At 69.1% G+C, this 57,671-nt stretch carries 39 protein-coding genes and 7 pseudogenes (1 of these 46 running past the window's edge); 29 read left to right on the plus strand and 17 right to left on the minus strand.

Annotation, left to right across the window (positions count from 1 at the left end):
• Nucleotides 1-573 precede the first annotated feature (573 nt).
• The 11 genes and pseudogenes from IE262_RS37355 to IE262_RS37405 all read left to right on the plus strand — a co-directional run bounded on the left by IE262_RS37355 (nucleotide 574) and on the right by IE262_RS37405 (nucleotide 17,421).
• Complete coding sequence (locus IE262_RS37355) at nucleotides 574-2,967, plus strand: DEAD/DEAH box helicase (protein WP_189879999.1); 2,394 nt, start codon at nucleotides 574-576, stop codon at nucleotides 2,965-2,967.
• A 64-nt stretch (nucleotides 2,968-3,031) separates the two neighbouring features.
• Entirely contained in the window at nucleotides 3,032-5,152 is a 2,121-nt protein-coding gene (tap, locus tag IE262_RS37360; protein WP_189880002.1) for a telomere-associated protein Tap, read from the plus strand.
• 3 nt (nucleotides 5,153-5,155) lie between these two features.
• Nucleotides 5,156-5,716, plus strand: a complete 561-nt coding sequence (gene tpg / locus IE262_RS37365) for a telomere-protecting terminal protein Tpg (protein ID WP_189880004.1) — start codon at nucleotides 5,156-5,158, stop codon at nucleotides 5,714-5,716.
• A 201-nt stretch (nucleotides 5,717-5,917) separates the two neighbouring features.
• Nucleotides 5,918-7,306: a TniQ family protein gene (locus tag IE262_RS37370; protein ID WP_229877925.1), complete on the plus strand. Its 1,389-nt coding sequence runs from the start codon at nucleotides 5,918-5,920 to the stop codon at nucleotides 7,304-7,306.
• 307 nt (nucleotides 7,307-7,613) lie between these two features.
• Nucleotides 7,614-8,323, plus strand: a pseudogene (locus tag IE262_RS37375) (TnsA-like heteromeric transposase endonuclease subunit).
• Nucleotides 8,320-10,572: a TnsB C-terminal domain-containing protein gene (locus IE262_RS37380; RefSeq protein ID WP_189880006.1), complete on the plus strand. Its 2,253-nt coding sequence runs from the start codon at nucleotides 8,320-8,322 to the stop codon at nucleotides 10,570-10,572. Before IE262_RS37375 ends, IE262_RS37380 begins: the two are co-directional and overlap by 4 nt.
• A gap of 173 nt (nucleotides 10,573-10,745) precedes the next feature.
• Nucleotides 10,746-11,261, plus strand: a pseudogene (locus tag IE262_RS40010) (TniB family NTP-binding protein); the annotation flags it as partial.
• A 254-nt stretch (nucleotides 11,262-11,515) separates the two neighbouring features.
• Nucleotides 11,516-11,761 (plus strand): annotated as a pseudogene (locus tag IE262_RS40305) (helicase associated domain-containing protein); the annotation flags it as partial.
• A 9-nt stretch (nucleotides 11,762-11,770) separates the two neighbouring features.
• Entirely contained in the window at nucleotides 11,771-14,980 is a 3,210-nt protein-coding gene (locus IE262_RS40310) for an ABC-three component system protein (RefSeq protein ID WP_268249653.1), read from the plus strand.
• Nucleotides 14,973-15,452 (plus strand): three component ABC system middle component, encoded by a 480-nt coding sequence (locus tag IE262_RS37400; RefSeq protein ID WP_189880010.1) that lies wholly within the window; start codon nucleotides 14,973-14,975, stop codon nucleotides 15,450-15,452. The genes IE262_RS40310 and IE262_RS37400 overlap by 8 nt, the downstream gene beginning before the upstream one ends.
• A gap of 4 nt (nucleotides 15,453-15,456) precedes the next feature.
• Nucleotides 15,457-17,421, plus strand: coding sequence for a DUF3732 domain-containing protein (locus IE262_RS37405; RefSeq protein ID WP_189880011.1), 1,965 nt, complete (start codon nucleotides 15,457-15,459; stop codon nucleotides 17,419-17,421).
• Nucleotides 17,422-17,555: 134 nt separating this feature from the next.
• Here IE262_RS37405 and IE262_RS37410 read toward each other — a convergent pair whose 3' ends face one another.
• Nucleotides 17,556-19,358, minus strand: a complete 1,803-nt coding sequence (locus IE262_RS37410; protein ID WP_308432841.1) for a DUF6119 family protein — start codon at nucleotides 19,356-19,358, stop codon at nucleotides 17,556-17,558.
• A 52-nt stretch (nucleotides 19,359-19,410) separates the two neighbouring features.
• Here IE262_RS37410 and IE262_RS37415 point away from each other — a divergent pair, with 52 nt between their 5' ends.
• Nucleotides 19,411-19,554, plus strand: a complete 144-nt coding sequence (locus IE262_RS37415; protein WP_189880015.1) for a hypothetical protein — start codon at nucleotides 19,411-19,413, stop codon at nucleotides 19,552-19,554.
• Between the two features lie 94 nt (nucleotides 19,555-19,648).
• Here the strand turns inward: IE262_RS37415 and IE262_RS37420 are convergent, their stop codons facing one another.
• Nucleotides 19,649-20,080 carry a helix-turn-helix domain-containing protein gene (locus IE262_RS37420; protein WP_189880016.1) on the minus strand — a complete coding sequence of 144 codons (432 nt, stop codon included), beginning with the start codon at nucleotides 20,078-20,080 and terminating at the stop codon, nucleotides 19,649-19,651.
• 576 nt (nucleotides 20,081-20,656) lie between these two features.
• Nucleotides 20,657-23,359, minus strand: a complete 2,703-nt coding sequence (locus IE262_RS37425; protein ID WP_189880018.1) for a hypothetical protein — start codon at nucleotides 23,357-23,359, stop codon at nucleotides 20,657-20,659.
• A 148-nt stretch (nucleotides 23,360-23,507) separates the two neighbouring features.
• On the opposite strand from IE262_RS37425, the pseudogene IE262_RS40025 reads away from it, so the two are divergent.
• Nucleotides 23,508-23,705 (plus strand): annotated as a pseudogene (locus IE262_RS40025) (amino acid adenylation protein); the annotation flags it as partial.
• 113 nt (nucleotides 23,706-23,818) lie between these two features.
• Here IE262_RS40025 and IE262_RS37435 read toward each other — a convergent pair.
• The 5 genes from IE262_RS37435 to IE262_RS37455 all read right to left on the minus strand — a co-directional run bounded on the left by IE262_RS37435 (nucleotide 23,819) and on the right by IE262_RS37455 (nucleotide 32,870).
• A complete protein-coding gene (locus IE262_RS37435; RefSeq protein WP_189880022.1) occupies nucleotides 23,819-27,994 on the minus strand; it encodes a Z1 domain-containing protein in 4,176 nt (1,391 codons plus the stop codon).
• Nucleotides 27,987-28,928, minus strand: coding sequence for an AAA family ATPase (locus tag IE262_RS37440; RefSeq protein ID WP_189880024.1), 942 nt, complete (start codon nucleotides 28,926-28,928; stop codon nucleotides 27,987-27,989). Before IE262_RS37440 ends, IE262_RS37435 begins: the two co-directional genes overlap by 8 nt.
• Nucleotides 28,925-30,445, minus strand: coding sequence for a vWA-MoxR associated conflict system protein (locus tag IE262_RS37445; protein ID WP_373305227.1), 1,521 nt, complete (start codon nucleotides 30,443-30,445; stop codon nucleotides 28,925-28,927). Before IE262_RS37445 ends, IE262_RS37440 begins: the two co-directional genes overlap by 4 nt.
• Before the next feature lie 643 nt (nucleotides 30,446-31,088).
• Entirely contained in the window at nucleotides 31,089-31,247 is a 159-nt protein-coding gene (locus IE262_RS37450; RefSeq protein WP_189880026.1) for a hypothetical protein, read from the minus strand.
• Nucleotides 31,248-32,333: 1,086 nt separating this feature from the next.
• On the minus strand, nucleotides 32,334-32,870 hold the full coding sequence (locus IE262_RS37455; RefSeq protein ID WP_189880027.1) for a TetR family transcriptional regulator: 537 nt from the start codon (nucleotides 32,868-32,870) through the stop codon (nucleotides 32,334-32,336).
• A 119-nt stretch (nucleotides 32,871-32,989) separates the two neighbouring features.
• Between IE262_RS37455 and IE262_RS37460 the strand changes: the two genes are divergently transcribed.
• From IE262_RS37460 to IE262_RS40040, 4 genes and pseudogenes are all read left to right on the plus strand, one after another.
• Nucleotides 32,990-33,676 carry an SDR family oxidoreductase gene (locus tag IE262_RS37460; protein ID WP_134041485.1) on the plus strand — a complete coding sequence of 229 codons (687 nt, stop codon included), beginning with the start codon at nucleotides 32,990-32,992 and terminating at the stop codon, nucleotides 33,674-33,676.
• Between the two features lie 196 nt (nucleotides 33,677-33,872).
• Complete coding sequence (locus IE262_RS40030; RefSeq protein ID WP_229877928.1) at nucleotides 33,873-34,046, plus strand: hypothetical protein; 174 nt, start codon at nucleotides 33,873-33,875, stop codon at nucleotides 34,044-34,046.
• 42 nt (nucleotides 34,047-34,088) lie between these two features.
• Nucleotides 34,089-34,259: pseudogene (locus IE262_RS40035) on the plus strand (alpha/beta fold hydrolase); the annotation flags it as partial.
• A gap of 343 nt (nucleotides 34,260-34,602) precedes the next feature.
• Complete coding sequence (locus IE262_RS40040) at nucleotides 34,603-34,761, plus strand: alpha/beta fold hydrolase family protein (protein ID WP_229877931.1); 159 nt, start codon at nucleotides 34,603-34,605, stop codon at nucleotides 34,759-34,761.
• Between the two features lie 176 nt (nucleotides 34,762-34,937).
• Here IE262_RS40040 and IE262_RS37470 read toward each other — a convergent pair whose 3' ends face one another.
• Nucleotides 34,938-35,312, minus strand: a complete 375-nt coding sequence (locus tag IE262_RS37470; RefSeq protein WP_308432843.1) for a hypothetical protein — start codon at nucleotides 35,310-35,312, stop codon at nucleotides 34,938-34,940.
• Nucleotides 35,313-35,501: 189 nt separating this feature from the next.
• Here IE262_RS37470 and IE262_RS37475 point away from each other — a divergent pair.
• From IE262_RS37475 to IE262_RS40045, 6 genes and pseudogenes are all read left to right on the plus strand, one after another.
• A pseudogene (locus tag IE262_RS37475) lies at nucleotides 35,502-35,764 on the plus strand (helix-turn-helix transcriptional regulator).
• 212 nt (nucleotides 35,765-35,976) lie between these two features.
• A complete protein-coding gene (locus tag IE262_RS37480; protein ID WP_308432844.1) occupies nucleotides 35,977-36,804 on the plus strand; it encodes a DUF6083 domain-containing protein in 828 nt (275 codons plus the stop codon).
• The gene (locus IE262_RS37485) at nucleotides 36,801-37,289 is read left to right on the plus strand and encodes a hypothetical protein (RefSeq protein ID WP_189880032.1); all 489 of its coding nucleotides are present in this window, start codon (nucleotides 36,801-36,803) and stop codon (nucleotides 37,287-37,289) included. Before IE262_RS37480 ends, IE262_RS37485 begins: the two co-directional genes overlap by 4 nt.
• A 76-nt stretch (nucleotides 37,290-37,365) precedes the next feature.
• Nucleotides 37,366-38,835 carry a UvrD-helicase domain-containing protein gene (locus tag IE262_RS37490; RefSeq protein ID WP_189880034.1) on the plus strand — a complete coding sequence of 490 codons (1,470 nt, stop codon included), beginning with the start codon at nucleotides 37,366-37,368 and terminating at the stop codon, nucleotides 38,833-38,835.
• 174 nt (nucleotides 38,836-39,009) lie between these two features.
• Complete coding sequence (locus tag IE262_RS37495; RefSeq protein ID WP_134041477.1) at nucleotides 39,010-39,645, plus strand: hypothetical protein; 636 nt, start codon at nucleotides 39,010-39,012, stop codon at nucleotides 39,643-39,645.
• A gap of 475 nt (nucleotides 39,646-40,120) precedes the next feature.
• Nucleotides 40,121-40,316, plus strand: a pseudogene (locus tag IE262_RS40045) (lytic polysaccharide monooxygenase); the annotation flags it as partial.
• 69 nt (nucleotides 40,317-40,385) lie between these two features.
• On the opposite strand, the gene IE262_RS37505 reads toward IE262_RS40045, so the two are convergent.
• From IE262_RS37505 to IE262_RS37515, 3 genes are all read right to left on the minus strand, one after another.
• Nucleotides 40,386-42,128, minus strand: a complete 1,743-nt coding sequence (locus tag IE262_RS37505) for an ABC transporter ATP-binding protein (protein ID WP_189880035.1) — start codon at nucleotides 42,126-42,128, stop codon at nucleotides 40,386-40,388.
• Complete coding sequence (locus IE262_RS37510; protein WP_229877933.1) at nucleotides 42,125-43,792, minus strand: ABC transporter transmembrane domain-containing protein; 1,668 nt, start codon at nucleotides 43,790-43,792, stop codon at nucleotides 42,125-42,127. The genes IE262_RS37505 and IE262_RS37510 overlap by 4 nt, the downstream gene beginning before the upstream one ends.
• Nucleotides 43,793-44,037: 245 nt before the next feature.
• Nucleotides 44,038-46,041, minus strand: coding sequence for a carbamoyltransferase family protein (locus IE262_RS37515; protein ID WP_189880037.1), 2,004 nt, complete (start codon nucleotides 46,039-46,041; stop codon nucleotides 44,038-44,040).
• 191 nt (nucleotides 46,042-46,232) lie between these two features.
• On the opposite strand from IE262_RS37515, the gene IE262_RS37520 reads away from it, so the two are divergent.
• Nucleotides 46,233-47,162 (plus strand): phosphotransferase family protein, encoded by a 930-nt coding sequence (locus tag IE262_RS37520; RefSeq protein WP_189880039.1) that lies wholly within the window; start codon nucleotides 46,233-46,235, stop codon nucleotides 47,160-47,162.
• Between the two features lie 114 nt (nucleotides 47,163-47,276).
• Nucleotides 47,277-48,089, plus strand: a complete 813-nt coding sequence (locus IE262_RS37525) for an APH(3'') family aminoglycoside O-phosphotransferase (protein WP_134041469.1) — start codon at nucleotides 47,277-47,279, stop codon at nucleotides 48,087-48,089.
• 70 nt (nucleotides 48,090-48,159) lie between these two features.
• Here the strand turns inward: IE262_RS37525 and IE262_RS37530 are convergent, their stop codons facing one another.
• A complete protein-coding gene (locus tag IE262_RS37530; RefSeq protein WP_229877935.1) occupies nucleotides 48,160-48,840 on the minus strand; it encodes a class I SAM-dependent methyltransferase in 681 nt (226 codons plus the stop codon).
• A gap of 349 nt (nucleotides 48,841-49,189) precedes the next feature.
• Here IE262_RS37530 and IE262_RS37535 point away from each other — a divergent pair, with 349 nt between their 5' ends.
• A complete protein-coding gene (locus tag IE262_RS37535) occupies nucleotides 49,190-50,476 on the plus strand; it encodes an NAD(P)H-dependent oxidoreductase (RefSeq protein WP_134041465.1) in 1,287 nt (428 codons plus the stop codon).
• A 61-nt stretch (nucleotides 50,477-50,537) separates the two neighbouring features.
• Here IE262_RS37535 and IE262_RS37540 read toward each other — a convergent pair whose 3' ends face one another.
• The 4 genes from IE262_RS37540 to IE262_RS37555 form a co-directional block, all read right to left on the minus strand.
• Entirely contained in the window at nucleotides 50,538-51,695 is a 1,158-nt protein-coding gene (locus IE262_RS37540; protein WP_134041463.1) for a dTDP-dihydrostreptose--streptidine-6-phosphate dihydrostreptosyltransferase, read from the minus strand.
• A gap of 17 nt (nucleotides 51,696-51,712) precedes the next feature.
• Nucleotides 51,713-52,312 (minus strand): phytanoyl-CoA dioxygenase family protein, encoded by a 600-nt coding sequence (locus IE262_RS37545; RefSeq protein ID WP_134041461.1) that lies wholly within the window; start codon nucleotides 52,310-52,312, stop codon nucleotides 51,713-51,715.
• Between the two features lie 17 nt (nucleotides 52,313-52,329).
• The gene (locus IE262_RS37550; protein WP_134041459.1) at nucleotides 52,330-53,175 is read right to left on the minus strand and encodes a glycosyltransferase; all 846 of its coding nucleotides are present in this window, start codon (nucleotides 53,173-53,175) and stop codon (nucleotides 52,330-52,332) included.
• An 84-nt stretch (nucleotides 53,176-53,259) separates the two neighbouring features.
• On the minus strand, nucleotides 53,260-54,306 hold the full coding sequence (locus IE262_RS37555; protein WP_134041457.1) for an inosamine-phosphate amidinotransferase 1: 1,047 nt from the start codon (nucleotides 54,304-54,306) through the stop codon (nucleotides 53,260-53,262).
• 555 nt (nucleotides 54,307-54,861) lie between these two features.
• Here IE262_RS37555 and IE262_RS37560 point away from each other — a divergent pair.
• The 3 genes from IE262_RS37560 to IE262_RS37570 form a co-directional block, all read left to right on the plus strand.
• On the plus strand, nucleotides 54,862-55,998 hold the full coding sequence (locus IE262_RS37560; protein WP_189880043.1) for a DegT/DnrJ/EryC1/StrS family aminotransferase: 1,137 nt from the start codon (nucleotides 54,862-54,864) through the stop codon (nucleotides 55,996-55,998).
• 64 nt (nucleotides 55,999-56,062) lie between these two features.
• On the plus strand, nucleotides 56,063-57,022 hold the full coding sequence (locus IE262_RS37565; protein WP_134041453.1) for an aldo/keto reductase: 960 nt from the start codon (nucleotides 56,063-56,065) through the stop codon (nucleotides 57,020-57,022).
• Between the two features lie 193 nt (nucleotides 57,023-57,215).
• Nucleotides 57,216-57,671, plus strand: the 5' end (the start) of a protein-coding gene (locus IE262_RS37570; RefSeq protein ID WP_134041451.1) for a glucose-1-phosphate thymidylyltransferase. The gene runs 612 nt beyond the window's last position; only the first 456 of its 1,068 coding nucleotides appear in the window; the start codon lies at nucleotides 57,216-57,218; its stop codon lies beyond the right edge, outside the window.

Consider the following 57,671-nt stretch of genomic DNA (forward strand, 5'->3'; position numbering starts at 1 on the left):
CCCGCGGAGCGGGATATGCAGCGCTGGCGCGCTGCATAGGGAGCAGCTCCGCTGACGCTCCGCCAGATTCCCGCGCAAGCGCGGGAATCGAATTCCGCAAGCGGAATTTTGAGTGCGTGTCAATTCGCGCAAGCGCGAATTGAGGGAATCCCGCAAGCGGGATTCCTGGGGCTGGCAGTAAGAGGTGGGTGCATCACGCGCTGGGCTGTGTAGGGTCAGGGATTCCCAGCTACTCCCTCTGCCAGGAATGTGACGGACTGTCGGTCTGACGAGGTGCCGGCTTTGTTGTAGTGACGGGTTCCGCTGCGCTCCACCCTGGACCCCTCCCCCACCGTCTGCCTGTCCCGGCATGTTCACCTATCGCCCTGTCAGCATAGAGGACAGTCGACTGTTCGTGGGTGAGATCGAGTCAGGTGCCACCCTCGGGTTGAAGTTGACGTACAGGTGATGCATCACGAGTCGTGACTGTGTAGAGTCTGGGATCAGATGCTACACCCCTACCGCCGCGCGCCTTGCGCCTGAATTCTATTTGCTATTACGCGTCGCATTCCGCGAAAAAGGAGAACACGGGGCATGGCTGTGAAGCTGCGTGATCACCAGATCGAGGCCGTTGCCGCCATTGTGCGGGGTCTTGATGTTCCGCCGGGCGGTGTTCCCTGGAATGGTCTTCGTGGGCAGGTACACGCCGCGTGTGGCACGGGGAAGACGATTATGGCCGCAGCGTCGGCGAAGCGGCTTGCGCCCAGGGGCCGCGTTCTCGTGTTGGTGCCGACGCTGGATCTGCTGGCGCAGACGGTGAAGGCGTGGCACGAGGTTGGGCACAGGGGGCCGGCGGTTGCGGTGTGTTCGCTTCAGGACAATCCGCAGTTGTGGTCGTTGAAGGTACGCTCCACGACGAACCCGATCCAGTTGGCGCTGTGGCACGGGCAGGGGCCCGTGACCATCTACGCGACCTACGCCAGCCTGGGTGTCCTGGCGGAGGCGTTCGAGGGTGTCTACGGTCAGAAGCTTGATCCACTAGACCTCGCGGTAGTTGATGAAGCCCACAGGACAAGTGGCTCAATGGGTAAGGCGTGGGCGGACATCCACGACCAGAGGGTCATCCCGGCCTCCCGGCGGCTGTACCTGACGGCGACGCCGCGGATCTGGGAAGAGCGGCTCAACCGCGAAGTCGCCGAAGGGGTGCGGGATCCGCTGCCGCGGGAGATGGCGGCGTCCATGGATGACGAGAAGGTCTTCGGGCCCGTCCTGTACAAGCTCTCACTCGCCTCGGCCGTCTCCCGGGGTCTGCTGGCGCGGTACCAGATCATCGTCCTGGAGTTGAAGGACCCGGTCGTCACGCCCGAGCGGCTGATGGGCGAGGAGCGGCACACGGAAGAGGTGCGGGGGCAGCGGCTCGGGGCGCTGCAGGCTGCGCTGTTGCACACGATGGCGCAGCACGGCCTGTCGACGTGCATCACCTTCCACCACCGGACCATCGAGGCTCAGGCGTACGCGGAAGGTCTGGAGCGAGTTGCGGCGAAGCTGCACGCCGACCAGCCGGAGAAGTACCCGGCGAAGATCTGGGCGGACTGGCTGTGTGGCGAGCACGTCCCGGAGCGCCGGCGAGAGGTTCTGGGTTCGTTCGGGTCGACGGCGCAGCGGGCCGTGCTCTCGAACTGTCGCGTTTTGGGTGAGGGTGTCGATATTCGAAGTGTGGATTCGGTTGCCCTGCTGGACCCCAAGGGTGCGCCGCACGACATCGTCCAGGCCATCGGCCGGGCGCTCCGTCAAAAGCCCGGACAAGGGAAGTTGGCCTCTCTGATCGTGCCCGTCTTCCTCCAGCCGGGAGAGCAGCCCGAGGACATGTTCACCTCCGGTTCCTACCGGCCCCTGGTGAAAGTCCTGGAAGGCCTGCGGGCCCACGATGAAGAGGCCGTGGAACTGCTCGCCATTCCACAGGAGCCGCAGAAAGACGTCGCGCAGCCGTCCGTGAACATCGGTGTCGCCCCAGAAGAGGGCGAGGACGAGTCTCGCCTGCTGCTGCGTTTTGCCGCTCCACGCGACCCGGTGATGGTCGCGGACTGGGTCTCCTTCAACGTCATCGACACCGAACGCCAGGACTGGGCCCGCGGCTGGGCGAAGCTGAAGATGTACGTCGAACGGGTCGGGAACGCGAGGGTGCCCTACGGACACCGCGAGGGCGCGACACCACTTGGACAATGGGTCGCGGAACAACGACGCGCCTACGCAGCCGGGCAGATGACCGGCCAGCGCGCCCGACGGCTCGAGCAGCTCGGCATGGTCTGGTCGTCGGCCGATGAACGGTTCCAGGAGAACCTCGAAGCCGCCAAGGCCTACCACGCCCAGCACTGGACACTCTGCGCCCCCCGCACCGCGACCATGCTGGGCAAGCCGTTGGGGATGTGGCTCGCGAATTTGCGGCGACCCGGCGCGCTGGAGGATCACCCCGAATGGAAGACGGCACTGGAGGCCGTAGACGAGGACTGGAACCCGGAATGGCCGGCCGACTGGCAACGCCACTACGCAGCACTACGCGAACTGGTCGCCGACGAAGAAGGCCAAGGCGGCAGGGTGGAGGTCCTGCCCGGCGTCACCGTCCACGGCATGGACATCGGGAAATGGCTCGCCAAGCAGCGCAAGCCCGAGGTCTGGCAGACCCTGACGGACGGGCAGCGCGAGCGCCTAGAGCAGCTCGGCATCGTGCCGCTGGCCCCGGAGCCGGAGGAGCCCACGAAGCCATCCACGACGCCCATGAGCGCCTTCGAGCGGGGCGTAGCGGCCCTGGCCCAGTACAAGGCCCGGGAGGGCTCTGTGACCGTCCCACGGGGACACGTAGAACGGCTGGAAGACGGCACCGAAGTCCGGCTCGGAGTATGGCTGACCAACACCAAGACCCGCCGGGCCAAGCTCACGGACGACAAACTCACCACACTCGCCACGCTGGGACTGGGATGGGCGCTGTAGGGTTAAAGAGTGGGATAAGTTGTTGGTTAAGAAGACTCAGGTTCTGACGTGAAGGTGCAGGGAAATGGCATCTGAGGAAGAGCTGTTCGCGTCCGTCGACGCTCTGCTGAACGAGGAGCCGCACCTGCCTCCGCCGGCGGAGCGTGCCCGGCTGCGTGAGGCTGCCGGCATCACGCAGGCCCGTCTCGCCACCGCGTTGAAGACCACGACCCAGTCGGTGAAGAACTGGGAGAACGGCCGCAGCGAGCCGAAGTCGCCGCGCCTGGACGCCTACCAGCGGCTGCTGAAGGGGTGGGCGGCGAAGTATCCGGCTCCCGGTGCAATTGCGGCTGCGGCTGCGGCTGCCGCGACGGTGCCTGCGGCATCCGCGGCGGCTGCCGGACCGACTGCGTCCGCGGTGGAGACGACAGACGCCCCGCAGACGCCTGCTGTCCCCACAGCGGGGCCGGCCCGTCTGGGCGCCCGGCCCGCCGCGGCAGCGCGGCGTCCGGCCGCGGCGAAGGCGGCGCAGCCGGCAGCCGATCCGCGCTTCCCGCACGGCCCGCTCGCCGTCCTGGACGGTGACGGCTCCGCGTACGTCACGGGCGGCATCGTGCTCGACTGCCCCGCGGCCACCGTGGTGGAGCTGGTGGAGTGGACGCTCAAGGAATCTGGGCTCGGTGCGCCGCGCCTGCACCGCAACGGCAAAGACAGCGACCCGCTGATCGTGCTCACCGCCGCGGCCGCCGTGAAACTCGGACTGCCCGAGCGCCTGGAAGGCCATGAGCAGCGCCGCTCCCTTCGGCTGCCGGAGGACCACCCGGTGGTCAAGCAGGTGGTGAAAGCGAAATGGCGGCTCACCCAGCGCGGGTTCGGCCCGTGGGCAAGGATCTACCGCAAAGTCCAGGGGCGTGAGCGGCAGTGCGTGCAGTTGGCGATCCTGTCGTGGGACGCCCTGGACGAGCGGTCCTGGCCCGGAGTTGCGGAGATGGAGCCGGCCGACATCGCGCGCGTCCTAGGCGTGTACGCCCAGCGGGTCATCACCCCGCGCGGCTCCACCGCCGTGTCCGGCCTGGAACTGATGACCGCGCTGCGCCCGCCCACCCGCGCGGTGCAGGACCCTCAGACGGGAAACTGGGTGCCCGGCCACAACCCCGGCTCGCTCGGAACGGAGCCGATGGACCCGGCCCCGCCGGAGGCCACCCCCGAACACCCCGTCGTCGTCGACAGCGGCTGGAACGGCGGGTTCCTGAACGAGGAGGCGTACCAGTGGGTGCGCGACGTCAGCCTGCTGACGGATGAGGAGTGCACACTGCCGTACGCGGTCGGCCTGGACCTGAACACCGCCTTCCTCGCCGCCGCGGCCCGCCTCGTCGTCGGCCTGAGCGCGCCCGACCACTTCCACGCCCCCACCTTCAACCCGAAGATCCCCGGCTCCTGGCTGGTGGATCTGTCCCACGTCGAGGTGGACCCGCGTCTGCCCTCGCCGTTCACGCCGGACGGCACCCGGCCGACGGGACCGGCCTGGTACCAGACGCACACCGTCGCCTACGCCCAGGAACTCGGCTACAACGTGGAGCCGATCGAGGCCTACCTGCGCCGCGAGACCGGCGCCTACCTCGACCCCTGGCACGACCGCCTCAAGGCCGCCTACATCGACACCTTCGCCGATCTCGGCGTCACCCGGGACCTGGACGACCGCGCCTTCCTCACCGCGATGGAGCAGCACAAGGACGCCGACCCGGCGATGGCGGCCGTCCTGGCCGCCATCAAGGCGACCGTCAAGGGCGGTATCGGCAAGCTGCGCGAGCGCCCGCAGGGCAAGAAGTACCAGGAGGGTGAGCGGTGGCCGGCCCTGCAGCGGCCGACCTGGCGCCCCGACATCCGCGCCGCCGTCATCTCCAAGGCCCGCATCAACATGCACCGCAAACTACGCAACATGGCCACCATGACCGGCCTGTACCCGCTGGCCGTGCTCTCCGACTGCGTCGTCTACCCCTCACCGGGCGACTCGCCGCTGGACTTCCTCCCCTACGCCGCCTCTGGCAAGCCCCAGCCCGGCGGGTTCCGCCTCGGACTCACCCCGGGCCTGGCCAAGCTGGAAGGCGTCCAGTCGATGCTGTGGGCGGTCGACCTCATGGAACAGGGCTACAACCCCGCCCGGCACATCAAGGGCGGCGACGCCGTCCTGGACGAAGGAGAGTAGGCCGTGGCCGGAGAGATCGACGACGCGATCGAACGGGCCGACCGGGAGAGCTTCACCCGCCAGCCGCCCAAGGCCCTCCAGGCCCGCATCAACTTCCTGATCAAGCAGCTCAAGACGACCAAGGCCGTCGCGGCGGAACTCGGAGTCAGCCAACGGTCGGTGGAGCGATACCGCAAGGGCGAACGCAAGCACCCGCCCAAGGCGATCGCAGACCGGATCGACGACGCGGTACGGCAGCGGTGGCAGCCTCAGGTCCGCAAACGCCGACAGAAGCAGGCCGCCACCGCGACCGGGATTACGGTGGAGACACGGGCCCGGTTCGGGTATACCGCGCCCATCGGCACGACCGACGACGGGCGCTTCCGGCGCCTGACCGTGCATCTCCCCCCGGCGTACGCGCAGCGCCTGTTCGACGCCCGCAACACAGGCGCCAGCGACCAGCAGATGCGCCAGATCATTGCCGAAGGATTCAAAGACATGTACTTCCAAGACGGCGGCAGCCGCGCCCTGGGACTCTCCGACGTCACCCTCAACGACATCGACTACCTCGACCTCGGCTACTGACCTGACGCTGGCGCACACAGTGACTCAGCGGGGGCTTTCCGCAGTGAAGTTGGGCGGTGACCTCTAGCCTTGTGCAGTCGGCCCTCGGAACCCGGCCAGCCCGCCGGACGCGAGCCACCCAGGCAGGAGCCGCGGGCTGGCTGTGAGGCGCGTGTGGGGCTGGCACCGAGCAGGAGCAGGAAACGGCATCGGGGGTGTGGTGTGGCAGCGGGGGTGTTGCGGACCGTGCCGCTGGCCGGGGAGCTGACCGCGTCGTTGATCAGCCGTGTGGCGGCCCGCTACGGTCTCCCGACCGCCGGTGTGCTGCGGCTGTGGACGTGCCGCAACTCCCCCGCCCGGCACGACGGCGGCGGTGCGCGGGCGGACGCTGAGGTCGTCCTCAACGGGGCCGGGCGGCGGGTGCTCGCCGAGCTGTGCAGGGTGGAGCCCAAGGTACTGGCGCGCGCTTTGCCTGCCTTCACCATGGACGACCCCAAGATCAGCACCGGCCGGGAGGCCGGGGTGGCACAGGCACGGTGGCGGGCGGCGGGCACGGTGGCGGGTCCGGCCGCGTTCGGCTGCCGGCTGTGCACCGCGCGGCGCACCGGACAGGCACTGCGGGCGGTGCGGTATCTGCCGCGCTGGCAGCGGGTCTGCCTGCGGCACGGGCGCTGGCTGCTGGACGCGGACGCCGACCAGCCGCTGGAACACCTCGATGTGCGCGGCGCGGCGGAGGTGGTGGCCGCGCAGCGGCGGTGGACGGGCGTGGCGCGGCGTGCGGTGCGGGCCGGGGTGGAGCCGGAGCAGGCGTTCACGCTGGCGCATGCGGTGGTGGCCCGCTGGTGGGAGCAGGCCCTGTCCTGGGAGCAGGAGGAGATCTGGCCGCGCCGTCTGCACCATTTGGCGGGCGGCAGCGTGGGGTCACGGCTTGCGTGGTGGCGGATCGTGGGCCGGGACGCGGCGATCTTCCCGGAGGTGGTGGCCGTGGCGCAGGCGCTGCTGGAGCCGGCGATGGCCGAGGTGGCCTGGCAGGCAAGCGGCGGGATGCGGCCTCGGGTGCGGGGCGCCGACGATGCGTTCTGTTACCGGCTGGGCGAGCGGGTGGGCCGCACCTGGCTGGGACCCAAACTTGCGGCCGACCACGGCAGCCCGCTGAACGGCTGGAGGGGTGCGATCGTGCGCGCCCGCCGCCACGAGACGGGACCGCCGGGCTGGCGGGAGGATCCGTGGCACCTGAAGCGGGAAGAGCAGCCCGCCACGATGGCCGGCCAGTTGCGCGTCATGGCGGCAGAAGCCCAGTCGGGCGGCTCGGGTACCCGGTGGCGGGCCACCGTTCCTGCCGAACAACGGTTCCGGATCACGCAGTTGGTCGACGAGGCGCGCGAACAGTTGGTGGAGTTGCGCGGCGTGCACAGCGGCACCACCGCCGAGGTGGCCCGCACGCTGCTGGAGCACCTCAGTCAGAGTGCCGAGCTGATCGACCGGGCCGTGCTGCATACCGCCGCCGCGGCCGTCGCCTCCGGGGTGGCGCTGGAGGAGGTGGCGCAGTGGTCCCGTCTGCCCGCCGAGGAGCTGGCCGCGGTGTTCGCCCTGGGTGAGGGCGAGGACTGACACAACGGCCTGCAATGGGCACGTGAAAGTGCGGGACTCTGCACTGACACCGGTGCCCGGGCGCGGCACCCTGGGTGCCGCGTGCAGCCCAACATCCGGCGGTTGCACCGATGTTGCGGTTACCGGCCGGTTCTCCTGCGCGGCAGGCCAGGCATGGCGTTGTGTGGAGTACGTGATCATCGACAGCAGCCGGGAGGCCGCATCGTCTGCGGTGCCCGAGGCCGGGTGCCGCATCCCCGAGCCGCACAGTACGGGTGGTGCTGTTCGAAGCGAAGAGGCTGCGCCTGTAGACGCCGGCCTGATCGATGTGCGCTTTCGAGACCCTCTGGGGTGCTCGCGTCAGGTCCCGTGGCTTGAGGCTGCGCAGGACGTCGTCTTCGAGGAGAACCCTGCGGTACGGCCTTTCCCCGTCCGGCACGGGCGGCGCGTTGCTCCGGGCTGGTGGTGGTCGTCGACGACCGGGCGGCTGGTGGCGTACGGGTCCGGTGTCATGCGGACCCAGCTCATGCTGCTGGACCGGGAACCTGCGGTCGTGGCGCTGGCCTGCCGGCCGGTGGAACTGGTGTGGCGTGAGGAAAGCAGGGTCGTCGGTCATGCGCCGCAGCTGATGGCCAGGCTTCAGGACGGCAGCGGCCTGTTGCTCACTGTGCGGGACGCAGCGGACCCTCTGCCCGGCTGGCGGCGCGGGCACGGGTTGTGGCGGCTGCCGCCAAGGCGGTGGGCTGGTCCTACCGGCTCGCGGGGCCGCCGGATCCGGTGCTGGTGGCCAATGTGCGGTGGCTGGCGGGTTACCGGCATCCCCGGTACGCCGCAGGGCCGTGGATGCCGGCTCTGCTAAAGGCCTTCGGCAGTCCGCGGCCAGCGGTGGAGGCGGTGTGTGAGCTGGGGGATCCGATCGCCGTGTGGCCCGCGGTCTTTCACGCACTGTGGAGCGGTGTGCTGCGAGTACGGCTGGACGAACCGCTGCACGAGCGCGTGGTCGTCTCGGTCGCACGGCAGGAGGCCGAAGCGGCGTGACGCAGGCGGTTGTCGAGGTCGGGGCGCGCCTTCGCTACGACGGACGGGTATGGACGCTCGCCGTGCTGGAAGGCGCCCGGGCCACGCTGGTGAGTGACGAGGGCGCCTCGGCGGTTGTGCTGCTGCCCTACCTGTTCGCCGATCCGTCCTTCGAGGTGGAAGGCAGGCCGGCGCCGGGGAAGGTGCCGCCGTTCGGGCTGCTGGAGGCGCTGCCGGTGGAGGTGCGGCAGCGGGCTCTGGCGTGGCAGCGGCATGTGCGGGAGGTGGAGACCGGCTTTCCTGACGCGGTCGGGCAGGGCACCCCGCGTGAGCAGTTCGATCCGGCAACACGGAGCCTGGCGCAGCGGGAACGGGCGAAAGCCAAGGAGTTGACGGCGGCGGGCTGGGCGGCGAGTGCGGCGACGGTGCGCCGGATGCGGGCGCGCTACCGCAGCGAGGGCTTGTGGGGGCTGGTGGACGGCCGGACGGTGCGGGAGCGGTCGGCGGTGGGGCGGGCCGATGAGCGGGTGGTCGCGGCAGTCAGGCAAGTGCTGGAGGGGCAGCGGGAGCGGTCGACGGGCACGCTGGTGCGGCTGCGCCGCCGGGTGGGGTGGCTGCTGGATCAGGAGTACGGCGCCGGGGTGGTGGCTCTGCCGCCGGCGTCGACGTTCAACCGGCTGGTGCACGCAGTGGCCGACGGGCAGGGCCTTTTGGGGACGGCGGCGCAGCGTCGGTGGCATGCGTCGCGGCCGGCGCCGCCGTTCATGCCGACGGTGGCACTGCGCCCGGGTGAGCTGGTGATGCTGGACAGCACGCCGCTGGATGTCCTGGCGGTGCTGGACGACGGTGTGACCGGCCGTCTTGAGCTGAGCATCGCGCTGGACGTGGCGACGCGCAGCATCTGCGCGGCGGTGCTGCGGCCGGTGGGCACGACGTCGGTGGACGCGGCGATGCTGCTGGCGCAGATGGTGGTGCCGACGGCGATGCGGCCGAGGTGGGACGCGGCGCTGTCGATGCAGCGGTCGGTCATCCCCTACGAGAGGCTGATCGCGTGGGACGCACGGCTCGAGGGGGCGGCTGCCCGGCCGGTGATCATGCCGGAGACGGTGGTGGTGGACCAGGGCCGGGTGTATGTGTCGGCTTCGTTCGTCTCGGCGTGCGAGAGCCTGGGGGTGTCGGTGCAGCCGGTGCCGCCGGCGAACGGCCCGGCGAAGGGGAACGTGGAGCGGACCTTCCGTGCCATCGCCGACGGGTTCAGCCAGTACCTGCCGGGCCACACCGGCTCGGATGTCTCCCAGCGGGGCGCGGCCGCGGAGCAGGATGCCTGCTGGAGCCTGACGCAGCTTCAGGAGCTGCTGGACGAGTGGGTCATCTGCGGGTGGCAGGAGCGCCGGCACGAGGCGCTGCGGCACCCGATGATGCCGCGGGTCGCCGTCTCACCTAACGAGATGTGGGCAGCTTTGGTGGCGTTGACGGGGCATGTGCCGGTGCCCTTGTCCGCCGACGATTACGTCGAGCTGTTGCCTCTTCGCTGGCAAGCGATCAACGACTACGGCGTCCGCTTCGGCTACCGCACCTACGACCACCCCGGCCTGAACCCCTACCGGCGCCGCCGCTCACCGCGGGCGGACAATAACGGACGGTGGGAGGTCCACCACAACCCCTACGATCCGAACCGGGTGTGGGTGCGCCTGCCCGAGGGATGGCTGGAGGTGCCGTGGGTCCACGCGGGGGCGGTTAGGCGCCCGTTCACCGCGTTCACCTTCGACCACGTCCGCCGAACCGTGGAACGCCGGCATGGCCGTGAAGAGCACGAGGCGGCGATCGCCCAGGCACTGGATGCGCTGCTACGCCGTGCCAGCCAGGGACTGGGCAGCAGGCGAGAGCGGACAGTAGCCGCCCGGGCCCAGGCGGCCGCGCAGATGACCGATCCCTCCCCCGCCACCACCCCGCAGCAGTGGCCTGCGCCTCTGGCGCCGGGGGCCTCGTTCGGGCTGCCCGGCTCCTTCACGGTCCCGCTCGAAGATGGCGACGGCTGGGACGCCGACGACAGCCTGGACGACATCGAGGATGACCCGGACGGCGAGGACTACCTTCTCGCCGCCCTCGCCGACGGCCAGGACGCCGCGGCAGACCACGCGGATGAGGCCGAAGCATCCGAGCCGACGGCCGAAACGGCCCGGGACCAGGCCGCTGAGCAGACGCCGGACGCCGCCGGGGCGGGCGGCCTGCGCATCTACGACCCGTACCAGGAGGCCCAGGCATGGTGACAGCGGCGCAGCCCGCCACCACGAGCACTTTCAGTCCGCTGACCACGTGGGACGGATGGCAGCAGTTCGTCGACACACCCCACGCACCGGCACGGGACGCCGACGACCAGGAATGGACGCTGGAGCAGCGGGAGGACTACCACGCACGGTTCGTGGTGCTGAAAACTCCCGCGATGGACACCATCTCCACCGCGGTACGCCGTCTGCTGCTGCTCAACCGCGGCCAGCAGGGCGGAGCCCGGCGCGGCCTGATCATCTCCGGGCCGGCGACCACCGGGAAGACCACCGCGATGCAGCAGCTCGGGCGCACCGTGGAACTCGCCGACCGGCGCCGCCACCCGAACCAGGACGGGCGGCTGCCGGTGCTGTTCATCACCGTGCCGCCGTCCTCCACTCCGAAGATGCTCATCAGCGAGTTCGCCCGCTTCCTCGGCCTGCCCGCCCTGGAGCGGATGAACCAGATCCAGATCACCAACGCCGTGTGCGAGCTGCTGTGCGAGATGGGCACCCAGCTGGTCCTGGTCGACGACGTACACCTGATGGACACCCGCAGCCGGGCCGGTGCCGAGACCTCCGACCAGCTGAAGTACCTCGGTGAGCGGATCCCGGCGACCTTCGTCTACTCCGGCATCGACGTCGAATCCTCGCCGCTGCTGACCGGCGTGCGCGGCTCCCAGCTCGCTGGCCGCTTCAAAATCGTGCGCAACCAGCCGCTGCGCTACGGCAGCCCGGCCGACAAGCAGATCTGGCACGACCTCGTGCGCAGCATGGACAGCGCCCTGCGGCTGCGCCATCACCGGCCGGGCACGCTGGTCACGCACGCCGCCTACCTGCACGCCCGCACCGGCGGCCGCATGGGCAGCCTCTCCCATCTCATCCGCGAAGCCGCTCTGGTCTCGCTGCTGGACGGCACCGAGAAGATCACCAAGAATGGACACTGCACATGGCGCACCGGCCCCGGCCTATCGCCCGGGAACTGCGGGCCTACCGCGACGCCGCCCACAAGTTGGAGAAGGCAGCGGGCGGGACGCGGCTTCACCTGGGACTTCGGCACAGGTCGGATCAGGCGTTCACCACCGGTCTGGCGCACGCCCGCGCCTACGCCGCCGTCCACGGCCACCTCGCCGCACCGATCCACAGCCGCTTCAACGGCTTCGCCCTGGGCCGGTGGCTGTCGAACCACCGGAAATTCCCCGCGATGCCACCCGAACACGTCGCGGAACTCGAGACGCTGGATCCGTGGTGGCGGCCGCCGTGGACAGTGATGTGGCAGCGCTTCTACTACCAAGCCCGCGACCACGTCCGCGCCCGCGGACCCTTGCGGCCCGAACACGGCTTCCCCACCACCGGCTTCGGCCTGGGCGATTGGCTCTACAACCAATGTGCCGGCTACGACACCCTGCACCCCGGCCAGCAGCGCCTCCTGGCCGACATCGGCCTCACCCCCGAGGCCGTACAGACAGCACGGCCCCGCCGCAAGCACATGGCCACCCACTTCCAAAGCGTCCTCGCCTGTGCCCGCGCCTACGCCGACACCCACGGCACGCTGGTGAACGCGACCACCGACACCGTCCAGGACGGGCTGAAGCTGGGGCAGTGGCTGTCCAACCAGCGCAGCAAGGACCGCGCCTACCAACTGCGCCACGGCACCCCCTCACCCCGGGCCCTGGCACTGTCGGCGATCGATCCCTGGTGGAACCCGCCCTGGACCCTGGAATGGCAGCGCTCCTGGCACCAGGCACACACTCACGTCCAAGGCGGCCACGTCCTGGACGCCGCAGCGGGATTCCCCGGCACCAGCAGCGCGCTCGCCACATGGCTGACCACCCAGTGCGCCCAGTACGACACCCTCCAGCCCGACCAGCAGGACCTGCTCGCACGTATCGGACTGACAGGGGAGACTGCTCGCAGCGCTGCCGCCCGGCCCGCCGAACGCGAGGCCGACTTCGCGGTCGGTCTCGGATACGCGCGCTCCTACCACGCAACGCACCGAACCCTCGCTGCCCCGATCGACACCGTCCACGACGGATTCCAGCTCGGGCGATGGCTGCGCCGGCAACGCCAGCACGCCCGCACCGACGCCCACCGGAGCGGGCCTCCGTCCACCCAGACGAAGGCGCTGGACAGGATCGATCCCTGGTGGTGCCCGCCCTGGAACCTGGCGTGGCAACGCGCCTGGCAGCACATCCACGACCAAGTCCGAGCCGGCCACCGGCTCGACGCCGACCACCACTTCCGCAGCTTCGCCCCCACCCAGCGCGCCTGGCTACGCCTGCAGCGCACCCACTACGACGACCTCCACCCCGACCAGCAGCGCCTCCTGGCCGACATCGGCCTCACCCGCGAGACGGCCCGCACCCGTCCCCTCACCCCGTACGCCGAGACCGCACTCACGCATGCCCGCGCCTACGCCGCGGCCCACCACACCCTGGCCGTGGCCTACTCCACCGCCCACGACGGCTTTCCCCTCGGCCGCTGGCTCAACGACCAACGCCAGCAAGCCCGACGCGAGACCACCCCCAACGCCCGCCACCAGGTCCTCACCGCGATCGACCCGTGGTGGAACCCGCCCTGGGACCTTGCCTGGCAACGCGCCTACACACGCGCCCGCACCACGCAAAGCCGCCCCACCGGCTTGCCGGCCGACGTAAGAAGCTGGATCAGAGCACAACACGCCGCCTGGACACATCTACGTCCCCAACAGCAACAGCTCCTGACCGACCTGGGCATCACCCCCACCGGCCGCCGCCGGACCAGCCGCGTCTACACCACAAGCCCCGGACTCGCCCACGCCCGGGCCTACGCCGCCCTGAACGGCCACCTCGCCTGCAGCAAAGACACCCACCACGACGACTTCGGGCTGGGCGACTGGCTGACACAAAAACGCCGCGCCGCCCGGCAAGGCCGCCTCTCCCCCACCACCACCCAAGCCCTCGAAAACCTCGACCCCTGGTGGTGCCCGCCCTGGCCCCACACCTGGCAACGCACCTTCCAGCAAGCCAAGCTGCACCAGCTCAACGGTCAGGACCACTCCCCCCGCCATCCAGCGCTGGACCGAGCGGCAACGCACCCGCTGGACCACCCTCCACCCCCAACAGCAGGAGCTTCTCTCCGCCATCGGCATCCACCCCAGATAGAACCGACAACAGCGGCGTCGCCATACGCATGTTCGATTAGTGTGGCGTTCTGGACAGGGCAATATCGGAATCGGGAGACTGTAGGCATGGCGTCCTCCGCACATGAGGCATCTGCGTCAGCCCTGGGCTATATCTTCCAGGCGCAGCTCGCCCTCCTTGAGCTGCTGCGGGGGCAAGAGGATCGCCCGGACGGGGCTATCAGCCTGGAGCTCCACGACGACGTTGCTTGGGAAGAAGACGGTCGGCCTGCTGAGCTGCTGCAGGTCAAGCACCACATCCGCAGTGTGCGGTCGCTCGGCGACAAGGACGACGACGTGTGGCGGACCATCCAGTCCTGGATGGACACACATGCCCCTGGCGACGAGTACGGTCCCGTGCTGACTCTGGTCACCACGCAGCAGGCCCGGCCGGGTACGGCTATGGCCGCGCTCAAGGTGCCCAATCCAGCACCCGCACAGGCCCTTGACCTACTCATCGCCGCCGCGCAGGAGTCGGACGCGAAGGGAACGAAGGACGCACGGACAGCTTTCCTGGCCCTTCCGCCGGCGCAGCGTGCCGTCTTTGTACAGCGGATGAGGGTCATCGACGGTTCGCCCTCCATCGACGACCTCGACGCGCAGGTGCGGGTGAAGCTCAGGGCCGCGCTTCCCGACGGGCACGCCGACTCCTTCATGCGGCAGCTGTGGGCGTGGTGGTACGAGCAGACCGTGGACATGCTGCAGAAGCGGCACACCAGCGTCTCCGTGACCCGGCTGATGCAGCGCATCAGCCGCATCCGCGACGACTTCACCTCCGACAGACTGCCCACACTGGTGGACCGTGAGGACTTCCCACAGGAGGCCGAGACCGAGCTGGCCGATGCCTGCTTCGTCCACCAGTTGCGCTGGGTGGGCGCCGGCCGCCAGTTGAACAAGGCGATGGTGGACTATTACCGCGCCTACACCCAGACCGTGGCCTGGCTCGAAGACGACCTGGTGGACCTGGATGAGCTGGCACCGTTCGAGGACAACCTAGCCGACGAGTGGCAGCGGGAGTTCGACTGGATGCTCGACGACCTGGGTGAAGATGCCACCGACCGGGAGCAGGAGCAGGCCGGCAAGGCACTGCTACGCAAAACCCTGGACCAGACCCGGTACCGAATCCGTGAAGCGTACGACGAGGCGTTCTTCTCCCGGGGCAAGCACCACGAGCTGGCCGACCGCGGACGGGTCGGATGGCACCCCAACTTCGAGGAACGGGTGAAGAACCTGATCAGGGCCGCCCGTGCCTAGCTGGAGCCAGCGGCCGCAAGCCAGCGCCGCCTTCCTCAACCCTGCTCTCGTCGCCTCCGTCGCCGCCACTGCGGCACGCGACTACGAGCGGGAGGCCTCCGGCAGGCTGATGCCGTGGCCGATGGTCTTCGTCGTGGCCCCGCTGGTCCTGCACCGGCCCACGCGGCAAGCGCTGCCCACCTCGACGCGCACCCACCTGACGAAGTGGGTGGCAGACCACCCGGCACTCGTCGCAGGCCTTGCCGCGCGCAGCACCTCACTCGAGCCCTCCGTACGGGAAGGCCTGCGCTTCGGGCTGCGCCATCAGATGCTCACCATCGAGCAGGGGTCCCTCAGGGGCAGGATTCCGTCGACATCCCGCATCGAGGGCGAACTTGCCGATCTGATCAAGGCCGCATCGTTGATAGGCCGCTGGACTGCCAAGTCCGACAACCCTTCCACCGTCTTTGCGCTGCTGGGCGTGAGACCCTGAGCCGGTGCAGATCCGGTCGATCATCCTCTACAGCAAGAGCGGCGAAAAGCGCGTCCTGGACTTCCGGCTCGGCGAGCTCAACATCGTCACCGGCACCTCCCAGACAGGCAAGAGCGCGCTGCTCGACATCGTCGACTTCTGCCTCGGCAGGGACGAGGCCACGCTCCCGATCAGCCCGATCTTCAACACCGTCGCGTGGTACGCAGTCATCCTGCAGCTGCCCGACACCCGCATCCTCGCCGCACGGCCGGCGCCTCGCCCCGGCGCCAAATCCGTTACCAACGCCATGCTCGAAGTCGGCAGCGACCTCGGCATCCCGGAACTGCCCGACCTCCGCGTCAACACCGACTCCACCCAGCTGCGCCAGCAGCTCGGACGCCGGATCGGCATCGGAGACACCCGCAGCGAACCAGCGCCGGGAAGCCTGCTTTCCCCGCTCAGCGCCAACCTCGGCCACGCCGTCCTGCTCTGCCTGCAAAACCAGGATGAAGTCGCTTCCAAACGAGCCCTGTTCCACCGGCAGAACGAGCGCAGCATCCCCGAGAGCCTCAAGGCTACGATCCCTTACTTCCTCGGCGCAGTCCCCGAAGACCAAGCCGCGCTCCAGCAGCAGCTCACCCAAGCCAAACGAGCCCTCCGGCGCGCCGAGAACGACCTCAGAGCCGCCCAGGAAGCAAACCAAGGAATCGAGGCCCGCCTTGAGTCCCTGCTCGGTGAAGCCCGCGTCCATGGACTGCTCAGCAACAACAGCGTCGACACCTCTGACAGAGCGGCCGTCATCGAGGCGCTGCAGCAGGCTGCTTCCTTCCGGCCCACCCCGGACAACGCGGACGAGGAACAGCGGCGGCAGGAGCTCCTGCTCACCGAGCAGGCATCGGCTCTCCGGCGGCAGCTGCGCTCCCTCGCAGAAGAACGCCAGCTCCTGAACGACCTGGAGACTCAGGCCGCCGGCTACTCCGGTGCCGTCGCCCGCGGCATGTCACGTCTGTCGGCGCTCAAGCTCGTACCCGACGGCTTCCCCGGCGAACACAGCTGCCCCCTGTGCGGAAACGAGCTCGCCGAGCCCGACCCCACCGTCGCCGATATGCACGCCACCCTCGCAGACCTCCGAGGGCAGCTCGACAGCGTCCAAACCGTCCAACCCCGCCGCGAGCAGGCCCTCCGCGAGATCGAGCAGACGGCGACGCGTCTACGCGAACAGCTCCGCGGCATCGAAGGCGCCCTCAGCATCATCGCCGAACAGCGCAACCAGCAAGCCGGCCTCCTAGGACAGGCCGAAGCCCAGGCCTACACCCGCGGCAGGATCAGCGCCTACCTGAGCCAGATCAACACCGCATCCGACAGCGGACACCTCCAGCGCCTGACGTCAGACGTCGCCGTCGCCCAGCAGCTCGTCCAAGGCCTCGAAGAGCAGCTCGACACCGAGACCATCGACGACAAACTCACCCACGGGCTCAGCTACCTCAGCGGCAAGATGACCGGCCATGCCCGAACCCTGAAACTCGAACACGGCGACCGCCTGGTCCGTCTGGACCTCAAAAAGCTCACCATCGTCGCCGACACCCTCGAAGGCATCACCGAACTGCTCCGCATCGGCAGCGGCAAGAACCACGTCGGCTACCACGTGGCCGCCCACCTCGCCCTCCACCAGTACTTCGTCGCCAACAGCCGGCCCGTGCCCCGCTTCCTCATGCTCGACCAGCCGACCCAGCCCTACTACCCATCCGACATGGCCAAACAGCGTGGACGCCTGGAGGACATCGCCCTGGACGAAGACCGAGTGACCGTCACCCGCCTCTTCGAACTCATGCATCAGGTCGTCAGGGAGCTGTCTCCGAAGTTCCAGATGATCGTCAGCGACCACGCGGACCTGCCCCACGACTGGTACCAGGACTCCGTCCGCTACAACTGGCGCAACGGCGAAAAACTCATCCCCACCACCTGGCTCACCGACAACCCCACTCCGTAGCCAGGCACCCTCCCCACTCTCCACCGTCGGCATTTACCCCGGACAGAACCGACAACAGCGTTCCTCGACCGCGCCATCGTGCCACCGACTGACTGCTACTCGGCAGCATGCAGGCGAGGGTGCGGCCCCCTGCATCAGCGGCGGATAGCGACGACTTCGACCTCCGCGTTCATCGCGCGCAGCCGCCTGACTGCCTGGAGCAGCGAGACCTGGGCAAATGCGAAGAGCGAGTCAACACGGATGTCCTGGCCGTCCTTCAGAAGGATCCCGAAGACCACCCGGAGCGTGCCGAAGTCATCGAGTAGGCGGTGGTCCGGCGTGTGTGCGGCGACCTGGTCAAGGAATTTGGTCCGTACTTCAAGGTCGCTGCGCAGCGTCTCGACGGCGACCACGCCCTGGGCGAAGAGGTGGTTGAGGGGGGCCGTGCTGGCGGGTGCCTTCTTGATGCAGATCAGTTGGTTCTCAGGGCCGAGGACGTCGCAGATCTCCAGGCCTCCTCCCCTGAACTTCCCCGTGACGATGTCTTTCTTGTCGAAGAGCAGGTACCCGTCCGGCTTCGCCGCTTGGTGGTTGAACCAGTCCTCGTCGTGAGAGTCGCGGCCTTTGGAATCGAGTGGGCCCTTGGTCCAGCGCGGGAGGATGACCGTCTGCGGCTGGGTGAACAGGGTGGTGAGTTCTTCTTCCAGGGTCTCAAGGAAGCCGGCCCCTACCTCGAACCATTTTCCGTTGCCGTAGAACAGGCGGTCTGTGCCCATCGTGATGTCGGCGATGAGCCACTCTTTCCCGTTGGTGGTGACGCTGGCCGGGGTCAGGAAGTCGTCGTCGCTGAACATGGTGACCCGTACGTCGCCGAGGGCTTTGAGCCGTTCTCCCTCAGGCTTGTCCTGTATGAACTGCAGCAGGTGGTGCAGTTCCAGGTCGTTCGTCTCGATCGTGCGGGTGCCTCGTCTGGCGCGGAAGGCCTGGGCAGAGCTGTAGCTTTCCTGGCACGAGTCAGGAATCCCAATGGTCAGGCGGGGACTGTTGGGGTCCGCAAGGTGTTTTTCCAGGATGGCCTGGGCCTGCACCGCCTTTTGGCTGCGGCTGTCGAGGGTGTGGACCCTGTTGACAAAACGCAGTTGCGGCAGCGGATCAGGTCTTGCACACACGTCCTCGATCGCCTGCAGGTCGCTCAGGAACTGCTCCACGGTGGTGGCAAGGGGAAGCTTGATGGTGGCCTGTGAGCACTCGACGCGGACCTGTCGTGTCCTGCCGGCCTCCAGGGAAGTCAGCGACAGTCCGCTGACAGTGCCACAGATGCGGCGGACGACGGCACCGAAACGGTCCAGACCAAAGTCGTCGATCCGCTCGCCTCGTGACACCGAGTACTCGTCGACCCGACCTCTGCCGTCCATGATCTGGTTGCGGATTTTGATGACCCCGTCGTCGTCGAGGCAGCGGGTCGCGAACTCCAACCCGAACTCGTCGTCACGGAAGTAGGGGTCCAGCATGTGCTGCCCCACGCCGTAGCTCAGCGCGTAGGTGCCGCGGCCGGTGCGCATGAGAATGAGTCCCGCCGCGGCGCGGCTGCGTTCATTAACTTCCAGTCCGGTGATGGATTCCACCGCGCTGCACCAGTCGGCGCGCTCTCGGGGAACGCCTCCGGTGATCAGCAAACCCTCCATCCCCTGGCGGGTGAAGTCTCTGGCCTGGTAGTCCTCACTGTCGAGGTATCTCTCGCGGACGAACGTGCGTAGTTCCGGGGTGGTGCCCTCGGAGGGCCTGAGCCGGTGGAGGGTGGACTTACGGGTGGCGGATCGGGATGTGCGGCTACTACCCAAGACGGCCTCCACACGCGAAGCAGTTGAAGACACTACGAAAGCAGACAGGGTGCCGTCTTCACCACCGAACGGATCTATCCGGCCCCAAGGGGAATGCCGGACGGACGGAAGCTGCACAGAGCATCCACCGACAAGCTCCTCGAACTACCCACCGACGGCACCCAGGCTCATGGCCCCCTACACCGAACTCGCCGGCTTCCGCGTCTACTTCATCCACGTCCGCGTCCTGCCACCCACCACCGCCAGCAAAGCGGGCAAAGCCACCCGCGTCCCCCTCACCAAAGAGGACCTCACCAACCCCGACACCACCTGACCGGTCCCACCAAGTAGCAGCTCACTGGAACTGCGCAACACCCGGCCATCCCGCGCAAACGGCATACGCGCAGGTCAGACAACCACCACCCCGCTCAGAGCCACGCTCCAAGCACTCCAGGCACCGCCAAAATCACCCAGGAAATCTGAAAACCCTCAGCTCGCAGGCACAGCAGCAGCGCAGAAAAACTGGGCGACGACAACGCCTGGTCGATCTTTTTCAGATTGGCCGGCAGGGGGCGCTGCTGGCCCGTCCTCCACCGTGCGATGGTGCGCTCGGTCACGGTGACCTGGGCCAGCCGTAACCAGGCCAGTCCCTGCTCGTCCCGGGCCAGGTAGCGCAGACGGACGGCCAGGCCCCTCGGATGGCTGACCGGTGACAGACCTCTGTTGGCCGCCCGCTCGTCGAGGCGATGCGCCAGCGCGGACCCGCCGGATATGCCGGTGGCGCCGTAGCGCCCGAACCCCTCCTGCTGCGCGGGAGGCGGAGGGAGAGTGCTGGCGGTCGGAAGCTTCGCAGGTGCCATGGTCGGCTCTTCTGCCTTTCTGCCGTTGTCTTCGTGGCGCATAAAGAGCATGTCGCGGCTGCGTTTTGGATCACCATAGAGGACGGCAGACTGTGCCTGCAGCGGTATCCCCGACGGTTAACTCGCCTGCTTGCGGCGCGAGTTGAGCGCCATGCACGTATATGTGGCACGTAGACGGCGACGCGGCAGATGACGCCCATCTGCTTCAGTGCGGCGGCCACGTACAGGGCGAAAATTGTCTTGCCGGCTCCTGGGGTGAGCATGGCCAGCCAGGCACGCTTGTCCTTGCGGTCCGCCATGTACTGGTCGGCGGCCTCCTGCTGATAGTGCGCAGTTGGAGCCAGCGCACAGTGGCCGCTCCCCTGGCTGGAAGGCCGTCACACGCGGTGACGACGTGGCAGTGGACACGCCCACTGCCCCTGCTGCGCAGCTACGGCATGCCAGACCACGGGCAGCGCGGCATGTGGATCATCCTGGCGGTGGTGATGTACACGGGGCCAGCGCGAGTGGTCGAGTGGATCGCCGCTGGGGTGTTGACGCGTACGGGCGCGTGGTCGGGATGAGGGTTTGCTGTGTTCACCCCGGTCCGGGCCGCTCAAGGCGGGCCAGTTGTTCGATCAGGTGCTTCTGGTTGTTGATCTCTTGTGCCTGGCGGGACGGCACATGGTAATTGAGCAGGCTGTCGATCTCGGTGAGGGCCGTGGCGAAGTCACCAGCATGCGCGAGGACAACGGCGCGCTGGGCGCGCACCGCGAGGAGAAGGTCGGCGAGCCCTTGCCCGCGAGCTGCCGGCAGTAGGGCGTCGTCCAGGAGTTTCATGGCTTGGCGCAGGTCACCGAGTTCAACGAAGTCGTCGACGATGTCCTGTCCGATGGTGACGAAGTGTCGCCATGCCTGGGCTAGTTGGTAGAACTTCAGCGCGTGCAGAGCGGCCAGGCCGAAAGGCTGATCGAGCTGCCGTCGGCACCGCGCGCGCAGGGCCAGGCAGTCGGCGAGGCGCTTGCAGTCGTCCAGGTCCGTGTCCGCACTGCTCAGACGGGCGGCCACCTGCTCGACACTCGCTCCGACAATGTCATCGGCTTCAAGTCCCAGGTGCGCCATGTAGGTTTCCACCAGGTTGAGGGTGATGGTGTCTGCCTGTGCGTAATGTTCGGCCTGGTAGAGGCTTTTGGCCTGGTTGTAGCGCAGGATGCGTCGGGCGGCACTGTCCTTCGGCAGTGCGGCGCGGGCTGCGAGGTAGGCGGCGTTGAGCGCTTTGGTGTCGCGGTCGTAGGCATGCTGGTGCATCTGGTGGCCGGCCAGGACTACCGTTTCCCGGATGTCCCAGTCCTCGTGGTGGGTATCGGCGAGCGCGGTGAGTTCACCGGTCAACTGTTTGTGGGCCGCTGAGTCGCCGGCGTCGAGCGCGAGGGTGGCCAGCGCGTTCAGGGCATCGAAGCGGTCGATGGGACGGGCGGCGTGATCGTCGGCGACCATCTGCAGGGTCGGCTTGAGGTCGACGGCGAAGGACTGGTCGAAGAAGTAATCGTGGCTGGCGAGGGGCAGCAGCTGGTCGGTCTGCTCGGTGCGGGCCAGCAGGCGTGCCCAGCGGGCCAGGCGCCTTGGCTCGGCGCTGCCGCTGGTCAAGGAGTCGTGGAGGATGTCGCTGAGGGTGAGGTCGAGCTGGTGCTGGGTGTCGGCGTGCTGGGGGATGTAGTCGGTTGCGAGGGCGCGGGTGGCGTCGTGGAGGGTGGTCAGGCTGTCTCCGAGGCGCTGGACAACGCCGAGGCCAGCGAGGGTGCGTAGGCCGCGCGCGCAGTCTTTGGGGCCGAGGCCTGCGTCCTGGGCGAGGCGGTTGAGTTCGTCTTCGGCGAGAGGGACCTCGGCCAGCGCGAGCAGTGACGCGGTGGTCTGGGCCTGCGGGGCCAGGCCCTCGAAGGTCTCTTCGAGGATGAGGTCCTGAGCGGTGGGAGCGGTGTGCTGGCGGTCGGTGAGTGCCTGGCACATGCGGGCCGTGTCGTGGGCGTAGTGGTTCTGGGCCAGCAGGGCGGCGTTGCGGACGTAGAGGGGAAGGCCGCCGGTGAGGGTGATGAGGTGGGTGACGGTGGCCGCGTCGGCGGGAGCCCCGGCGTCTGCGAGGACTTGGGCCACCCGGTCGGCGTTCCAGCCGTTGAGGGATTCGCCGGTGATGCCCAGGTGTGCGGTGAGAGTGGTCTGGTCGGGGCGCGGCTGGCCCAGCAGGACGAGGCGGGCGGTGGGCAGCGCTTGGGTGATCTTCCTCAGCTCGGCGGCACTGAGGCAATGGACGTTGTCGAGGACCACGGCCACCGGTGTGCCGGTCAGGTGCTGATGGACAGCGCGCAGGAGGTCGATGCCGGAGGCATGCGGCAGACCGGTGCGCTGTTCGGCATTCAGGTGGCGGGCGGCCAGTTCACGGGCGAGGCCGCCGGCGACGGCGTCGGCGGCGAGCGCGGCAGTGTCGAAGTAGGTGAGGGGCTCGGGACAGTGCTGGGCGGCGTGGGCGGCCCAGGCGGTCTTGCCCGCTCCGGAGAAGCCGGTGATCAGGCGCACCCGGTCGTCGGTCAGCAGGTCTGGCTCATCGGCTTGGGGCAGGTAGTCGTGGGCGAGGACGGGGAACGCCTGCAGCTCCTTCACGAACTGCTCGTGCAGGTCCTCTACGGTCTCGGCGGTGAAGGCCTGGTCGCCGTGGCCAGTGCAGGCATAGACGACGCGGGCGGCGAGTTTCCACACGAGGGTCAGCGGCGCCAGCGAGGAGAAGGGGATCTGCGCGGCTTCGCGGGTGCACCAGGCGATGCCTTCCTCGAGGTCGCTCCAGGCCGGGGGAAGCCACCCCTGCGGCGGTGCCGTCTGCGGGGTCAGGACGGTGACGTCGTCGGGCCAGTCGGCTGCGGCAGTCTTCGTAGCCAGCTGCGGGCCGGGCGGCATGTTGGCCACGATGACCAGCTGCGGCTGTCCTGGGCGCTTGCCCTCGGCGTGACGGGCACGCACCGTTGCGAAGCTGTCGACCGCGCCGCTGACGTCTCCCCACTGCAGGGGCCTGCTACGGGTCTTGACCTGCAGGTACAGGTGGCGTCCGGGCAGTATGGCTTCGAGGTCTTCGTCGCGTTCCACCAGCAGCCGGTGCATGCCGGCCGTCTTGAAGCGCAGCAGGCAGGCGGCCGCGTACAGGTGCTGGTAGAGAAACCCCCGGTGCAGCGAGGTGATCCGAACCAGTTGGTCGGCATCAATGACCGTGTCGCCGTGCACGTCGGCATGGAAGCTTTCGGGGATTTCAGGCATGCGCTCATCCTTCCATCGCAGGCCGAACCGCCCGGCACGGGACGACGTCCTGCTGACGCCAAGCAGCGCGGGCCTTGCGCAGCGCTGCTTCAGAGCCCGTTGGATAGCTCGTCCTCCTGTAGGAGGTCCGAACCTGGCGCGGCTTCGGGTCACCGGCGAACTCGTGATCGGCGGCGCCGGAGTCGCCCGCGGCTACTTCGGCAGACCCGACGCCACGAAACGCGCCTTCGTACCCGACACCTTCACCGACGGCGGGGCGCGCATGTACCGCACGGGCGACCTCGTCCGCTGGAGCGCCGAGGGAACGCTGGAGTTCCTGGGCCGACGGGACCACCAGGTCACTGTCGGGGACGAGGCAGGGGGTCATCGGCGCTCTGTCCCAGAAGCAGGTCCAGGATGGCGCCCCGGACCGGCTCCCGATCCCGGACCCGGTACCGACTCCGGAACCTGGGCCGCCGCTCAGCTGAGCGGGGAGGAGGGCTCGGACAGCGCGGCCGAGCGTGGCAGGGACACGGCCAGGCCCACCAGCGGAGCCGTGACCTCATAGTCGACGGTCTCCTCCCCCCGGACCAGGTAGAGCGACAACAGAGCCTGGTCCGGGCGGCGCACGGCCTCCACCGCCGCACGGGAGGGCCGCGTCGGCTCATGACCCCGGGCCGAACGAGCCGGATCGACCGCCGCCGCGGAGCGTGTCGCGTCGATAGCTCTGAGGTACTGGTCCGGGTCGAGATCCGCGTACTCGTTTCCGACAGCGGACAGCCGCCGGATCCTGAACCCGTCCTCGTTGCCGCGCGGCAACGGAGCACGGCGAACCGTGCCGACCCGATGCCCCGCAACCTCAACCAGTACCGGTGATTTCGGCGGGCTCACCAACTGAACGGTCCACTCGCCCAGCCCTCCTAGGCCAGCGCCCCGGCGCAGGTACCGGCAGATCTCGGCGAGCCGGTTCCACGATGGCTCCGAACCTGGCAGATAGGCGTCGAGGAACTCCGCGATCTTCGCGGGTGTGACGCCATGCCACAGCAGGTTCGCGGCGGTGCGTGGGTCCGGGGTGCCGGCTCGGCCGAGGCTGCGGATGAATGCCTCCAGGGTCCGGAAGTTCTGCCGCACCCTCTCGAGGGCCAATGTGAAGTCCAGGGTCTCCCACGACCTGCCGGGCGAATGCGTGGCCCGGACACGCAAGACGGCCTGGGCGGGGGTGATGTCGAGACCGGCCAGCTCCTGCAGTTCCTTGCGCTGTCCGTTGATCCTCGCCGTCAACCGGTGTTGGGTGTCAAGGACTTCCAGCGTGGCGTAAAGTCGGCACAGGTCCTGGTAACCGGTGTGGGGCCCGAACGGCGTGGTCAGCAGGCGCAGGGTTTCGTAGTTGGCCGGGGCTCGGAGACAGTAGCTGGTGGTGAGCCCTTCGAGAGGCAGGCCCTGGGCCGGCTTGGCGCCGCCGACCGCCACGATGTTCAGACCGCCGTATTCGCTCTCGTGCAAGTGGGGCATCATGTCGGAGGCGGAGTTGGCCGTGACGACGACCAACTGTTGGGCCACGATCGGCAGCTGGTCGGCCACCTGTTTCCATGAGACCGCCGTTACGGCCGCGTCGGCGATCGCTTCGCTGGTCGGGACGAAGTCCTGGCGCCACAACTCCTCGAAGTCGGCCATGAGCCGCTGTCCGCGCGGGCCGCGCCGGTCTCTGAGGTCCTCGGCGATGACGCCGACCCGCTCGGCCAGCTGGTCGCAGACTCGCGTCTGGACCGCGACGAACCGACTCACGGACACCAGCATCGAGTTACTCGTCCGCTTCCGGTCTCGGACTCGGCGTGCGGCACACGCCAGCACGAACGACTTCAGCGCGGTGAAGAGAGAGTCCGGCAGCTCCCGGCCCGGCACGTGGTCGGCCCGATGCCCAGGCGGCAGCCAGCGGTCCTGATCGAACACCGTGCGGACCAGGGGCAGCGGTTGCTCCGTGTCGGTGAAGAGCTGTTCGGGGCCGAAGTGACCAATGGGCTTCGGGACGTGGTAGATGAAGTCGGGGAGGACCTGCGATGTCGTGAGGAAGGGCGTATAGGTGTAGCCGACATAGCCGACCCTGGAACACGAGGACAGCAACCGCTCCACGCTCTCGTCCACTTTCGAGGGAGAGCTGAGCGTGCCCCTCGCGTCGCCTGTCGTGTCGATGACGAGCATGGGCCGGTCTTCGGGCTGTGAGGTGTGCATGAGCCAGTCGCGGACTCTGTCGACGATCCTACGGCTCTTCTTGATCACGAAGATCTGCGGGTGGGCAGGGGAAGGATGCCTGAGGCCTATGGCCTTGTACAGCGAGAAGTCGCCCTGCTCGCCACGGGTCGTCACGGACACGATGGGGAGGGCGCGGGCATGGGGCATGGCACCCGCGCCGATCCGACCGCCGGTTTCCGAACTCGCCGCGTACTGACTATCGAAGCCCAACAGCCCCTCGTCCACGCGCTGTTGCATCTGATCGCGTGCGGCATTGGTCGTACCGGCCAGAATGACGACCGTGCCGTAGCCGGCGTCGACCGCCTTGGCGGCCAGGGCGATCACCGAGGTGGACTTGCCCGAGCCGACGGGCGCCATGACGAGACCCGTGCGCCGCCAACTGCCCGGCCGACGAGGGTCCTCCAGCTGGGACAGCAGGTCACGGGTGACATCGTCCAGCTGACGGACCTGTGCCGGCGGCAGGATCCGCTCGTACTCCAGGAACCTCAGATAGCGCTCCCAGAACTCCCGTCCTCGGGTGCCATCACCGTCCGGCGACCACGGCTCGTGGTCCCGGTCGTCCTCCAGAACGGCGGGCCGCGTGACGAACTGGACGACGGAAGCCTCCAGTTGCCTCAGCAGAACCGCCCTGTCGACCGCGAGGCCCCGCGCGGCGAGCAGGGTGACGACCGAGTGCACGGTCTCGTGCAGCTCGCCCGCCTCCGCCTGCCGGTCCTGCGGCAACATCGCCAGCGCCACCCGCAGCGCGAGGTCGGTGGCATCCGCGGGCTCCGTCGCCGCCCCGACGCTCTCCGGCGGTTCCGTACCGCCGGTCGCCAGGGGGAGCCCGAGCAGCTCCAGCGTCCGACCCCATGCGACGCCCGCCGCCGTGGCCTCCGCGGCGATCACCTCCTCGCCGTCCGGTCGGCCCGCCACCGCCGACAGTCGTCCCCCGCCGCCCTGACCCGAGGAGATGTACCGGTCCAGCACCCGGTTAAGCCGCATGGTGTCGTGCTCCGTCAACGCCTCTTCCAGGCGGGCCCGCACCTGGGGAGCGGGCGTCAGTGTCACCGGGCCGCCGGTGTCCGTGTCCAGTGCGTACAGCCCGGAGCCGAGCAGCTCGGCCAGGTCCTCGGTCGTGGCCTCGGGCACCAGCTCTTGGCGGAGCACATGGAGCAGGGCCAAACTCAGCCGGTCGAACACGGAGGTCAGCATCGCCAGACGGGCGGCCGAGGGCGACGCGGTGCGCAGAAATCCGTCCGTTCGGGCCTCGGCGCTTCTGCGGGCAGGGGGACGGCCCGTGCCGAGCGGAGTCGGGCGGCCGGCGGGCGGGATCAGGGCCGCCGAGCAGCCCTCGGGGGCGGCCAGCATCACTGTCCGCGACCAGCGCCCGAGTGCGTGAGGGGAGAGCGAGAGCACCGGCAGCGCGAGCCACTCGTCGGGGTCCGCCTCGCCGACGGCCAGCAGCGGAGGCAGCCGGAAGCGGAGTCCCGTGTTGCCGGTGCCCGGGGCGTCCGGGGACACTCGCACGGTCGGCAGATCGAGTCCGGTGCGCCGCCACAGCTTGGGCGGCAACGGGTTGAGCAGGGCCACCGGTTCATGGCCCGCCCAGGCCCGCAGCTGCTGCCAGATCTCTGGTGCCCGCCAGGCAGGTGCCGCGCAGTCCGACACCACGACGATCAGCCGACGGCCGTCGGGGGAGCCCAGCTGACCGGTCGAGGTCGGCAGGCCCTGACGGTCGGTGAGGCCGACGCCGTCATCCGGGTCCACGGTGAGGTCGCGCACCTGCAGGGTGCGGAACGCGCCGAGTCGGTCGAGCAGCCCCGCGAAGGCGCTGACGGTCTCCCGCCACACCTGCATCGAGGGCGAGCGGTCGACAACGAGCACGAGGTCGAACCAGCGTTCTGGAGCGGGAGCGAAGACCGGGATCAGCTCCCCGCTCCGGGCGTACCCCGCCACGGTCGCGTCGAGGTCGAGCGCCTGCCGCCGCCCCGTGCGCCACGGGCGTTTCCAGGGGCGCAGGGCACGCGTCATCTCCAGCGCCGACGGCAGCGCCGTCGCCCGGGGGACGGCGACCGCGTCACCGGGGACTTGGCCGGTGGATCCGGGCAGCCGCTCGTGGAGGGGACGGGCCGACCGGTTCTCCGGTGCCGTCGGAGGGCTCTGGCGCACAAAGTCACCGACGCGCGGCAGGCGCTGGACGGACGGCCCGGTCCATGCGGGAGCCTGCGCCGACGCCGGCGCCGGTTCTTCGGGTGCGGGCGAGGCCGAGCCGGCGGCCATACGGGAGGCCAGCCACAGCGCCTCCGCGAGCGCCGTCCCGTCAAGCCCCGGAGCCATGGCGCCGATCGCCGACACGGCCCCGTTCAGGCCGGTGACCCGCTCCACGCCCGGGGAATCCCCCGGCCCGTCCGCTTCCTCAGGCACCGGTCAGCTCACGCAGGATCAGTTCCCTGACCTCCTCGGCGGCGGCTCCCTCCGGCGCCTGGGCACCGGTCAGGACGTGCACGGCGTTGAGCAACTGGTCCACGGCCAGGCTCTCGCCCGCCCGCAGCCGGTCGACGAACGTGACGATCAGCGAGTCGACCGGACCCGAGGGCGCCACATCGGTCTCGAAGTGGGCCGCCACCACCCTCCGCAACGACTCCGTGTCCGGCATCGGCATCGTGTACCGGATGCAGCGTCGCAGGAAGGCGGCCGGGAAGTCGCGCTCGCCGTTGCTCGTCAGCACAATGAAGGGGAAGTTGTCGCACCGCACGCGGCCCTTGACGATCCGATGGACGGCATCGCTCTCCCATTCCCGCACGTCCACGTCGTCGTCCCGGTACCGCGCCAGCTCCGGGATCTCGAACTCCCCGTGCTCCAGCACGTCCAGCAGATCGCTCGGCAGATCGAGGTCGCTCTTGTCGATCTCGTCAATGAGCAGGGCGCGGGGCTGCTCGGACGGCGCCTTCGACGGCAGCAGTGCCGTCCCCAGCGGTCCGAGCTGCAGGAAGGGGGCAATGTCGTCGGTACCCGAGTCGCCGCCCAGGCGTTGCGCGTGGATGCGCCCCAGGGCGTCGTAACGGTAGAGCGCGTCCACGAGGGTGCTGCGTGAGGTGATGTGCCAGCGCAGTGGCTCCCCGAGCCGCAACTCCGTCGCCACCTGCTTGATGACCGACGACTTGCCGGAGCCGGGCGCGCCCGTCAGCAGCAGCGGACGGCGCAGGGCGAGCGCGGCGTTCACGGCCTCGACGAGCCCGGGTGGCGGCTGGAACCGCTCGGGCCGGGGCTGCCGGGGGAAGGTGCGCCAGGGCGGCGGGGCACCGAGGTCCACGTCCCGGGGGGTGCCGTCGCCGACGTAGAAGGGTGTCCAGGTCATCGCGGGTTCTCTCCATCGACCGAGTCGTTCGCGAACGCATCGCAGAAGTCCAGCCATTGCTCGTCCAGCCACACGGAACGCACCCGGGCGAGATCAGTATGCTCGTGCGCCGGGTCCCCCTGCTTCCAGGAGGTGCGGTAGGCGGCGCTGAACTCTCCGGGGAGTCTCGCCCAGTTGCGTTCCACGCTGTCCTGCGACGCCTGCGGCAAATCTCCCGTGCCGTCCGGCCACAGCACCATCGGGGCGTACGCGAGCAGGGGTTCCAGGAGTTCCTGGAGCCGCTCCGGGCGGTGTCGCAGCGCCAGCGCGCCGCCGTAGCAGCCGTTGCCGAGGCTCTCCACCAGCTTCTGCACCGCGCTGAGTTCGGCCTTGTCGAGCCAGTTCACGGGCGTGGCCGGGCCGTCCTTCATCTCGTCGAGCTGGTTCCGGGCGAACTCGTTGATCAGGCCTAGGTGGGCGGGGAGGTTCAGCCGGTCGCTCCAGCGCAGGACGATGTCGTAGTAGAGCCCCAGTCGCTGCCCGAGCCTGGCTTCCTCGGGGCGCCAGCAGGCGAGCAGCGCGGCGGGCGCTGCGATGTCGATGCGTTTGAGCCTGAATCCGGTGCACCGGGCCTGCCGGGTCGCCCAGGCGAGCACCGCGCCCAACCGCTGTTCGACGCCGGCCTGCGTCGGAGGGCAGCGGAAGTCCTCACGTCCCACGAGGGTTTCGCCGTCCAACAGCCAGACGAGAAGGGTCTCGGGCCACTCGTCGGCCATCGCGGAGTGCAGGCTGACCACCAGCCGCAGCCTGTTCTCGGCGGCTCGACGTGCCTGGGCGGCGAAGGCGTCGACGAGTTCCACGCCGGCCCCGATGCCTCGCGCCCACCCCGTGAGTCCGGGCGTTCCCGCCGCGAGACCGTCTTCCACGGCGAGCGCGGCGACGAAGGTGGCGAGAGGCGCCGTTGGACTGCCCTTGGCGCGAGGAACTCGCAGGCACAGCGACTCGACGCAGTCACGCAGCAGTTCGTCCCCGTCGGACGCGGACGCAGACGCGGGCCGGCCGGCCGCCGTCACATAGGCGCGGCGGATGCGTTCCGACTCGGGGAGGCTGCCTGGCCAGGACGACAGAAGGAACTCGCGGGTGCGTACGGCGGTCGCGAGCCGGTCGACCGTGCGCAGGGCGTGGGCGAGGTGCTGGTCGGCGGTGGCCTGGTGCCGGTCAAGGGCCGCCAGGGTCCGGCGCAGCCGGGCCAGATCGCCGGAGGTGACGATCGGCAGGGCGGGAGCCGCATCGCCGAGCGGGTCAAGGGCCAGCCGCAGATCCTCCTCACCCAGCGGCCCCAGCAGCGCGCCGTCGGCCCTGTGCCGTGCGTTGCGGGCGAACCAGGATCGGGCATCCAGGGAGAGGCCGTTCAGCGTGACCAACTGGGAGCTGGTGCTCGCTTCCTTGTCCACGGCCTTTTCCAGGCCGAGGCCGGAGCGGGCTCGGTGGGCGGCTTGCTGATCGGAGTGGCGCAGGGTGTAGCGGCCTTCGGACATCAGGTGGAGTCGCGTGTTGGCGGCGGTGACGACCTGTTCGAGGCGGGCGGCCAGGACGTATGCCTCCAGTTGCAGCCGGCCTCACCGACGGCGCACCCTGCCCGGTCTGCGGCTCATGCGCCCACCCGGCCCCCGCCCAAGCCCCCGACGGACACCCCACCCGCGAAGCCGAACAGGCCGCCGAGGAAACCCACCAGCAAGCTCAGCACAAGCGCGACACGGTCGCAGCTGAGCTGCAGAAGCTGCGCGAGAGCGCCGCAGGCGCCACCGGCGCTCTTCTTCCAGAGCGTTGAGGTCCTGTTCGCTGAGCAAAGCCTGTTCGGCGGCGCCGAGCGTGTCGAAGTCCTGGGAGGCGGCGGCGTCGGTGGCGTCGTTGGTGCGCATGTCCAGGGCCTGGGTGAGGTTGGCGGCGGTACGTGAAGTTGGCCGACGCCCCGGACATGGGACGACCTTCGGGGCTGCCTGGCATCCGTGACCGTCGAGGGCGACACGCCGAACGCCGCGACGCCCACCTCGCGCAGATCACCACCGCAGAACAGCGCCTGTGACAAACGTCTGCGGTGCAGCGGGCGTTGTAGACCGCTACAGGTGGAGGCCGCCGGTGACACACCGCTGGACACCCTCACGACCGAACACCACCAACTCACCCACCTGGTGCGTTGCCGGTGGCCAGGTCGGCGAGGTGGCGGGCGGTGTTGTGGGCCAGTTCGAGTGTCTTCAGGTGTTCGACGGCTGTGCCTAGGGTGGTGGCGAGTTCGGTGAGTTCGGTGGTGCGGGTTCTGGCGGTGGTGGCGGCGGTCACGGCCTGGGCGTGCTGGTCGTCTGCGGCGGCTCGCCGGGAGGCTGATGCGTCGATGTCGGCAGCGGTGCGTGAACCTCGTGCAACTCCACTCCTGTTCCCGGGTGGCCAAGTCAGCCCGCACCGGCATGCTGACTGGATCGAATGAGATCTAGCCTGCCATACGTCCGGGGGTATATCGACGTTCACGGCCTGGTGCTCCTTGCTGGTCGAATGCGGGACGGTGCCCTTCACACAGTAGGACGCCTGCGTTCACCAGCGGGAGCACCGCCACCGCCGGCCTGTCCGCCCGCAACGCCACCCACGAAACCCTCTCCCGGCAACAGGCCGAACTCACCCGGAAACTCGACACCGCCCGCGGCACCGCCCCCACCCTGGCAGCCCACATCGACGACCTCACCCGCACCATGCCTTCGGTGCGTCGGCGACGGATGTCGATGTGGGCCTGGGCGGCCTGTTCGGCTTCCTTCTGCGCGGACGGCTCCCCCATCAGGCAGCGCCGGGTGCGAGAAGCCGAGGGCCGGAAGAGGCTGGGCGGAGGCACCGGCTCGTCCAGCGTCCTCCGCCACGGACACCAGCGCACCACCGACCGCGCGCACGCCCAAACCTGGTCGGTCGCTGGTTCGCGGCCTTGGCTCCCGACGTGGGGCCCCGCACCCGGAAGGACCCAGGTTCACTCTATTGAGCCCAATACCCCAGCGGTTGTCTGCCGAACGGTTCGAAAGTCCCTGCGGACAGCCCTCAACCCGGCGTTCCGCTCCTCTGGCCGGGACTGGACCACGCGGTCATCGAGAACGTTACGGGCACCGGTGCCGCGCGACCAACGTCAGGATCAGCCGTGAGATGCCGATAGACACCTCAGGAATGTTGTCTTCCTGGATGTTGGCGTTCATGCGCAGTGCACTGTAGGGCGATCAGGCGGTTGGCGGCCGAGGTTGATGAGGATCTCTGGATTTCCCCACCCGCACTCAGGACGTTCCCCAGAGCTGCTCTTGTTCCCCAGGGGGCCTGGCCAGCGCCGTCGAGACGAGTCCGCCCGGCCTCCGCAGGGGCTCACCTGACTCCGGGGAGCTGAGCGTTTCGCTGATGTCAGTCGTCTCGGCCCAGCGCTTTGCGGGCGGTGGCGAGGATCTCCTCGGAGACGGGTTCGCCCTTGGTTGCGCGCGCGAGGACGAGTGCGCCGACCATGGTGCACAGCCGACTGAGGCCGTCGTCCTGGTCCGTGGCGAGACGCTGTGCCATCTCGCTGACGCCTTCGCTGTACTGGTGCTGCGCCGCGGGACCGCCCTGGCCGCGCGCGATGTCGGCTGCGAGGGCTGCCACAGGACAACCGCCGGCCACGTCGTCGCGGTGCTCGGTGGACAGATACGCGTCGATCTCGGCCCCAGGAGAGGCAGCCTCGGTCGCAGTGCCTCCGACCGAGGCTGCGAAGGCGTGCGTGGTGGCCTCGTCGAAGAGCGCTTCCTTGGAGGCGAACTGCTTGTAGAAGCCGCCGTGAGTCAGTCCGGCCGCCTTCATCACGTCCGCGACGCTGATCTGGCCTCCCTGCTCCTTGAAGAGTCGCGACGCGGTCTCGACGACGCGGCGCCGGTTCTCTTCCGCCTGCGCCTGCGATACCCGGCCCATCGCCCACCTCCCAAATAGATGACACTCGCCATCTATAGTAGGCTCGACTTTAGATTATGCACGTAATCTATTCGCGAGGGCCGCCGGTGCGGCCCCTGACCTACCGGAAGTGATGGATCATGGAACTCAAGGGTGCGACCGCTGTGGTGACCGGCGCCAACCGGGGGCTGGGACGCCGCCTGGCCGAGCAGCTCGTGCAGCGCGGGGCGAAGGTGTACGCCGCTGCCCGCCGGCCGGAGACCGTGGACCTGGACGGCGTCACGCCGCTGCGGCTCGACGTCACGGACCAGGCCACGATCCAGGAGGCCGCCCGTGTTGCGTCCGATGCGACGCTGCTGATCAACAATGCCGGTATCTCCCTCGGCACCCCGCTGATCGCCGGCGACCTGGCGGCCGTCCGCGCGGAGATGGGCACCAACTTCCACGGGCCGCTCGCCGTCACCCGCGAGTTCGCCCCGGTCATCGAGGCCAACGGCGGCGGAGCCGTCCTGAACATCCTCTCCGTGATCTCCTGGTGGCACCCGGCCCAGGCCGGCTCCTACGCGGCGTCCAAGGCCGCAGCCTGGGCGATGAGCAATGCCGTCCGCGAGGAGCTGGCACCCCGCGGTATCACCGTCTCCGCGCTGCACGTCGGCCTGATGGACACCGACATGACCGCCGGTATGCCCACGGCGGACAAGGCGGACCCGGCCGACGTCGCCGCCCAGGCCCTGGACGGCATCGAAGCGGGCCTGCCCGAGATCCTCGCCGACGACGTCACCCGGCAGGTCAAGCAGGGGCTGTCCCAGACGCACGCCCTCAGCTGAGCCCACCGGGGCGGCGGCCCTCACCCGCTCGTCCACGGTGACCGGCCTGTGGACCCCGCGGTCGCGGGCCCGCCTCGCCACCCTGATCCACCCAGCAGACAACGGCCAGGAGACCGCCGACGCGTCCACTGCCCGCGGGGCCCGACGGGGCAACGAGCGAACCACAGCCTTCAACAACACGCAGAAAGTCCCCGTCATGAATGCACCAGGAACACCCCTGTCCCGTCCGCCGTCGTCGTCTTCGTACAAGGACGCGCCGACACGCTCGGTGTCCGTCCGCGATGTCGACTTCGTCTTCCGGCAGCTCGGACCCGAGGACGGCGTACCACTGATCCTCCTGAACCACCTGGCAGCGGTCCTGGACAACTAGGACCCACGCATCGTCGACGGAATCGCCGCCCGCCGCCGCGTCATCGCCTTCGACAACCGCGGAGTCGGCGGCTCAGGCGGCACCACACCCCGCACGGTCGAGGACATGGCCCACGACGCAGCCATGTTCATCAACGCCCTCGGGCTCGACCTGGTCGACCTGTTCGGCTTCTCGCTGGGCGGCTTCGTCGCACAGGTCATCGCAGCCGAGCAGCCGCACCTGGTCCGCAAGCTCATCCTCGCGGGCACCGGCCCCGCCGGCGGCCAGGGCATCGACAAAGTCACGGCGATCACGCTCCGCGCCGCACTCAAGGGAGCCCTGACCCGCCAGGACCCGAAGCAGTACCTCTTCTTCACCGACACCACCCACGGCCGACGCGTCGGCCGCGCCTTCCTGCAACGGCTGACGGAACGTACCGACAACCGCGACAAACCCATCGCCCCGCCCTCGTTCCTCGCCCAACTCAAGGCCGTCCACCGATGGGGCCCTCCAGACCCCGTCCGACCTCTCGGGCATCCGCCAGCCGGTCCTCCTCGCGAACGGCGAGCGCGACCGGATGGTGCCGAGCCACAACACCCTCGACCTGGCCGCACGCCTGTCCCACAGCCAACTCGTCCCGCTCTACCCCGACGCAGGGCACGGAGGGATCTTCCAGTACCACGACGACTTCGTGGCCAAGGTACTGGCCTTCCTCGAAGCTCCACTGGACGCCTGAGAACTGCCGCCCGCCATCCCGCTGCGGCTCCTGCTCCTCGCCATTCCCCGCACGATCCAAAACCGGAACAAGCGAGGAGGATGAGCACCTCTGGCCTGATTCAAAGATCCTCATCAAGGTGCCGTGCGGGAGGGCGGCGTCCGCTCGCTCGGCCCGTTGGGCTGACGTCTGTGCCGCTAGTCGGCAGTGTGCGGGGGTGTGGCCAGGGTGGTGTCGGGCACGATGGCGGCTTGGTCTGTCGCCGTGGCACATGCGGTACAGGTGTCGGCGAGCCGCCAGGTCCGGCCGCCGCGTTCACGTGTGAGCAGGAGTTGGATGGGGCCGGTGCAGCCTCGGTGGCGGGGGTGCCAGCGGCAGCCGCGTTCGTGGCACTGGCAGATCCGCAGGTGGTGTGGACGGGGGTTGGTGCGGGCGTGTCGGGCCAGGTGGGTGAGGGCTGCCGAGCGGGCGGCTGCCGCGGTGACCCTTGCGCCGCCGTGCGGGCACTGCTGGCAGACGAGGAGGAGTCCGCTGGTGTGCGAACGCAGTTCCACGGTCCAGGCGCGGGGCACTGGGCATGGTGTGCACAGTCTCATGGCGTGTGGTCTTCCTCTCGTGTGCCGCGCCGGGTTTCGTCTGAGTGGGGGCAGCCGTTCACCGTAGTGCAGACCTCTGCCCTCCTGCTGCCGTCGTCGCCACCTGGGTAAATAGGGCAGAGATCTGCACTGACAGGGCAGGGGTCTGCCCCGTCGGATGGACGGGTGACGATCTTGCCGCCCGACCCGGACCTCGACGCGCTGCGGCTGGAGCTCGCGCGTCTGCGGGCCCGCGAGGGTGGTCCTATGACGAGCTCGCCGCCCGCAGCGGCCTGTCCCGGCGCACGGTCATCGAGATCGAGCAGGGTCGCACCATCGGTTCCCTGAAGACCTGGCACGCCCTCGCTCACGTGCTGGGAACCCCTTTTGACGAGCTGTTCGGCACGCTGTGCCGCGGCCACGACCTGCCCCGTCCCGTCGCCGACTGACGGCCCAGAACCGCTCGTCAGCAATCACCCGAAACGGCGACGCCGTATCGAACGTGCTGCCGCCGCTTCGTACGCCAGTTGCCCCGCATAGGGCTGACCGGGCGATACGACGGCAGCGCTGCCGCGTGTGCGGTGTGTTGGCTGGCAGGTTCGCCCGCATGTGCTCCCTGCCTTCGACTTCTGCTCGGCACTGGGACGGCAGCCCCGTCGCCGTGCCTGTGCGTCGTTCCCTGCGGGTGACCCCCGGCGGCGTCAGCCGGCTGCTGCGCTGCGGTCAGGCCGGCCGCTGCCGGGACTGCGGCAACCGGATCGAGTGGTACCACCGCAGCGACCAGCGGCTCGTCCCTCTCCACCCGCACGAAGTGCAGGCCGATGAGGTACCCGCTGGCTGCCACTGGCAGGTCAGTTCCGGAGTCGCGCACCCTGCGGGAGACGGCAGCGCCTGGTGCCGCCTGCCGCACGCCCTGCTGTGTCCCGCCCGGGATGCCCCCGCCATTCCCGAACTGGGCCAGCTGCGCCGGGTGCTGGCCGTGAACACCCGCCGCCTGATCGACGCCGGCCGCTTCACCCCGCCCTCCGCCCCACCCAACGGGACGACGTCGCAGACGCCGGTGTGCCGCCCGGCCCGGCCCATCGTGCAGATGCTGTACGTGCGTTACCTCGCCGCCCACCCGGTGCAGGAACTCCAGTGCGTTACTCAGACCCGGCGTCGCGAGCGCTGCACCCGCCTACTGCTCGCCCCCGATGCCCTGGCCGGGACCTGGAGGCTGCTGCCTGCCACCGCGTCACGGGGCCAACTGGCATTGCCCGCCGAGGTCATGGCCGTCTACGACCTCAGCGCCCTGCCGTATGCCGAACAGTTGCGCTGGCGGGCCCAGCGCTGCCCGCAGCACGCCGCCACCCCCACGGCCGCCGACCTGGCGGTGGCCGACTGGGAACCCTTCGACCCGCTCATCCACCATGACCACATCCACAACCGCCTGCCCACCCGTAACCGGCCCCGGTCGTCGGGCCGTGCGCAGAAGGTGGTTTGGCCGTGACGTCGCACCACGCCGTTGAGATCGTTCTGACCCGGCCCCTCACGGCTGGCGAGCTCAAGCGCGCCGGCCGCAGCGTGCCTCTGGCCGCGAACGCCGACCGGACCCGGCTGATGGCCGTGCAACGCGCGTACAGCCCGGGCAACGCCCTGCACGTGCTGCGGCGCCGGCTGGGCTCGCGATTGCCCATCGACGTCCTCAGTACGCACTATCCGGACCGGCACGGTCAGGTGCGGCTCAATGTCGCCTTCAGCCGCAGCGCCGAGGCGGCCATCCGTCAGGCTGCAGCTGCTTTGGGCCAGCGGCCGAAGGAATTCCTGGGCCAGAGCGTCACGGCAGCACTTGCCCGGCAGCAGCAGGACCGCTGTCGGCTCCTGGAGATCCGGCTTCAAGGCCTGCTCGCCCACCACACGCCCGAAGAGGTCCTGGCCTGCGCGGCCACTGCCCTTTCCAGCCGGCACCACCGCTGCCCGCCGACGCGGCCGTAAGCCCCTCCCCTGTGCCAGGTCCTCCCCGGAGGGCCGCCATGGCAGTCCCCGTCTTCTGCTTCTCGCGGAGGGTTTGTTGCACACGTCCACCGACGAACAGGTCCACGCCGCCGATGTCTTCCGCGCCGGTGATCACCTCGTCCTGCAGGCCGGCGCAGGCACCGGAAAGACCACCACCCTCGCCCTGCTCGCCTCCGGCACTCAGCGTCGCGGCCGTTACCTCGCCTTCAACAAGGACATCGCCCGCGACGCCGCCTTGCGCTTCCCTCGCACCGTCCAGTGCAAGACGGCCCATGCCACGGCCTACGCCGCCGTCGGCCACCGCTATGCAGGCCGTCTCAACAGCCCCCGCCAGCCCGCCTGGAAGATCGGCAAGGCGCTCGGCATCACCCGGCCCCTCCGAGTCGGCGAGCACGAGATCAGCCTCAGGACGCTGTCCCACACCGTGCTGCGCACCGTGACCCGCTTCTGCCACTCCGCCGACCGCGCCCTGGCCCGCCACCACGTCCCGTCCCTGCGCCGCCTGACAGCACCCGCCGAACACACCCAGCTTGCCCAGGCGGTCCTGCCGTTCGCCGACCGTGCTTGGGCCGACCTGCACAACCCCGACGAAGGCGTGGTCCGCTTCGAACACGACCACTACCTGAAAATGTGGGCCCTGACCGAACCGAAGATCGAGGCGGACTTCCTCCTTCTCGACGAAGCCCAGGACACCAACCCGGTCCTGGAACAGGTCTTCTCCGCCCAGCGCGACCACGCGCAGCTCGTCATGGTCGGCGATTCCGCCCAGGCCATCTACGGCTGGCGCGGCGCCCGCGATGTGATGACCGGCTTCGACGGCACTCAGCTGACGCTCACCCGTTCCTTCCGCTTCGGTCCTCTCATCGCCGAGCAGGCCAACCGGTGGCTGGAGCTCGCCGAGGCGCCCATCCGCCTGACCGGCACCGACACGATTCCTGCCGAAGTCGGTGACCTGGCCTGCCCGGACGCGGTGCTGTGCCGCACCAACATCGGCGCCATGACCGAGGTCATGCGCCTGCTCTCCGACGGTCACCGCGTCGCTCTGACCCGCGGCGGGCATACCCTGGCCGCGCTGGCACTCGCCGCCCGCGACCTCAAAGACGGCCGCCGAACCGCCCACCCCGAACTCGTCCTCTTCAGTTCGTGGGGCGAGCTGCAGGAGTACGCCGAACACGACCCCGCCGGACGGGATCTGCAGCCCTTCGTCGACCTCGTCGACACCCACGGCCCCGACGCCATCCTCGCCGCGATCAACCAACTCACCGACGAGAAGAACGCCGACGTCACCGTCTCCACCGCCCACACAGCCAAAGGCCGCGAATGGCCCACCATCAAAATCGCCCACGACTTTCCCCCGCCCAAGGACACCGATCAGCACGACGCCCAGGGCCGCCCGATCCTCGAGCCGGTCAATGACACCGACGCCCGCCTCGCCTACGTCGCCGTCACCCGCGGCCGCCACCACCTCGACCTCGGCGGCCTGTCATGGATCGACACCTACCTCGCCCCACCTCCTGCCTCCTGAGCGCCAAGTCGCGCAGACCTCGGCCCTGCTCTGCTCAGAACACGTCACGGTGTTGTGGCCTGCCCACCAACGAGGAGCGCACGGGCTGGGTGTGCGGCAGACACATGAGCTGTGCAGAGGACAGGGTGAGTAACATCCACTCCCAACGCATTGCTTATCGGGAAGGGAAGCGCCATGACCGAGACACCGGTGGAAACCACTGATCTCAAGGCGCAGTACACCGCCCAGGTCGCCGCCGACCTCGAACGCAACGCCAAAGAGCAGGAACGTCTCCGCGGGGAGATCGACGCCCTGCAAGACCAACTCCTGGCACTGCAGCAAGACCACACCGTGCTGGTCAACATGCAGCAGGCACTCGGCGCCGCAAGCAAACCGGAGCCGGCCTCCGCGGCCGAAGATGTCGCCGCACCTTCCGTTCCCCAGCAGAAGACCGCCACCAAGCCAGCAACCGGCAAGCGAACCCGAACCAAGAAGACCACTCCCCCACAAGGAAGCAAGCAGGCCAAGAAGCCCACCGCCAAGACCGCGGCCCCGAAGACGGCCCAGCCCACCCTCGTCGAACTCATCCGCCGCCACCTCACCGAACAGAGCGAACCACGCTCCGCCGCAGAGGTCGCCGCCGCACTCAGCCAGGTCCATCCCGACCGCCGCATTCAGACCACCGTCGTACGCACCACCCTCGAAGGACTCGTCGCCAAAAGCCACGCTCAGCGCACCAAGCAAGGCGCATCCGTCTTCTACACCGCCCCTGACACCCAGGAGCCGACCACACAGCCCCAGGACGACACACAGCGTGTGCAAGCCGGCTGAACACCTCAGACAACAGCAGACCTTGAGAATCCGAGGGAAGACACCGGATCGCCGACGCGCTATACGCGCGTTTTCCAAGTGTGGGTTTCGTGTGTACCGAGAGCTCGTACTCACCGTTCGCGTTCGTTCGCCATGAGGTGGTCCTCAACGTCGAACTGAGCGTTACCCGCCGCCTGCTGTATGTCGTACTCCAAGCGCGAGTAGATGACGGCATCGCCGGATCCTGGCCGGCGACTCCACCGGCGCCGTCGCCGACACTCGCGCCCCAGCCGACCGCCACCACCTCACCACGACCAGCGGACCGCCGCAGACAAAGCCTGCTGCTACCTGGAGAACAACACCGTCTTCGTCCGCTACGACTAGGCGCTCGCTGCCGGCTGGCCGATCGCCCGCGGCATCGTCGAGGGCGCCGACCGGCTCGACATCACTGGCAGCCGATGGAGCGTCCCCGGAGGGGAAGCCGTTTGACCAGAGCAAGCCTCTCTCCAGGGCCCAGTTGAACCCCGCGCCCTTCCTGACCGTCGACTACGACGGCCAGCGCCCGCCGTTCACCTTCGGAGCACGAGGGCAAGCTGCCAGCGGGCAAGTCCGGCCGCCACGTCATCCTCGCCGTGTGGAACGTGCACGACACCGCGAACGCCTTCTACGCCTGCTCGGATGTCAAGTTCTGAGCCCGTCTGGTACGCCATGAACGTGCGTGGCCCCTCCGCCGTCCTCGCTGCAGGGGCCACGCACTCGCGTCAGTCGCCGTGCCAGGCCCGCCACAGCGCGGCGTAGGCGCCGCCTGCGGCGAGCAGTTCGTGGTGGCTGCCTAGTTCGCGGATGCGGCCGTCCTCCATCACCGCGATCCGGTCGGCATCCTGCGCGGTGTGCAGCCGGTGCGCGATGGCGATGACGGTACGGCCGCGCAGCACGGCGGCGAGCGTCTGCTCGGTGTGGCGCGCGGTGGCCGGGTCCAGGAGTGCGGTGGCCTCGTCGAGGACCACGGTGTGCGGGTCGGCGAGCACAAGCCGTGCCAGCGCCGCCTGTTGGGCCTGCGCCGCGGTCAGCTGGTGGCCCCCCGAACCGACCACGATATCGAGTCCGCCGGGGAGTTCCGCCGCCCACGCCGCCATGCCGACGGCTTCCAGCGCATGCCGGACCTCCTCCTCGGCGGCGGGCCGCGCGCAGGTGATGTTCTCCCGCAGGGTGCCCCGGAAGATGTGATGTTCCTGGGTGACCAGTGCAATGCGGCGCCGCAGGTCCTCGGCGCTCAGGTCGACCAGGCGCACCCCGCCGAGCTCGACGGTGCCGCCGGTGGGTGCGTAGACCCCCGCGAGGAGCTTGCCGAGGGTGGACTTCCCCGAGCCGGACGGGCCCACGACAGCGAGGCGTTCGCCGGGCGCGAGGTCCACGTCCACACCGTGCAGGATGTCGCGGCCCCGCTGGTAGGCGTAGGTGACGCCGCGGGTGGCGAGCCGTTCGCCCTGGGGGTGCTCGCCGGTGGGCCTCCGGTCGGCCGGGATTCTGCCGATGCCGAGCACCCGCGCGAGCGACGCGGCACCGATCTGGAGCTCGTCCATCCAACTCAGCATGTCGTCGAGGGGGAACAGCAGCTGCCGTACGTACAGCGTGGCCGCGACGGCCTGGCCCAGGGTGACGGCGTCATGGGTGTAGAGCAGGCCGCCGACAGCGAGCGTCGCGACCACGGGGATGACGTAGCTGAACTCGACCAGCAAGTACCAGGAACTGCGCAGCCACATGGTGTGGCGCTCGGCCGCATACGCCTCGCCGAGGTCGCGGTCCAGGGCCTGGCGCCGCCACGTCCGCAGCCGGAGCGCCTCGACCGTGCGGGCGCCGGGCACAGTCTCGGCGAGGGTGTCGCCAAGAGCCGTATAGCTGGCGCCCCTTCGGCGGTAGGCGGCGCCGGACCGGCGCAGGTACCACCGGGTTCCGCCCCAGAGCAACGGGATGACGACGAGGCTGGGCAGCGCAGTGAGGGGGCCCACGAGCATCAGCGCCGCGAACGTGAACAGGCACGTCATCAGGGCGATCAGGGTTTCGGGCACCGCGTAGCGCACGGTGTTGGTCAGGGCGTCGGTGTCGCGGGACGCACGGGTGAGGAGATCTCCGGGCTCGGCGTCCTCGACGGTGGACAGCGGCAGGCCCGCGACGCGGTCCACGAAGTCCTCGCGCACCTCGGCGGTGATCTTCTCCCCGAACTGGCAGGAGCGCCGCACGGCCCAGTGGGTCATGACGGCCTGGGCGAGCAGGGAGAGCAGCAGCCCGAGGCCGATGGCGTGGACGGTGGCGAGGGTGGTGGTGCCCTGCACGACCTCGTCGAGAAGGCGGCCGATCAGCCAGGGCCCGGCCAGGCCGCAGACCGCAGCCAGTCCGTGGCACACCAGCATCCAGGCCAGGTCGCGCCGGTGCCTGCGGGCCATCGCCAGACCGTGCGCACGCACCTGGGCGGTCTCGGCCACCGGCAGCCGGGCCCCGCTCATTCGCCGTTCCCCAGGGGCGCCGTGCCTGCGGCGGGCGCCTGCCCGGGCGGGTGGGAATGTCCGGCCTCGCGCTGGATCACCAGGCGGTAGTCCGCGCGGCGGGCGAGGAGCTCTCGGTGTGTGCCGGTGGCGACGACGCGTCCGTCGGGCAGGAAGGAGACCCGTTCGGCGTGGTCGAGGAGGAGCGGGCTTGAGCTGATGAGGACGGTGGTGCGGCCGGTCCGTGCGGCCCGCAGCCGGCGGGCGAGGACGTTCTCGGTGTGGGCGTCCACCGCCGAGGTGGGGTCGACCACGACCAGGACGTCGGGATCGGCAAGGACGGCCCGCGCCAGGAAGAGGCGCTGCCGCTGGCCTCCGGAGAATCGGCGCCCGTCGGCGGTGATGTCGGTGTCGAGGCCCCGGGGCAGTGCCTCGACGATGTCATCGGCGGCGGCCGCCCGCAGCGCCGCAGCGATCGCGGTGTCGTCGGCGGTACCGTGCGGGTCGAGGCTGGCACGCAGCGGACCGCGGAAGAGCCGGGGGCGGCTGTCGACGACGAGGATGCGGCGGCGCACCTCATCGGGCGCCGGGGTGGTGAGGAGCAGGCCGTCGTACCGTACGGGAGCGTCGGTGTAGCCGCCGAGCCGGTCGGCGAGGCGCAGGCCCTCGGCCGACGGTGCGACCACGGCGTGAAACGTGCCAGGCGTGGTGATGAACCCGGAGGTCTCGTCGGCGATTTCGGCCACCAGGGCGCCCATCGGCAGGGAGGCCTCCTCGGGCGCGGGTCTCGTCCGGATGCGGAGCACGGCGATGACGCGACGAGCGGCGACATGGGCCCGGGCGAACCGGTCGGCGGTCTCGGTGAAGATGCCCAGCGGCTCGACGAGGAAGGCCGCGTAGGCGTAGAAGGCGACCAGCTCGCCGGGGGTCACGGAGCTCTCCAGCGTGCCGTACGCACCGATCCAGGTGACGGTGGCGACCAGGAGCCCGGGCAGCAGCACCTGGGCGCTGCGGATCAAGGCCTCGGCCCCAGCGACCTTGGAGCCCGCCTTGCGCACCCTCTGGGAACGCTGGCGGTAGGAGCGGGCGAAGGAGGTCTCGCCGCCGACGCCACGCAGCACCCGCAGTCCCGCGACGATGTCGGTGAGCCGGGAGGTCAACTCGCCCTGGAGCCGCCGGTAGTCCCGCTGGCGCCGGTGCAGGGGCCGCAGTGTGTACCCCATGGCGAGGACGATCACCGGCACCACGACGATCAGCATCGTGCCGAGGACGGGCGACTGGCCGAGCAGGATCGCGGCGACGAGGACGACCGAGACCAGGGCGCCGACGGCCCGGCCCACGATGTCGAAGGCGTGCCCCAGAGTGTTCATGTCCGAGGTACCGATGCTGACCAGCTCACCGTCGTCCACGCGACGGGCCAGTGAGGCGCCGAGGGAGTTGGCGTGTCCGATTACGAGCTGCACGGTACGGAAGCCCGCCGAGAGGGCGTTGTACATGTTCAGGCGCCGCCGGACGGTGCCGGACACGGCCTGGACGGCGCCAAGTCCGAGCAGGACCGCCGACCAGGAGAGGACCGTGCGCATGTCGCCAGGTACCAGGCCCTCGTCGACGGCCTCGCGGATGACCACCGGTATGAGTGCCTGCGAGCCGAGCCACAACATGCCGAAGAACGCCGCCGCGCTCAAGGGCCAGGCATTGCGGCGCGCGAGCCACAGCAAGTACCGCGTGGCCGAGCGCGTATCCGGAACTCCCGGGTCTGCGACGGGCAGCGGGCGCATCACCCGAAGCCGTCCAGGGCGCGGCGGCCCGTCGGTCAAGGAGTTGAACACCCAGTTCCCCATATTCTCAAGAGTCCCGGAAGTGCACTGCGCAGGGCTTCGGCGGCCGCGCCGGCACGGTGTCCGGCGGCCGCCGGACGGGCGGGCCGCGGTCAAGGTTCGAGGACGATCATGCGCCGGCTCCAGAGCTCGACAATTTCCGCCGCCAGGCTCTCCTCCGTGGCGCTCTCCTGCTCCCGGTCGAGGAGGTCCGCCACGGTCACCGGGAATGCGGTAGTCCGCAGCAGTTCCCCTAGGCGGTGCGAGAGAGGTTCGGAACGGCCGCCAGTCAGCCGGAACCTCAGCGCGTACTGCCCCGTCCCCGCTGCCGCCCCGTCGTCCGCCTCGCGCGTCCACTCCAGGCTCACCTGCGGGGGCAGCCGCAGCGAGAGTGACCGGTACACGGAGGGGGCGACTGCCCGCTTCGTCACGGCGTACGGCCCGACGAACAGGGCATCGAGGCGCGTGGTGAGGAAGCAGACGAGGGCGTCCTCGACGCTCTGGACCACGGGCTCGACGTCGTTGTTGAACGACGTGTTGAGGACCACCGGGACGCCTGTCCGCTTCCCGAACTCGGTGATCACCTCCCAATAGCCGGGGTTGTGATCCCGCTCGATCACCTGGAGCCGGGCCGAGCCGTCGACGTGGGTCACCGCCCCGAGCAGGTCCCGTGCCTCGGGGCGCACCGCGACCGAGGCGACCATGTAGCGCAGCGGCATGCCGTCCTTGAAGTCAAAGAACCGGGCGGCCTCTTCAGCCACCGTGGCGGGCGCGAACGGCCGGTAGGACTCGCGCCGCTTGACGATGGCGTTGATGCGGTCCCGGTTACCGGCGGAGCGCGGGTCGCCGAGAATGCTGCGGTTGCCTAGCGCACGCGGACCGAACTCGGAGCGGCCCTGCACCCAGCCGATCACCTTGTCCTCGGCGAGGAGGTCGGCAGCCTCGGCGGCCGGATCGGAGGTGTGGCGGACCTCGACGAGGGACGACCAGCGGGACAGGGTCCGTTCGACCTCCCGGTCACCACCGATCGACGGGCCCAGGTAGGCGTGGCTCAGCGGGACGGCATGGTAGCGGCGCGGTGCCCGCGCGGCCGCGACGTAGTGGGCGGCGCCGGCCGAGGCACCCGCGTCGTGGGACGCGGGGTCCACGAACATCTCGTCGAACAGGCCGCTTTGGAGGATCCGGCCGCTCATGGTGCAGTTGAGCGCCACTCCCCCGCTCAAACACAGCCGGGTGTGGCCGGTCTGCTTCTGGGCCGCAGTCACGACGTGCAGGGCGATGGTCTCCAGGGCCTCCTGGACGGCGGCGGCGAAGTCCTTGTGCTCCTGGGTGAAGGGGGCGCCCTTGGCCCGGGGGTGGAAACCCTGGTCGACGAAGTACGGAAGGACGTCGTCGACGTCGAGCTCGTACCCGCCGTCCGGCGTGAGGTCGTAGAGCCGTTGGAAGTGCTTGCGGAAGCGCTCCGGGTTGCCGTACGGAGCCAGGCCCATGACCTTGTACTCGTCAAAGAGGCCATAGCCGAGCATTTCGATGGCGGTCCGGTAGAAGAAGCCCAGGGACTCGCGGATCCCGTAGGTGCGCACGGGCTCCGCGGCCAGGTCGCCGCCACTCCCGGACATCACCGAGATGGACTCCTTCTCCCCCCGCCCGTCCATCACCACCACTAGGGCGTCGGAGAATCCAGAGTGGTAATAGGTGCCGCTCGCATGGGAGGTGTGGTGGCGTACGAAGTGCAGCAGGGCTGGGTCGATATCGTGCCCCAGCGTCTCAGAAAGGCGCTCGGTTAGTAACTCCCGAGTATACCTGCGCGGTTGGCGGGGCCGCTCCGCGTAGACGAGGTCCAGATCCTTGTCAAGCTCGGCCTCCGTCCAGTAGAAGGCGATTCCGTCCAGCTCCGTGGGATTAATTCCGGCTTGTTCCAGGCAGGCCCGTATCCCGTACTCGGGGAATTTATTGGTGTGCTTGACTCGATTCAGCCGTTCCTCTTCAACCGCCGCCACGACAGCGCCGTCGCTCACTAACGCGGACGCCGAATCGTGGCTCAGCTCGATGGGCCAGTTATCGCCCAACTCATCGCGCTCCGTGGCAAATCCGCAGCTCAGTCCGAGCACGTTCATACGCACCTCCCGGAGACTGTATCCAGTTCTGGACCGGTTCGGGTGAGCATTTGATCGTGTACCAGTAAGTGGCGTCAAGCGGCGGCAGACCGCGTGAAGCGCACCCGGCGGCCATGCGACACTCGACCCGCTTGGATAGTTTTTCCATTCACCAGAAGTTTTCGCCGAGCAGGCAGGAAGGTACGTAACGCATGTTGGCCCAGCAGCCCTTTCTGCTCTATTCCGCGGACGGGAGCCCCCGCCCGCCAGCCGTTCCCACTCCCGAGGCACTGGCCTGGGCCCGGGCGTGCACGGGCGGCCGCATTATTTCCGTCGAGCCCCTGGCCGCGGGCGCCGCGCATCACAACGTGGCGCTCACCGTCCAAGGAAGCCCGCCCCGCCGCATGGTGCTGCGCTGGTCCGCCAGCCGACGGGCCCAGGACGACGTCCGGCGCACAGCGGTCCTCAGGGAAGCTGCAGTGCTGCTGCTCCTTGAGCACGCGCGGCTCCCCACCCCACGCCTGGTCGCGTCCGATCCCGACGGGACGTGGTGCGGGGCGCCCACACTGCTCATGACGTGTCTGGAGGGCGGGCAGCCCGACGCGGACACCGCACGGTCGCCGGACTTCGTGTCCCACCTGGCCGAGGCCGCCCATGCCATTCACCGGGTCGACCCGCCGGCGGCCCCGTCGGACGCCGTGGTTCCGTTCCAGCCGTACAACGACCTGGCGGCCCCCCGGCCACCGAAGCACAGCGGCAACCCGGCCGTGTGGGAGCGCGCGTTCTCCGCTGTACGGGCAGGAGCGCCGACCGCGCCGACGGTGTTCATGCACCGCGACTTTCACGCGGGCAACACCCTGTGGTCCGGCACCAGGCTGACCGGCGTCGTCGACTGGAACACCGCCTCGCTCGGCCCGGCCGCCTTCGATCTGGGCCACATGCGCTGGAATCTCGCCGTCTCGGTCGGCACGGGCTTCGCCGACGGCTTCGCCGCCCACTACGACAGGCTCGCCGATGCGGCGGTCCACCACCCATACTGGGATGTGGCGGCCGTGGTCGATCTGCTGCCCGACGACGGCCTTGAGCCGAGGGTCCTTGAGCGCCTTGAGCCGTACCTGGCCGCGGCGCTGGCCCGGCTGTAGGTGTCAACTCCGGGCCGCTCCGCGTCGTTCGACTGTGTGCCGTGCGCAGTCGAACGGAGGACCCCCGGTGAAACAAACTTAATCCTCGCGACAAGTGCAGATAGATTGGCAGACATGGTTGATTCATCGTCTGCCGTCAACACGTTACTCAGCGCCGACGGCGGCTGGACGCCGGTCACGGAGGGCGAGTCGGGAGCCAGCGTCTTCCGCTCGGCCGACGGCTCGCGCTACGCCAAATGCATCCCGGCCGTGGCGCTGGCCGAACTCGAAGCGGAGCGCGACCGCGTCGACTGGCTCAGCAAGCAGGGCGTGCCCGGCCCGAAGGTCCTGGACTGGCGTGCCGACGACACCGCTGCGGCCCTGGTGACCAGCGCCGTCGCGGGTATCCCGGCCGACCAGCTCCCGGCCGCGACACTGCTCACCGCGTGGGACGCCATCACCGACGCCGTACGCCAGTTGCACACCCTGCCTCCGCAGCAGTGCCCCTTCAGCCGTGACCTGACTCAGATGTACGCCGTGGCCCGCGACGTCGTCGCCCGCGGCGCTGTCAACCCCGACTTCCTCCCCGTCGAGCAGCAGCAGACCCCTCCTGACGAACTCATCGCCCGCCTCGCCCCGCACCTCGACCAGCGCCTCGCCCAGGAGGCCCAGGACACCGTCGTCTGCCACGGAGACCTCTGCCTTCCCAACATCATCCTCGACCCCGACACCCTGACCGTCGCGGGCTTCATCGACCTTGGCCGCCTCGGCCGTGCCGACCGCTACGCCGATCTCGCCCTCCTCCTCGCCTCCGCCCGCCTGGAGAAGTGGACCGACGACGAGCAGACCGACGCCGCGGAGAAGGCCTTCGCCGAGCGCTACGGCATCACGCTCGACCGCGACCGGGAACGGTTCTACCTGCACCTCGACCCCCTCACCTGGGGGTGATCCCGCACCAGGCTCACTGACGCACGCGCTCTGCGGCCGCGGAGCGCGTGCGGCGGCCCGCGCAGAGGCCTCAGGCCGTGCCGAGGACGACGAGACGACGGCTGCTGATCGTGAACGTACCGCCGTCCTCGTCCATTACCCGCGCGTCGGAGAAACCGGCCGTGCGGAACCACTCCACTATTTCCGGGGCGGTGAACATCCGGACGCTGAAGCCGGCCCGCTCCACCTTTCCGTTCAGGACCGTGATCTTCTCCGAGAAACAGCGGCTGGCCTCGGCATCGAGCTCATGGATCTCCACCGCCATGTCCTCGCCCCGGCGCAGCACGTCGACGTGCCGGTCGTGGTTGGCTCGCATGCTCGGCACGTGCCGGTACGGCGAATGCATGTCGAGCAGGAACCGGCCGCCGGGACGCAGCGCCTGGCGGTAACGGCGCAGGATGTCGCGGTCGGTCTCGTCGTCGAAGTAGCCGAATGAGCTGTACCACGAGACGGCCACATCGAATTCGGCAGTGAAGGACATCTCCCGCAGGTCGACCTGCCGGTAGTCCACGTCGACGCCCATGGTTCGCGCGCCGTCCGCAGCGTTGGCCAGAAAACGCTCGTCCCGGTCGACGCCAACCACGGAATAGCCTTGTGCGGCGAGAATGTTGGCGTGCCGCCCGTGTCCGCACGGAGCGTCCAGGACGTCCATGTTCTGGCCGATATGGCCCAACTTGACCATGCGCGCTACTTCCCGCTCACTCAGCTCCACGGTGAGATCGGGAAGGTCGAAGTGGTCATAGTTCTCACCGAAGAGGATTTCCCAATCTACGTGCGGCTCTCTGCGCGGTTCTCTGGAATGCATAATTCACAGGCTAAGACAGCGGAATCCGTATCGGCAACGGTTCAGCACCGGCACGTTCAAGTGCGTACGCCGAGTAGTCGAACGCTCTTCCCTAAAGCGCTCTCACTGGGTTTTCCTTTCTTCTCTGGCCCTTACCAACCGGGGAGTTGTCCATGCTGATTCACGAATTGCCCCTGGCCGGTACCTCACCAAGTGGCTTACCGGTCCTTCCGGGCCATTTCGGCCCGGCGGCATGCCTCTCCGGGAGGAGGTCGCGATGATCATCGTCGACAGCGCGCTGCGCAGGCGTGCCGAGGAGCGACGGCCGATCAGGGTCGGCATGGTCGGCGCCGGGTTCATGGGGCGCGGCCTGGTCCGCCATATCGTCCGCTCGGTGCCCGGGATGCGGGTCGCCGCGATCGCCAACAAGACACTTGCGAACGCCGAGCGCGCGTACACCGAAGCGGGTCTCGAACCGCTGCGGGCACGGCATGCGGAGGGCATCGAGGCCGCCGTGGCCGCCGGCCGGCCGGTGGTGACGGAGGACGCCTTCGCGCTGCTCGCCGCCGAAGGCATCGACTGCCTAGTCGATGTGACCGGCGCCGTGGAGTTCGGCGCCCGGGTCACCGTCGCCGCCGTCGAGCGCGGCCTTCCGGTCGTCACGATGAACGCCGAACTCGACGGGACCGTCGGCCCGTTGCTCGCCCATCGCGCGCGCCGCGCCGGGGTGCTGCTCACCGCGGCGGATGGCGACCAGCCGGGGGTGCAGGGAAATCTGCTGCGCTTCGTGCGCAGCCTCGGTGTGACTCCGCTGGTGGCGGGCAACGTGAAGGGCTTCCAGGACGAGCATCGCACGCCCACCACTCAGCAGGTCTGGGCCGACCGCTGGGGCCAGAACGTCAATATGGTCACGAGCTTCACCGACGGCACGAAGGTCTCCTTCGAGCAGGCCATCGTGGCGAACGCACATGGCCTGACCGTGGCCCGGCGCGGCATGTACGGCCGCGAGTACACCGGGCACATCGACGCGCTGTCGCAGGTGTACGACGTCGACGAACTCCGCGAACTCGGCGGGGTCGTGGACTATGTGATCGGCGCCCGGCCCGGCCCCGGCGTCTACGTGCTCGGCACGCATGACGACCCCCGGCAGCGGGACTACCTGGAGCTGTACAAGCTCGGCAAGGGGCCGCTGTACAGCTTCTACACGCCTTACCACCTCTGTCACTTCGAGGTGCCTCACACGATCGTGCGGGCGGTCGACTTCGCGGACGCGGCCCTGACCCCGCCGGGCGGGCCGCGGGTGGACGTGGTCGCCACGGCGAAGCGCGACCTGAAGGCCGGAGACATCCTGGACGGCCTCGGCGGCTACGACACCTACGGCGTCGCCGAGTCCCATGCGGCGACCCGCGCGCAGCGGCTGCTCCCGTTGGGCATCGCCGAGGGCTGTGTGCTGCGCCGGGGCGTCGCCATCGACACGGTGCTCACCTATGACGACGTCACGCTGCCGACGGGGCGGCTTATCGACGAACTGCGCAAGGAGCAGGACGAGCTGTTCCCCGCCTGACGGCGCGACACGACGACGCCCGGCCGCACACAGCGGCCGGGCGTCGTCGTGTCGCGCCGTCTCACCCCAGCAGGGCACGCCATCGGGAGTCGGTGACGTCCACCCCGGACGAGGAGAGCTTTCCGCGCAGTCGCTCCCTGAGCTCATCGAGGGTGACGTCGGCTTGCCGCAGGCTCGCCGCGAGCCTCAGGCTGCGCGAGCGGTAGCCGTCGGGGGCGTCGTCGCGGGCGTTGAAGTCCTCCAGGAGCAGCGCGTCGATATGCGCTGACCAGGGCAGTTCATGACGGCCGGCGGCCAGCTCACCCGGGCGCAGCCGGTGCCAGTACGAGATGCCGCCCGCGTGCACCAGCTCGGGCGCGAACACCTTCGTGCCGGGGTAGCTGTGGAAGTGGGCGACGCGCCATCCTGCGGCGAGCGCCATCAGCTGATAGAGCATCAGGCCGTCGAAGACGACCCGGATGACGGCGTTGCCGTTCTGGGCGTGGTGGTAGCGCTCGTGGCTGCGCACCTCACGGCCGTCGTCGAGAACGTCGAGCAGGCCGCCCTGCGGAAACGGCAGCCGGTGGCCCTCCAGGGCGAGCACCTGGGCGAGGGCCGCCTCGTGGTGCGGCTCGATCAGGCGGGCCAGAGCGCCGTCGATTTCCTTCTCCGGGCCCGGCGGAATGTAGGCGTACGCGGCGGGAGAGACGGGCCCGCCGATGGCCCGTTCGATCTCGGGGCGGGCCCGCGGGTCGAGCGCCATGAACGGCGGTGCGGCCAGCGGGACCGGCCCGTAGGTGAAGGGGCCGCTGACCGCCACGCCCTCCGTCAGCGCGTCGGTGCAGCGGGTGAACCAGTCGGCCTTCGTGACGAAGCAGTCGCAGTCGACCATGCCGAAGGGCCGGTCGAGATTACGCAGCAGAAGCTCGAAGATCTCGTGGCTGCCGACCCGCTTGTCGATGTCGAAGGCGGGAAGCCCTCCGCTCATGGTGTCGCGCACCGCGGCCTCTTCCCGTGTCAAGTCGCTGCAGACGAACGCGACGTTGAGCCCGGGTGGTACGAAGCGCAGGAAGTGGCGTGTGACATGGAGCAGCCCGGAGGTGAAGAAGCAGAACCACACCGGCGCGCCGGTGCTGAGTCCGGACAGGAAGTGCTGGAACCGCTGGTCCTCGGCGAGCAGTGCCTCGTCGTAGGAGGCCGGCGCCGCGGCCGCGTCGGTCGGGTGTGTCGTCGTGTTCATTCCAGGCCCCAGGCGGTTCAGAGAATGTCCCAGTAGTCACCGAGCAGGAACGGCATCCCGAAGGACACCGACGTCCGTTCGTTGGGCCGGTAGCGGTCCCGGGGGATGGTGCGGAAGTCCATGCTGACCCGGCTGTGTTCGGTGTCGTTGATGACGTTGCCGTGCCAGGAGTTGGCGCCGTCGAAGACGATGACGTCTCCGTACTCGGCGTGCACCGGCTCCTTGTCTATCCACAGGGTGTTGCTGCCGTAGGCGCTGGTGAGCGGCACCCAGTAGTTGACCTCGGCCGGGTCGTGGCCGAAGTCACGGTCGCGGTGCCACTCGCCCACGGCGAGGGAGTTGCGCAGGTGCACGCGGAAGGTGGGCACCCGCTGCACGTAGTGGCTGTCCGCGTCCCGGCCGAGCAGTTCCTGGGCGAGCTTGCGATAGAGGGGCGCGACCACGTCGATGTTGTCGTAGAAGCGCCGGTGGTACGGAGTGCTCTGGTCGGTCTCGCGCGTGGCGACCTGATCGCTGGCCCCCAGGACCGCCAGGTCGTCCACCGCCATGAGTTCGCGGACCGTCTCGACGAGCGGGATCTTCTGGACGTCGTAACGCAGCCGTGTGTATGCCGCCATGGTCTGTGATCGCCTCCTCAGTGTTTCATCCGGCCACGCAGCCGCGTGCACCGCCGGTACCAGCCGTCCACCAGGGAGTCGACGGCCGGATCACCGGTCTCTCCATCGCTCGTCTCGAACCCCCGGCCCGCCGCACGCAGGGCGAGGCGCCGGGCCGCGACCCGCGCCGGCAGCGCCGGTACCGTCAGCTCCTCCAGACGGCTGCCGATCCGTTCGAGCGGGCTGAGGTCGAAGAACTGCCTCTGCCAGCGCAGCTCGTTATAACGCCAGTCCTTCAGGCCGTTGAAGCCCCGCCCGGCGTTGTGGTGCATCACGTCCTGAAGATCCTGCACCGCGACGCGCTTGCCTGCGGCGCGCACCATGCTGGCGAGGATGACGCCGAGCCCTTCGAAGCCGCGGTAGCGGCCGACAGGGAAGCGGACGTTCTCAATCACCCAGCGGTTGACGCACAGGATCGCATCGTCTACGGCGTGCACCTCGTACCTGTCGCCTCCGTAGTCGTGCACGCTGGCGTAGTCCGTGATCCGGCCGCGCCGGGTCGGCCTCTCGTTCCACCAGGCCAGGGAGACGGTGTCGGATCCGCCGATGGAGCCGAGCACGGCGACGGACTCGTCCTGGAAGACCTCGGTGACCACCTCGGCGGGGTTCTTCCGCAGTTCGATGTCGTCGTGGAGCATCACCAGGCCGGTGATCTCCGAGTGGGCGGCCGCCTGGTCGAACATGGCGTTGTACGCCTCGAAGAGGGACCTCTGGTTGCGCATGGTGTACAGCGGGCTGCCCGGAACCCGGACGCGTTCGATGCCGGGACGGCAGATACGGTCGAACAGGTCGGACGGGCCGACGCAGACTCCGTAACCGATCACGTGGTCAAACCTCCTGTCGCAGCGGGAGTTGGGGTCGTGCTCCGTGCGGTGCCCCCGGACGCCGCCGCAGGACCGGACGGCGGGTCAGAAGCGGTACGTCTCCAGGGAGCCAGAGCGCCGGACATCGAGGGTGGCGCAGTGGAAGCCGCCGCCGAGGGTGCGGGCGTGGGTGAGCTGCAGCGGCAGGACGTCCATGCCGTGCTTCTCCAGAAGCTTGATCAACGCCGTCTGACGGCGGTCGACAACGGCAAGATCGGGGCGCACCACGAGCAGGTTCATGCCAATCCACACGGAACAGTGCGGCTTGTCGCCCGTGAAGCCAATGTCCACGAGTTCCGGGCAGGTGATGTGCTGCCAGGAACGCAGGAAGTCTGGCATGTTGTCGTCGTTGACCCGCGCCGGGTTGGTCAGGACCAGGCCCGGGCGCAGCGGCACGATCGTGGAGTCGACGTGGGTGGAGGCGTACAGCTTCCGGCAGGGGTGGACGGTGTAGGCGTCGCCGACCGCGGACTGCAACCATTTCGCGCCGAGTTCGTTGCCGCTGTCGGAGACCAGGTACAGCAGGTCGGTGCCGAAACGGAGCACGTTGGCCGCGTCGAAGACCGGCTCGATGTCCAGGAGCCGTTCTCCCGCCTCCGCTTCAGGGGTGTACATGGCATCAGTGAGCCGCGGCTTGGGGGCAGAGATCCACCGGCTGCCGCTGGCGAAGTACTCCAGCAAGATGTCCTTGTACGCCAGGGACTCCAGGAAGCGGGCGCGCAGCGCCATCGGGGTCTCGATGACCGTCTGGCCCACGGCGAGCAGGCCGTCGCGGGGGCAGTAGTCATGGAAGCCGTCGGTCTGCCAGTCCGGGGTGGTGAGCAGCGCCGCGTTGTCCCGCGGTGCGGGGCGCCGGACGGTGACGCCGAGTTTGGTGAGTTCCTCGCACAGGACCTGCAGTTCGTCCTCGGTCTCCTTGAGGACCCGGTCCGGGTAGGGGCCGGAGGGAACCTGGTCCTGGTTCGCGTAGTCCCCCGCGTACTCCACGGCGAAGACGCTGCGATCGGCCCGGGGAACCCGCGCTCCCTGCGCGGTCCCGACGATGATCTCCTCCAGTGGATCCCATTCGTTGTGCACACTGACCACACTCATGGCATACCTCCATTGTTAGCGGGACACGGCTCTGCAGGTGAACGCGGTCTCGCATGGAATTCCGACTGGAAAGCGGTGCGAAAGCGACGCAAGATGTGACGGCAGGCTCGTTGGCGACCGGCTTCAGAAATTCTCGCGGGCACCCTCACGGACCCGACGAGCAGTCCGCACGTTAGCATCGCAGCCAATCTCCACGAAATGCCGTTCAATTACCGCGTTCGACTGCTTCTCGTCTCCAGTCGAACGCCCGCAGGACGGTCACAGCGTCAGCACCACGCACCGGTGCGCCCGGTGGCGGCGATTTGCTCCCGCCGACTGTACGGCGCAGGTCACCGGCAGCACCGGCGACGCCTGCCCGTGCCTCGTGGCGCCACCCCTTCCAGCACGCCAGCCCTTTCCGGCGAACCCATAAAGATTCTTCCGCAACGGCCCCCGCCGTTTCAGCGAGTTGAGGAATTTCCCCGCCCCCGACAGCATGGTTCGCGAAGCCGGATCTCCTCGCATTCTCAGGGAAGTTCGGTTTTCTGGCGTCCAAGAAATCGAAGGGTGTGCAGCGTGAGCGCTTTTCAGGATTTGCCGAGGTGGCCCCAGCTGGCGGACAACGACATCGAGGCGGCGGTCGCCGCCTTGCGTTCGAACCGCCTGGCGGGGTCGGGCAACAGCACGGTCCAGGACTTCGAGTCGGCCCTGGCCGCGGGGCAGGGCGTCGAGCACGCGGTCGCCGTGTCCACGGGCACGGCAGCAGTGCACCTGGCACTGCACGCGCTGGACGTCGGGCCGGGCGACGAAGTGATCGTGCCCACCCACACGTTCATCGGTTCGGCGAGCCCGGTCACCTATCTGGGCGCCCGCCCGGTCTTCGCCGATGTCACACCCGACACGCACTGCCTGGACCCCGACTCCGTCAAGGCACTCCTCACCGAGCGCACCAAGGCGATCGTGGCGGTGCACATCAACGGCTGTGCCGCGGACATGGAGGCCCTGTCCGCGGTCGGAGCCGCCGCGGGCGTTCCGGTGATCGAGGACATGGCGCAGGCGCTGGGCACCCGTTCGGGCGGGCGCCCTGTAGGCGGGTTCGGGGACCTGGCGTGCGTCAGCCTCTTCGAGCAGAAGGTGATCACGTCGGGGGGCGAGGGCGGCGCCGTCCTCACGAACAATCCCGGCTACGCGGAGCGCTTGCGCCGGCTGCGCAGCCACGGCGAGGGCCCCATCAAGGGCCGCCCGGGCCTGATCTGGGCCCACGAGGTGGGCTACAACTACCGGCTCACATCTGTCCAGGCCGCGATCGGCCTCGCCCAGCACGCCCGTCTCCAGGAGCTGGTCGAGGCCCGCAGGCACAACGCGGCCCGGCTGTCCGAGCGACTCGCGGGCGTCGACGGGCTCGAACTGCCTGTGGAGCCGGCGGGGACCACGCACGCGTTCTGGAAGTACGTGGTGCGCGTGGTGCCCGGCGAGGGACGCCCGCCGGCCGCGGAGATCGCGGCGACGCTGCGCTCGCGCGGCGTGCCGGTGCTGCTGCGCTATCCCTTCCCCCTGCACAAGCAGCCGGCCTTCGCCGAGCACCAAGGGGTGTCGCTCCCGGTGGCGGAGCGCCTCTCGCAGGAGCTCCTTGCGCTTCCGTCGCACCCGGGCCTGGTGGAGGGGCACCTAGACCACGTCGCGGACGAGGTCCGCCGGGCCGTCGCCCCGTGATCTGACCCGTGCCGCGTCAGCCGCGGCACGCCTCTTCTCCTGTCCGACGACCTCTGGAGGGCATGTGTCCACTGCCTCTCACCCGGCCGCCGAGGCGGCCTCCCCGACCACCGGCAACCAACCGCCCGTGCTCCTCGGCACGTCCGCCTTCGGCCAGAACGAGCGCGCCTTCCCCGTGTACGACGCGTACTGGGAGGGCGGCGGCCGCGCGTTCGACACCGCGTGGCTGTACGGCTACGACTACGGCCCGGGCTGCTGCGAGCGCGCCTTCGGCGCCTGGGCCGCCTCCCGGGGCGTCGAGAAGGAGGTGTGGGTGCTCGCCAAGGGAGCGCACACACCCGAGTGCCTGCCCGACCGGATCGAGCCCCAGCTCAGGGAGAGTTTCGAGCGGATGGGGCGCGAGAACGCCGCTCTCTACATGCTCCACCGCGACAACCCCTCGGTGCCGGTCGGTGAATTCGTGACCGTCCTCGCGGAGTTGGTGGAGCGCGGCGTTATCGGCGGCTACGGCATGTCGAACTGGCCTCTGGTCCGGGTCCAGGATGCGGTTTCCTACGCCCACGTACACGATCTGGTGCCGCCCACCGGGGTCAGCAACCAGTTCAGCCTCATCGACATGGTACGGCCCATCTATCCGGGAACGCTGAGCGCCAAGGACCCGCGGTGGCGCTCCTGGCTCGCCGAGAACCGCATGTGCCTGTATCCGTGGGCGAGTCAGGGACGTGGCGCCCACGCCCTCGCGGACCCGGAGGAGTTGCGCACCGGCCAGCTCGCGAAGTCCTGGCACAGCCCGGCCAACCTGGAGCGGCTGCGCCGGGCCGCGTGGCTCGCCGAGCACAAGGGCGTCTCGTCGACGGGCCTCGCCCTGGCCTGGACGCTCTCCCAGCCGTTCCCAGTCGTGCCGTTGATCGGGCCGCGGCAGCCGCAGGAGGTGCGGGACTCGCTGGCCTCGGCGGCGCTCCGCCTCACCGAGGCGGAACGGGACTGGCTGGAAACCGGAAAAGGGACAATGCCCCCGGTGTGACGCGCCCAAGGGCGGGACGGTGAGGCCATCTCCGTCCCGCCCCTCCACCGTGGCGCCTCGGTCACGTTCGACTGCAGAACATTCTCGATTGAACGCGCTCACCCCCCTGAGTTCCGCCGGGAAATCATCGTATTATTTCGCCGACTAACCTTTCGTGATTACCTCTGACTGCCAGTAGAGCAGGGAGAATTCTATGAAGGCGCTCGTATTGGCCGGGGGGTCGGGCACCCGCCTTCGACCCATCACTCACACATCTGCGAAGCAACTGGTTCCGGTAGCGAATAAACCCGTACTCTTCTATGGGCTTGAGGCGATCGCTGCGGCCGGAATAAAGAACGTCGGCCTGATCGTCGGGGATATGTCCGGTGACATATCGGAAGCCGTGGGAGACGGCTCGAAGTTCGGCCTCAGTATCAGCTATATAGAACAGCGCGAGCCGCTGGGGCTCGCCCACGCCGTCCTCATTTCCCGCGACTACCTGGGCGAGGACGACTTCGCGATGTACCTCGGAGACAATTTCATCGTGGGCGGCATCGACGAGCCGGTCCGGGAGTTCCGCAGAGACCGGCCGGACGCGCACCTCCTGCTCACCCATGTCTCCGATCCCCAGTCCTTCGGCGTGGCCGAACTCGACGCCACCGGACGGGTG

This window comes from Streptomyces bluensis, assembly GCF_014650715.1.
Taxonomy (GTDB): Bacteria; Actinomycetota; Actinomycetes; order Streptomycetales; family Streptomycetaceae; genus Streptomyces; species Streptomyces bluensis.

Excerpts from the sequence above, each read along its gene's own strand:
- IE262_RS37355 (WP_189879999.1), top strand. The coding sequence starts at position 574 with ATGGCTGTGAAGCTGCGTGATCACCAGATCGAGGCCGTTGCCGCCATT.
- tap (WP_189880002.1), top strand. The coding sequence starts at position 3,032 with ATGGCATCTGAGGAAGAGCTGTTCGCGTCCGTCGACGCTCTGCTGAAC.
- IE262_RS40310 (WP_268249653.1), top strand. The coding sequence starts at position 11,771 with ATGCCACCCGAACACGTCGCGGAACTCGAGACGCTGGATCCGTGGTGG.
- IE262_RS37415 (WP_189880015.1), top strand. The coding sequence starts at position 19,411 with ATGGCCCCCTACACCGAACTCGCCGGCTTCCGCGTCTACTTCATCCAC.
- IE262_RS37420 (WP_189880016.1), bottom strand. The coding sequence starts at position 20,080 with ATGGCACCTGCGAAGCTTCCGACCGCCAGCACTCTCCCTCCGCCTCCC.
- IE262_RS37425 (WP_189880018.1), bottom strand. The coding sequence starts at position 23,359 with ATGCCTGAAATCCCCGAAAGCTTCCATGCCGACGTGCACGGCGACACG.
- IE262_RS37440 (WP_189880024.1), bottom strand. The coding sequence starts at position 28,928 with ATGACCTGGACACCCTTCTACGTCGGCGACGGCACCCCCCGGGACGTG.
- IE262_RS37445 (WP_373305227.1), bottom strand. The coding sequence starts at position 30,445 with ATGTCCGAAGGCCGCTACACCCTGCGCCACTCCGATCAGCAAGCCGCC.
- IE262_RS37455 (WP_189880027.1), bottom strand. The coding sequence starts at position 32,870 with ATGGGCCGGGTATCGCAGGCGCAGGCGGAAGAGAACCGGCGCCGCGTC.
- IE262_RS37460 (WP_134041485.1), top strand. The coding sequence starts at position 32,990 with ATGGAACTCAAGGGTGCGACCGCTGTGGTGACCGGCGCCAACCGGGGG.
- IE262_RS40030 (WP_229877928.1), top strand. The coding sequence starts at position 33,873 with ATGAATGCACCAGGAACACCCCTGTCCCGTCCGCCGTCGTCGTCTTCG.
- IE262_RS40040 (WP_229877931.1), top strand. The coding sequence starts at position 34,603 with ATGGTGCCGAGCCACAACACCCTCGACCTGGCCGCACGCCTGTCCCAC.
- IE262_RS37495 (WP_134041477.1), top strand. The coding sequence starts at position 39,010 with ATGACCGAGACACCGGTGGAAACCACTGATCTCAAGGCGCAGTACACC.
- IE262_RS37505 (WP_189880035.1), bottom strand. The coding sequence starts at position 42,128 with ATGAGCGGGGCCCGGCTGCCGGTGGCCGAGACCGCCCAGGTGCGTGCG.
- IE262_RS37515 (WP_189880037.1), bottom strand. The coding sequence starts at position 46,041 with ATGAACGTGCTCGGACTGAGCTGCGGATTTGCCACGGAGCGCGATGAG.
- IE262_RS37520 (WP_189880039.1), top strand. The coding sequence starts at position 46,233 with ATGTTGGCCCAGCAGCCCTTTCTGCTCTATTCCGCGGACGGGAGCCCC.
- IE262_RS37525 (WP_134041469.1), top strand. The coding sequence starts at position 47,277 with ATGGTTGATTCATCGTCTGCCGTCAACACGTTACTCAGCGCCGACGGC.
- IE262_RS37535 (WP_134041465.1), top strand. The coding sequence starts at position 49,190 with ATGATCATCGTCGACAGCGCGCTGCGCAGGCGTGCCGAGGAGCGACGG.
- IE262_RS37540 (WP_134041463.1), bottom strand. The coding sequence starts at position 51,695 with ATGAACACGACGACACACCCGACCGACGCGGCCGCGGCGCCGGCCTCC.
- IE262_RS37545 (WP_134041461.1), bottom strand. The coding sequence starts at position 52,312 with ATGGCGGCATACACACGGCTGCGTTACGACGTCCAGAAGATCCCGCTC.
- IE262_RS37555 (WP_134041457.1), bottom strand. The coding sequence starts at position 54,306 with ATGAGTGTGGTCAGTGTGCACAACGAATGGGATCCACTGGAGGAGATC.